General features: G+C 72.9%; 51 protein-coding genes and 5 tRNA genes (2 of these 56 running past the window's edge). 31 read left to right on the forward strand and 25 right to left on the reverse strand.

Annotated elements, in window-relative coordinates:
• Both ABZ459_RS00880 and ABZ459_RS00885 read left to right on the forward strand, forming a co-directional pair.
• Positions 1 to 1052, forward strand: the 3' portion of a protein-coding gene (locus ABZ459_RS00880; RefSeq protein WP_357964333.1) for a hypothetical protein. It extends 2746 nt beyond the left edge of the window; only the last 1052 of its 3798 coding nucleotides appear in the window; the start codon falls outside the window, past its left edge; it ends in the stop codon at positions 1050 to 1052.
• Between the two features lie 14 nt (positions 1053 to 1066).
• The gene (locus tag ABZ459_RS00885) at positions 1067 to 1711 is read left to right on the forward strand and encodes a maleylpyruvate isomerase N-terminal domain-containing protein (RefSeq protein ID WP_357964335.1); all 645 of its coding nucleotides are present in this window, start codon (positions 1067 to 1069) and stop codon (positions 1709 to 1711) included.
• 172 nt (positions 1712 to 1883) lie between these two features.
• On the opposite strand, the gene ABZ459_RS00890 is transcribed toward ABZ459_RS00885, so the two are convergent.
• From ABZ459_RS00890 to ABZ459_RS00905, 4 genes are all read right to left on the reverse strand, one after another.
• Positions 1884 to 2711 (reverse strand): carbohydrate ABC transporter permease, encoded by an 828-nt coding sequence (locus ABZ459_RS00890; RefSeq protein WP_357964337.1) that lies wholly within the window; start codon positions 2709 to 2711, stop codon positions 1884 to 1886.
• Positions 2712 to 2735: 24 nt separating this feature from the next.
• On the reverse strand, positions 2736 to 3656 hold the full coding sequence (locus tag ABZ459_RS00895) for a sugar ABC transporter permease (RefSeq protein WP_357964339.1): 921 nt from the start codon (positions 3654 to 3656) through the stop codon (positions 2736 to 2738).
• On the reverse strand, positions 3656 to 4975 hold the full coding sequence (locus tag ABZ459_RS00900) for an ABC transporter substrate-binding protein (protein ID WP_357964341.1): 1320 nt from the start codon (positions 4973 to 4975) through the stop codon (positions 3656 to 3658). The genes ABZ459_RS00895 and ABZ459_RS00900 overlap by 1 nt, the downstream gene beginning before the upstream one ends.
• Before the next feature lie 79 nt (positions 4976 to 5054).
• Positions 5055 to 7256 carry an RICIN domain-containing protein gene (locus ABZ459_RS00905; protein WP_357964343.1) on the reverse strand — a complete coding sequence of 734 codons (2202 nt, stop codon included), beginning with the start codon at positions 7254 to 7256 and terminating at the stop codon, positions 5055 to 5057.
• Between the two features lie 246 nt (positions 7257 to 7502).
• Here ABZ459_RS00905 and ABZ459_RS00910 point away from each other — a divergent pair, with 246 nt between their 5' ends.
• The gene (locus ABZ459_RS00910) at positions 7503 to 8489 is read left to right on the forward strand and encodes a LacI family DNA-binding transcriptional regulator (RefSeq protein WP_357965836.1); all 987 of its coding nucleotides are present in this window, start codon (positions 7503 to 7505) and stop codon (positions 8487 to 8489) included.
• On the opposite strand, the gene ABZ459_RS00915 is transcribed toward ABZ459_RS00910, so the two are convergent.
• Together ABZ459_RS00915 and ABZ459_RS00920 are read right to left on the reverse strand one after the other, a co-directional pair.
• Positions 8428 to 9072, reverse strand: a complete 645-nt coding sequence (locus ABZ459_RS00915) for a phosphatase PAP2 family protein (protein WP_357964345.1) — start codon at positions 9070 to 9072, stop codon at positions 8428 to 8430. The two genes, ABZ459_RS00910 and ABZ459_RS00915, sit on opposite strands and share 62 nt — an antisense overlap.
• Before the next feature lie 39 nt (positions 9073 to 9111).
• Positions 9112 to 10098 carry a LacI family DNA-binding transcriptional regulator gene (locus ABZ459_RS00920; RefSeq protein WP_357965838.1) on the reverse strand — a complete coding sequence of 329 codons (987 nt, stop codon included), beginning with the start codon at positions 10096 to 10098 and terminating at the stop codon, positions 9112 to 9114.
• Between the two features lie 192 nt (positions 10099 to 10290).
• Here ABZ459_RS00920 and ABZ459_RS00925 point away from each other — a divergent pair, with 192 nt between their 5' ends.
• The 4 genes from ABZ459_RS00925 (at position 10291) to ABZ459_RS00940 (ending at position 14503) form a co-directional block, all read left to right on the forward strand.
• The gene (locus ABZ459_RS00925; RefSeq protein ID WP_357964347.1) at positions 10291 to 11136 is read left to right on the forward strand and encodes a sulfotransferase; all 846 of its coding nucleotides are present in this window, start codon (positions 10291 to 10293) and stop codon (positions 11134 to 11136) included.
• Positions 11133 to 12311 (forward strand): glycosyltransferase family 4 protein, encoded by a 1179-nt coding sequence (locus ABZ459_RS00930; protein ID WP_357964349.1) that lies wholly within the window; start codon positions 11133 to 11135, stop codon positions 12309 to 12311. The genes ABZ459_RS00925 and ABZ459_RS00930 overlap by 4 nt, the downstream gene beginning before the upstream one ends.
• A gap of 125 nt (positions 12312 to 12436) precedes the next feature.
• Positions 12437 to 13336 (forward strand): D-alanyl-D-alanine carboxypeptidase family protein, encoded by a 900-nt coding sequence (locus ABZ459_RS00935; protein ID WP_357964351.1) that lies wholly within the window; start codon positions 12437 to 12439, stop codon positions 13334 to 13336.
• 105 nt (positions 13337 to 13441) lie between these two features.
• A complete protein-coding gene (locus ABZ459_RS00940) occupies positions 13442 to 14503 on the forward strand; it encodes an oxidoreductase (RefSeq protein WP_357964353.1) in 1062 nt (353 codons plus the stop codon).
• Between the two features lie 17 nt (positions 14504 to 14520).
• Here ABZ459_RS00940 and ABZ459_RS00945 read toward each other — a convergent pair whose 3' ends face one another.
• Entirely contained in the window at positions 14521 to 15150 is a 630-nt protein-coding gene (locus ABZ459_RS00945; RefSeq protein WP_357964354.1) for an alpha-ketoglutarate-dependent dioxygenase AlkB, read from the reverse strand.
• 191 nt (positions 15151 to 15341) lie between these two features.
• On the opposite strand from ABZ459_RS00945, the gene ABZ459_RS00950 reads away from it, so the two are divergent.
• Positions 15342 to 16793 carry an MFS transporter gene (locus ABZ459_RS00950; protein WP_357964356.1) on the forward strand — a complete coding sequence of 484 codons (1452 nt, stop codon included), beginning with the start codon at positions 15342 to 15344 and terminating at the stop codon, positions 16791 to 16793.
• 204 nt (positions 16794 to 16997) lie between these two features.
• Here the strand turns inward: ABZ459_RS00950 and ABZ459_RS00955 are convergent, their stop codons facing one another.
• The 5 genes from ABZ459_RS00955 to ABZ459_RS00975 all read right to left on the reverse strand — a co-directional run bounded on the left by ABZ459_RS00955 (position 16998) and on the right by ABZ459_RS00975 (position 20677).
• Positions 16998 to 17537: a CGNR zinc finger domain-containing protein gene (locus tag ABZ459_RS00955; protein WP_357964358.1), complete on the reverse strand. Its 540-nt coding sequence runs from the start codon at positions 17535 to 17537 to the stop codon at positions 16998 to 17000.
• Positions 17538 to 17638: 101 nt separating this feature from the next.
• A complete protein-coding gene (locus ABZ459_RS00960; RefSeq protein WP_357964360.1) occupies positions 17639 to 18595 on the reverse strand; it encodes a hypothetical protein in 957 nt (318 codons plus the stop codon).
• A 5-nt stretch (positions 18596 to 18600) separates the two neighbouring features.
• Entirely contained in the window at positions 18601 to 19551 is a 951-nt protein-coding gene (locus ABZ459_RS00965; RefSeq protein WP_357964362.1) for a hypothetical protein, read from the reverse strand.
• Positions 19552 to 19624: 73 nt separating this feature from the next.
• Positions 19625 to 19987 carry a DUF2203 domain-containing protein gene (locus tag ABZ459_RS00970; RefSeq protein ID WP_357964363.1) on the reverse strand — a complete coding sequence of 121 codons (363 nt, stop codon included), beginning with the start codon at positions 19985 to 19987 and terminating at the stop codon, positions 19625 to 19627.
• Between the two features lie 9 nt (positions 19988 to 19996).
• A complete protein-coding gene (locus tag ABZ459_RS00975) occupies positions 19997 to 20677 on the reverse strand; it encodes a GntR family transcriptional regulator (RefSeq protein ID WP_357964365.1) in 681 nt (226 codons plus the stop codon).
• 91 nt (positions 20678 to 20768) lie between these two features.
• Here ABZ459_RS00975 and ABZ459_RS00980 point away from each other — a divergent pair, with 91 nt between their 5' ends.
• The gene (locus ABZ459_RS00980; RefSeq protein WP_357964366.1) at positions 20769 to 22100 is read left to right on the forward strand and encodes an MFS transporter; all 1332 of its coding nucleotides are present in this window, start codon (positions 20769 to 20771) and stop codon (positions 22098 to 22100) included.
• Between the two features lie 94 nt (positions 22101 to 22194).
• Here the strand turns inward: ABZ459_RS00980 and ABZ459_RS00985 are convergent, their stop codons facing one another.
• Positions 22195 to 23493, reverse strand: coding sequence for an MFS transporter (locus tag ABZ459_RS00985; protein WP_357964368.1), 1299 nt, complete (start codon positions 23491 to 23493; stop codon positions 22195 to 22197).
• Between the two features lie 195 nt (positions 23494 to 23688).
• On the opposite strand from ABZ459_RS00985, the gene ABZ459_RS00990 reads away from it, so the two are divergent.
• The 4 genes from ABZ459_RS00990 (at position 23689) to ABZ459_RS01005 (ending at position 25998) form a co-directional block, all read left to right on the forward strand.
• Complete coding sequence (locus tag ABZ459_RS00990) at positions 23689 to 24456, forward strand: hypothetical protein (protein WP_357964370.1); 768 nt, start codon at positions 23689 to 23691, stop codon at positions 24454 to 24456.
• 41 nt (positions 24457 to 24497) lie between these two features.
• On the forward strand, positions 24498 to 25046 hold the full coding sequence (locus ABZ459_RS00995; protein WP_357964371.1) for a GNAT family protein: 549 nt from the start codon (positions 24498 to 24500) through the stop codon (positions 25044 to 25046).
• An 85-nt stretch (positions 25047 to 25131) separates the two neighbouring features.
• The gene (locus ABZ459_RS01000) at positions 25132 to 25563 is read left to right on the forward strand and encodes a hypothetical protein (RefSeq protein ID WP_357964372.1); all 432 of its coding nucleotides are present in this window, start codon (positions 25132 to 25134) and stop codon (positions 25561 to 25563) included.
• 30 nt (positions 25564 to 25593) lie between these two features.
• Positions 25594 to 25998 carry a nitroreductase family deazaflavin-dependent oxidoreductase gene (locus tag ABZ459_RS01005; RefSeq protein WP_357964374.1) on the forward strand — a complete coding sequence of 135 codons (405 nt, stop codon included), beginning with the start codon at positions 25594 to 25596 and terminating at the stop codon, positions 25996 to 25998.
• A gap of 4 nt (positions 25999 to 26002) precedes the next feature.
• Here the strand turns inward: ABZ459_RS01005 and ABZ459_RS01010 are convergent, their stop codons facing one another.
• Positions 26003 to 26989, reverse strand: coding sequence for a LysR family transcriptional regulator (locus ABZ459_RS01010; RefSeq protein WP_357964376.1), 987 nt, complete (start codon positions 26987 to 26989; stop codon positions 26003 to 26005).
• 85 nt (positions 26990 to 27074) lie between these two features.
• Here ABZ459_RS01010 and ABZ459_RS01015 point away from each other — a divergent pair, with 85 nt between their 5' ends.
• The 3 genes from ABZ459_RS01015 to ABZ459_RS01025 all read left to right on the forward strand — a co-directional run bounded on the left by ABZ459_RS01015 (position 27075) and on the right by ABZ459_RS01025 (position 28859).
• Positions 27075 to 27227, forward strand: coding sequence for a hypothetical protein (locus ABZ459_RS01015; protein ID WP_357964378.1), 153 nt, complete (start codon positions 27075 to 27077; stop codon positions 27225 to 27227).
• A 44-nt stretch (positions 27228 to 27271) separates the two neighbouring features.
• A complete protein-coding gene (locus ABZ459_RS01020) occupies positions 27272 to 27640 on the forward strand; it encodes a PH domain-containing protein (RefSeq protein ID WP_357964379.1) in 369 nt (122 codons plus the stop codon).
• A 67-nt stretch (positions 27641 to 27707) separates the two neighbouring features.
• Positions 27708 to 28859, forward strand: coding sequence for a hypothetical protein (locus tag ABZ459_RS01025; RefSeq protein WP_357964381.1), 1152 nt, complete (start codon positions 27708 to 27710; stop codon positions 28857 to 28859).
• A 13-nt stretch (positions 28860 to 28872) separates the two neighbouring features.
• On the opposite strand, the gene ABZ459_RS01030 is transcribed toward ABZ459_RS01025, so the two are convergent.
• Positions 28873 to 29241, reverse strand: coding sequence for a hypothetical protein (locus tag ABZ459_RS01030; RefSeq protein WP_357964383.1), 369 nt, complete (start codon positions 29239 to 29241; stop codon positions 28873 to 28875).
• A 4-nt stretch (positions 29242 to 29245) separates the two neighbouring features.
• The gene (glgA, locus tag ABZ459_RS01035; protein ID WP_352329860.1) at positions 29246 to 30421 is read right to left on the reverse strand and encodes a glycogen synthase; all 1176 of its coding nucleotides are present in this window, start codon (positions 30419 to 30421) and stop codon (positions 29246 to 29248) included.
• A 235-nt stretch (positions 30422 to 30656) separates the two neighbouring features.
• Between glgA and glgC the strand changes: the two genes are divergently transcribed.
• Positions 30657 to 31892, forward strand: a complete 1236-nt coding sequence (glgC, locus tag ABZ459_RS01040; RefSeq protein WP_352329862.1) for a glucose-1-phosphate adenylyltransferase — start codon at positions 30657 to 30659, stop codon at positions 31890 to 31892.
• A 216-nt stretch (positions 31893 to 32108) separates the two neighbouring features.
• Here the strand turns inward: glgC and ABZ459_RS01045 are convergent, their stop codons facing one another.
• Positions 32109 to 32408 carry a hypothetical protein gene (locus tag ABZ459_RS01045; RefSeq protein WP_357964385.1) on the reverse strand — a complete coding sequence of 100 codons (300 nt, stop codon included), beginning with the start codon at positions 32406 to 32408 and terminating at the stop codon, positions 32109 to 32111.
• A gap of 241 nt (positions 32409 to 32649) precedes the next feature.
• Here ABZ459_RS01045 and ABZ459_RS01050 point away from each other — a divergent pair, with 241 nt between their 5' ends.
• On the forward strand, positions 32650 to 33990 hold the full coding sequence (locus ABZ459_RS01050) for an amidase (RefSeq protein WP_357964387.1): 1341 nt from the start codon (positions 32650 to 32652) through the stop codon (positions 33988 to 33990).
• A 127-nt stretch (positions 33991 to 34117) separates the two neighbouring features.
• On the opposite strand, the gene ABZ459_RS01055 is transcribed toward ABZ459_RS01050, so the two are convergent.
• The 6 genes from ABZ459_RS01055 to ABZ459_RS01080 form a co-directional block, all read right to left on the reverse strand.
• A tRNA-Pro gene (locus tag ABZ459_RS01055) sits at positions 34118 to 34193 on the reverse strand.
• 221 nt (positions 34194 to 34414) lie between these two features.
• Positions 34415 to 35503, reverse strand: coding sequence for a mechanosensitive ion channel domain-containing protein (locus ABZ459_RS01060; protein ID WP_357964388.1), 1089 nt, complete (start codon positions 35501 to 35503; stop codon positions 34415 to 34417).
• A gap of 87 nt (positions 35504 to 35590) precedes the next feature.
• Positions 35591 to 36541 (reverse strand): tripartite tricarboxylate transporter substrate-binding protein, encoded by a 951-nt coding sequence (locus ABZ459_RS01065; protein WP_357964390.1) that lies wholly within the window; start codon positions 36539 to 36541, stop codon positions 35591 to 35593.
• Positions 36542 to 36650: 109 nt separating this feature from the next.
• On the reverse strand, positions 36651 to 37460 hold the full coding sequence (locus ABZ459_RS01070) for an SAM-dependent methyltransferase (protein ID WP_357964391.1): 810 nt from the start codon (positions 37458 to 37460) through the stop codon (positions 36651 to 36653).
• 25 nt (positions 37461 to 37485) lie between these two features.
• The gene (gene glmS, locus ABZ459_RS01075; protein ID WP_357964393.1) at positions 37486 to 39306 is read right to left on the reverse strand and encodes a glutamine--fructose-6-phosphate transaminase (isomerizing); all 1821 of its coding nucleotides are present in this window, start codon (positions 39304 to 39306) and stop codon (positions 37486 to 37488) included.
• A 12-nt stretch (positions 39307 to 39318) separates the two neighbouring features.
• Positions 39319 to 39594 carry a hypothetical protein gene (locus ABZ459_RS01080; RefSeq protein ID WP_357964395.1) on the reverse strand — a complete coding sequence of 92 codons (276 nt, stop codon included), beginning with the start codon at positions 39592 to 39594 and terminating at the stop codon, positions 39319 to 39321.
• A 222-nt stretch (positions 39595 to 39816) separates the two neighbouring features.
• Here ABZ459_RS01080 and ABZ459_RS01085 point away from each other — a divergent pair, with 222 nt between their 5' ends.
• The 9 genes from ABZ459_RS01085 to ABZ459_RS01125 all read left to right on the forward strand — a co-directional run bounded on the left by ABZ459_RS01085 (position 39817) and on the right by ABZ459_RS01125 (position 47666).
• Entirely contained in the window at positions 39817 to 41988 is a 2172-nt protein-coding gene (locus tag ABZ459_RS01085; protein ID WP_357964397.1) for a peptidoglycan recognition family protein, read from the forward strand.
• A 90-nt stretch (positions 41989 to 42078) separates the two neighbouring features.
• A tRNA-Gly gene (locus ABZ459_RS01090) sits at positions 42079 to 42150 on the forward strand.
• A 15-nt stretch (positions 42151 to 42165) separates the two neighbouring features.
• A tRNA-Cys gene (locus tag ABZ459_RS01095) sits at positions 42166 to 42236 on the forward strand.
• Between the two features lie 48 nt (positions 42237 to 42284).
• Positions 42285 to 42356 (forward strand) — tRNA-Gly (locus ABZ459_RS01100).
• 20 nt (positions 42357 to 42376) lie between these two features.
• Positions 42377 to 42448 (forward strand) — tRNA-Val (locus ABZ459_RS01105).
• Positions 42449 to 43039: 591 nt separating this feature from the next.
• On the forward strand, positions 43040 to 44281 hold the full coding sequence (locus ABZ459_RS01110) for a serine hydrolase domain-containing protein (protein WP_357964399.1): 1242 nt from the start codon (positions 43040 to 43042) through the stop codon (positions 44279 to 44281).
• A 194-nt stretch (positions 44282 to 44475) separates the two neighbouring features.
• On the forward strand, positions 44476 to 45681 hold the full coding sequence (locus ABZ459_RS01115) for a bifunctional glycosyltransferase family 2/GtrA family protein (protein ID WP_357964401.1): 1206 nt from the start codon (positions 44476 to 44478) through the stop codon (positions 45679 to 45681).
• Between the two features lie 146 nt (positions 45682 to 45827).
• Entirely contained in the window at positions 45828 to 46916 is a 1089-nt protein-coding gene (locus tag ABZ459_RS01120; RefSeq protein ID WP_357964402.1) for a glycosyltransferase family 39 protein, read from the forward strand.
• A 15-nt stretch (positions 46917 to 46931) separates the two neighbouring features.
• Positions 46932 to 47666 (forward strand): hypothetical protein, encoded by a 735-nt coding sequence (locus ABZ459_RS01125; RefSeq protein ID WP_357964403.1) that lies wholly within the window; start codon positions 46932 to 46934, stop codon positions 47664 to 47666.
• 21 nt (positions 47667 to 47687) lie between these two features.
• Here the strand turns inward: ABZ459_RS01125 and ABZ459_RS01130 are convergent, their stop codons facing one another.
• Both ABZ459_RS01130 and ABZ459_RS01135 read right to left on the reverse strand, forming a co-directional pair.
• Positions 47688 to 48227 (reverse strand): tetratricopeptide repeat protein, encoded by a 540-nt coding sequence (locus ABZ459_RS01130; RefSeq protein ID WP_357964405.1) that lies wholly within the window; start codon positions 48225 to 48227, stop codon positions 47688 to 47690.
• A 13-nt stretch (positions 48228 to 48240) separates the two neighbouring features.
• Positions 48241 to 51120, reverse strand: coding sequence for an AAA family ATPase (locus ABZ459_RS01135; RefSeq protein ID WP_357964407.1), 2880 nt, complete (start codon positions 51118 to 51120; stop codon positions 48241 to 48243).
• A gap of 285 nt (positions 51121 to 51405) precedes the next feature.
• Here ABZ459_RS01135 and ABZ459_RS01140 point away from each other — a divergent pair, with 285 nt between their 5' ends.
• The 4 genes in view from ABZ459_RS01140 to ABZ459_RS01155 are tightly spaced (at most 54 nt apart) and all read left to right on the forward strand, a layout consistent with a single transcriptional unit that may run on beyond the window.
• A complete protein-coding gene (locus tag ABZ459_RS01140; RefSeq protein WP_357964408.1) occupies positions 51406 to 53688 on the forward strand; it encodes a TOMM precursor leader peptide-binding protein in 2283 nt (760 codons plus the stop codon).
• A 40-nt stretch (positions 53689 to 53728) separates the two neighbouring features.
• Positions 53729 to 55087, forward strand: a complete 1359-nt coding sequence (locus tag ABZ459_RS01145) for a SagB family peptide dehydrogenase (RefSeq protein ID WP_357964410.1) — start codon at positions 53729 to 53731, stop codon at positions 55085 to 55087.
• A 54-nt stretch (positions 55088 to 55141) separates the two neighbouring features.
• Positions 55142 to 55954, forward strand: a complete 813-nt coding sequence (locus tag ABZ459_RS01150; protein WP_357964412.1) for an HlyD family efflux transporter periplasmic adaptor subunit — start codon at positions 55142 to 55144, stop codon at positions 55952 to 55954.
• Positions 55955 to 55996: 42 nt separating this feature from the next.
• Positions 55997 to 56181 carry the start of an NHLP family bacteriocin export ABC transporter peptidase/permease/ATPase subunit gene (locus ABZ459_RS01155; RefSeq protein WP_357964414.1) on the forward strand. 2140 nt of this gene lie beyond the right edge of the window, so only the first 185 of its 2325 coding nucleotides appear in the window; the start codon lies at positions 55997 to 55999; its stop codon lies beyond the right edge, outside the window.

Consider the following 56181-nt stretch of genomic DNA (forward strand, 5'->3'; position numbering starts at 1 on the left):
TCGGCCCGGACGGGGCCACGCTCGCCTTCGGCTACCCGCGGCACGAGCCGGGCCTCGTGCGCTTCCGGCTGTACGACCGGCGGACCGGCCGGCCCACCGCCGACCTCCCGGAGGTGGCCTGCCCGGAGCCGGAGTCGCAGGTCCCGCAGTGCACGGTGCTGCTGGCCTTCGACGACGACGGGCGGCGGCTGGCCTACGGCGGCTCGCCCCTGGGTTACCGCTCGCTGCCCACCCGGGTGTCCGTGTGGGACGTCGCCGGCGTCCGCCTGTCGGACAGCCTGACGCTGGACGGCGACGCCCGCTCGGTCGGCTCCCTCGCCTTCGGCCCCGGCGGCACGCTGCTGGCGGCCTCCCCGCCCATGGTGGGCCGGCTGAGCGTCTGGGACCCGCGCAGCCGGACCGTCACGAAGGTGCTGCCCGACGTCACCGGCCACGAGCTGCGGACCGATCGCGACCGGCGGCTGCTGGTCACCTCCGCGGGCGACCTCGTCGACCTGTCCTCGATGAGGCCGATCCAGGGCCGGTACGGGCCCGGCGAGACCACCTCCCTGGCCTTCAGCCCGGACGGCCGGTACCTGGCCGCGGGCGACGCCACGGGCCGCACCGTCCTGTGGGACGGCCGCGCGGAGCGCCGCCTCGGCACGCTGGCGATCCCCACGACGGCCGCCACCGACCGCAGCGTCATGGTCAACGCGCTGGCGTTCTCGCCGGACGGCACGGTGCTCGCGTCCGGCGGCGCGAACGGCTCGCTGCAGCTGTGGGACGTGGCCTCCCGCCAGCCGATCGGATCGCCGCTGCCCACGCCGGGCGACGCCGTCCTCGCGCTGGCCTTCGGCGACGGCGGCCGGGTCCTGTACGCGGCCGGGGAGCACGTCCCGGTGCAGCGGTACGAGCTCGATCCGGCCGCCTCGGCCGCCGTCCTGTGCCGGCGGGCCGGGGAGCTGACGTCCGCGGAGTGGCGGGCGTACTTCCCGCGGCGTCCGTACCAGCGGGGTTGTCCGCCCGGCCGGCCGGAGGCGCCCACCCGGGCGGCGCCGGCCGGTGGGCCGTGAGCAGAATCGTCCCCATGGACATCGAACGTGCCCGCACCGCCCTGGCCGCCGCCTACCGCGAGTTCACCGCCGCGGTGCAGGAGACGGACCCGCTCAGCCCCACCCGGTGCGCCGGTTGGGCCGGGGTGGATCTGCTCTTCCACGTGCTGTGCGACGCCCAGCGAGCCCTCGTCGCGTTCGCCACCCCCGCCGACGGGCCGCCCGACGTGGACCACGTCACCTATTGGAGCTCCTTCCAGCCCGTCCCGGACGCCCCGGACGGCACCGGCGGGGGCGGCGCGGACGCCCACGCCTGGTGGGTGCGCAGGTCCGCCTCCGCCTTCACCCGGCCCTCCGGGGTGTTGCGGGTGTGGGAGGACACCGCCCCCGCCGCCGTGCGGGCGGCGCTCGCGGCCGACCCGGCGGGGCACGTCGCCACGCAGGGCCACGTGGTCGCCGTCCCCGACTTCCTGGCCACGCTGGCGACCGAGGCCGCCGTCCACCACCTCGACCTGCGGGCCGCGCGGCCGCCCGCCCGGGAGGCGCTGGAACTGGCGGGCGAGACCCTCGACGGGCTGCTCGGCGATGACCGCCCGTCCCGTCTCGACCTGACCACGTACGTGCTCGAAGCCACCGGACGGCTCCCGTCCGCCGACGACCGCTTCCCGCTGCTGGGCTGAGCACCGCGGAGCAGGTGGTCAGAGACGCGACCACGTCTCTGCCGGACGGGCTCGGAGCAGGACACCCGGCCTGTCGCGGGCAGGGCGTCCAGGACGGCCAGGCACTCGGCGGGCCTGGCGGCCTCCAGCAGCGCGGCGGCGGCCTCCATCGCGGTGCGGCGGAGGGGCGTCGTCATTTCCCCATCCCCAGGGTGATGCCTTCGGTGACGCGGCGTCCGACCCAGGCGAAGAGCACCACCATGGGCAGCACGACCACGCAGACGCCGGCGAACATGCCACCCCAGTTGGTGCCGGTGTACTGCTGCTGCTGGGCGAAGCCGATCAGCGCCACCGGGAGCGTCTCCTTCTCGTCGTCCTGCATCAGCACCAGGGCGAGCATGGTCTCGTTCCAGGAGACGATGAGCTGCAGCACGAACACGGTGACCAGCCCCGGCCGGGCGACCGGCACCACGATGCGCAGGAACGTCCGCCACACCCCGGCGCCGTCCAGCGCGGCGGCCTCCTCCAGCTCGCCGGGCAGCGACCGGAAGAAGCCGGTCAGCAGGAAGACGGTGAACGGCATGGCCGTGCCGACGTAGGCCAGGGTGAGGCCGGTCAGGGTGGAGGTGAGCTCCAGGCTGCTCAGCATGAGGAAGATCGGCAGCAGGATGACCTGCGTGGGCACGCCGGTCCCGAGCGCGAACAGCAGCGTCAGCGGCCGTCCAGCGCGGTTCGCCGTCCGGGTCAGCGCGTACGCGGCCGGCGCGGCGACCACCACGGCCAGCACCGAGGACAGCACGCCGACGACCGCGCTGTTGACCGCGGCCCGGCCGAAGTTCCCGACCTCCAGCGCGGTCAGGTAGTTGTCCAGCGTCGGCGGGATCGGCAGCCGCCACGGATGGTCGAACACGTCGCGGGTGCTCTTCAGCGATGTGATCAGCACCCACGCCAGCAGCGCCACGTCGGCGGCGACGACCGCCCACACGGCCGCCTTCATGGGCGCGAGCCTCGTCGTTCGCATGGTCGGTCTCATGGTGGGGCCCCTTCAGAACCGGACGGCTTCGCGGTCGAGCGCCCGCCGCAGCAGGAGCACCACGGCCGCCGCGATCAGCAGGCTGAACAGCGCGCTGGCGGCGGTCATCCCCAGCTCGGGCGGCGAGCCGGAGCCGCCGTACGTGGCCGCGTAGCTGTAGAGGGCGACGGTCCAGGTGCTGCTCGGCGGGGTGCCCGCGGTGCCGCCGCCGAACACCAGCACCAGCTCGAACACCTTGATCGAGCTGATGGTCCACAGCAGCGCGCAGACGCTGAGCACGTCCCAGGTCAGCGGGATCGTGACGTGCCGCAGCCGCTGCCATGACGTGGCCCCGACCAGCGCGCAGTCCTCGTAGAAGGAGGCGGGGATGCGGTCGACGGCGGCCATGATGATCGTGGTGTAGTACCCGACGGCCGCCCAGATCGCCACGATCATGATGAGCGTGAACGTGTTGTCCACGGCCAGCCACTTGGGCGGGTCGCTCACCCCGAAGACACCCCTCAGCACGGTGTTGACCAGCCCGTCGGGGTTGAACAGGAACCCCGCCACGATGGCCGGCACCAGCGCGCTGACGATGTTGGGGAAGAACAGGATGTTGCGCGCGACCAGCCGCCCGCGCATCTCCCTGAGCACCATCGTGAGCGCGAACCCGGCGGCGAACGTCACGCCACCGCCGACGACCAGCAGCTTCAGGGTGTTGAGCAGCGCGGTGTGGAAGACCGGGTCGCCCAGCAGGCGGGCGTAGTTGCGCAGGCCGACGAAGCGCGAATCGCCGTACCCGGCGGTCTGCTGGAGGCTGATCCACACCGCGTGGCAGGCCGGGCCGAGGACGAAGACGGCCAGCAGCGCGAGGGCCGGCCCGACCATGGGGACGAAGGCCCGCTGCCGGGCCCGTACGGCCGGACCGGGCCGCGTCTCGGGTTCGGCCGCCATCAGCTGCCCTGGTTCTTCCAGAAGCCGGCCTGAACCGCGGTGATCTTGTCCACGAACCCCTGCGCGGTGAGCCGGCCGTTGAACAGCTCGCCCACCGTCGGGTAGTAGACCTTGTCGGTCCAGCCCGGCACGCTCAGCCCGGCCGCGAACGGGTAGGTCTCGGGCACGCTGTCGAGCTGCCTCTTCACCCCCGCCAGGGCCTCGGGCACGAACGCGTCCGCGCGCGGCGAGAGCACGGAGGCGGTCCTGGCCAGGTCGTCGGCGAACTCCCTGGTCGTCAGGTACGCGATGAACCGCTCGCCGGCCTCGACGTTCCTGGCCTTGGCCGGCATCGCGAAGCCGAACTGCACGACCTCCTCGCCCTTGGCCGGCCCGCCGACCTCGGGGAAGGGCATGGAGGCGGGCTTGAATCCGGCCCTGGCGTACGAGCCGACCTCGCTGGGCAGCCAGGAACCCATGATCATGAACGCGGCCCGGCCCTGGGCCCAGTTCTTCTGCTGCTCGGGGTATTTGCCGGCGTCGTACCCCTTGAGCAGGTAGCCCTCCTTGGCGAACCGTTCGATCTGCCGGGCGGCGGCCAGCACCTCGGGTTTCTTCCACGCCTGTCCGGTTTTGTCCTCGGCGATGGCCTTGAGGCCGTCCGCGCCGATCGTCCGGTAGAGGTAGTAGTTCATCCAGTAGGAGTCGGACCAGTACTGTTCGCCGTCGGCGGTGAGCGGGGCCGTCCGGCCGCCGGCCTTGAGCCTGCCGAGCAGCGCCAGGAACGCGTTCCAGTCCGTCGGCGGCGTCTCGGTGAGGGTGGCGGCGTCGTAGAACAGGCCGATGCCGGCCACGCTGTAGGGCACCATGTACGGCTGCCCGTCCGGCAGCCGCAACGCCGGGCTTTGCGAGTACTTGGCCGGGATGACGTCCTTGACCTTCTTCCCCGCCTCGCCGGGCACGTCGGCCTCGTACACCTTGGCCAGCCCCCGGGCCACGCCCGGGGTCACCATGAACGGCCGGATCGTGTCGTCGGACTGGTCCACCACGTCCGGCACCTTGGACGTGGTGAGCGCGGCGGGCAGTTTCTGCTTGACCACGTCGCGGCCGGCCCACTCGACCCTGACCTTGATGCCGGTGGCCCGGGTGAAGCGGGTGATCGCGGCCTGCAGGGCCACCTGCTGGGGCTCGCCCTGCTTCCACATCGACCAGTAGACGAGCTCCTTGCCGGCCGCGTCCTGGGCGCCGCCGCCGCAGGCGGTGACCAGGCCGAGGGCCAGCGTGCCGGCGGCGAGCCCGGCGAACGCTCTGCGGATGGGGAGGGATCGGGATGAGCTCATCGAGCGGCACCGCCTGTCGTGTGAGGTTCGGGGGGTGATCGGTCCGGCGGGGCCCGGACGGGGCCCCGCCGGAGGATGGTCAGCCGACGGTCCAGCGCTGCAGCGCCGAGCCGGTGTCGGCCTGCTGGGTGACGAGGGCGCCGTCGGCGGTGGAGGCCGTGGTGAGCAGCAGCCCGCTCTTCTGCGAGGCGATCCGGTAGCCGCCCGCGGAGGCGGGGGTGACCTGCCAGCGCTGGTTCGCGGCGCCGGTGCACGTCCATTGGATGATCTTGGCGCCGGCGGCGGTCGAGCCGCCGCTGACGTCCGCGCAGAGCTTGGACAGGCCGTTGGCGATCTGGTAGGAGCCGTCGGACTGGCGGGTGAAGACCCAGCGCTGGTTGGCGCCGGAGTTGGGGGTCCAGGTGATGAGCTGGGTGCCCGGGGTGGTGGAGTGGTCGGGGTCGTCCAGGGCCTTGCCGGCGGCGGTGAGGGTGTGGGTGCCGCTCAGGTCGCCGCCCGAGGCGCCGGTGTCGGTCAGCGTCAGGGTCTGCTCGGCGGCCGTGCGGTGGCCGCCCACCGTCCCGCCGGAGGTGTCGCTCCAGTGGCGTACGGGGGTGGTCTCGGCCGGTCGGGCCGAGTCCGCCGTCAGGGCGAGCGCGAGGCCGCTGTAGCGGTTGACCAGCCGGTGGCCGCTGCCGCCCGGCACCACGAACCACTGCTGGCCCGCGGTGGGCCCGCCGGCGCCGGGGGCGGTGACGGCCGGCTTCGCCCCCCAGGCGCGGCCGGCCGTCGTGGCCGCGTCCACGCCGAGCAGTCCGCCGGTCGAGGCGTTGGCGATGCGGTAGGAGCCGTCGCCGTTGGGAGTGAACGTCCAGTTCTCCAGGGGCGAGCCGGTCGGGGCGGCGGTGGAGGTGGTCGCCGGGCCGCCGGAGACCTGGGCCAGGACGCGGCCCGCCCCGGTGCCGATCCGGTAGGTCCTGGCCGGGTCCGCCGGGGCGGGGGCGGGCGCGGAGGAGGTGACGGTGAGGTTCGCGTACTCGCCGCTGGAGGTCGCGCACTCGATCGAGCAGTACGAGCGGAACGTCCTGCCGACGACGGCCGAGCCGGTCCTGCTGACGTCGTCGAGGAACCAGCGGTACCAGGAGCCGGAGACGTAGCTCCCGGTGTCGCCGATCAGGCGCCATCGCTGGGTCGACAGGTCGTCGGTGACGTAGAGGCGCTGCGGCTGACGGCCGGAGACGACCTCGGGCTCGCCGAGGTACAGGCCGAGGTGTGCGTCGTAGGCGATGTTCATGATGAACAGGTCGGACTTCGGCGGCAGCTCCCCGGCGGCGATCTGCTGGTCGACCGTGCCGGTGTTGGCCGGGTCGTAGTCGCCGCTCACGGGCGTGTAGCCCCGGGGGTTCGCGGCGGTGACCGGGACCATGTTGCTCTCCTTGCCGCCCACGCCGGGCTGCGACCAGGAGCCGTCGTACCACTTGGTCCACGAGCCGGTCGCCATCTTGGCCGACATCGGCGCCCGCGCCACGTGGGCCAGGCCGCCGTTGCCGCCGCCCACGCCGCCCTTCGGGATGATCCGCGAGCCGTAGTAGACGTAGAAGTAGCCCGAGACCGGGTCGGCGAACAGGCGCGGGTCGCCGTCGCCGTAGTCGTAGGTCTGGTTGGGGAAGGCCGCGCCGTCGTTGCGCTTCGTGCTGTACGGCGAGGTGATCGCGTGGCCGAGGATGGTCCACACCCGGCCCTGGTTGCGGGAGACGGCGTAGTCGAGCGAGTCGTAGTGCAGGCCGTCGCCGAAGGGCTGGGGGGTGAACTCGTTGTGCACCAGGCCGTACCAGTCGCCGGTGTCGGGGTCCACCCAGACGCCGACCAGGTCGCAGTAGTTCTTGTGGGCGTACCCCGAGCCGGCGCCGGCGGGGGTCGCCTCGACGCCGGTCGGGCTGTTGTTGCAGCGCCAGGTCGTGTCGTTGTTGCGGTCGGCGGAGTTGGCCGGGTTGACCGCGTCGCTGATCGCGGCCGAGCGGGTGGCGGTCTCGAAGTTGGTGCCGGTGAAGAAGTCCCAGTAGCGGGGGTCGGAGGCGCCGTAGAGGGCGGCCGACTGCTGGAAGTAGAAGGTGCCGTCCTTGTCGATGTAGGTGGCCGCCGGGGTGTCGGTGGGATGGGCGTAGCGGCCGGTGGAGCCGACGGTGATCGTGTAGGTGGCGTCGGGCGGTGCGGCCGACGCGGGCGGGACGGCCGGGGAGCCGCCCAGGACCAGCGTCAGGGCCGCGGCGGCGGCGGTGAGCACGTTGCGATGGGGGGACACGGGTGCTCCTTTCTGTCGGGCACGCCATATCTGGCGGCCCTTGGGGAACCACGAGCCGGAACCGCGTGGCCGGACCATACGCCAGATTTGACCGCTCAAACAAGGCCCGAATTCGCATTCTTGCTCTCTTGTCCGGTCAAACGGCACGTAATGCGCACAATGGTTGACGAGATCAGAGCCGGGCGGCTACGTTTCGGGGCGACGTCATTGGACCGGTCAAACCCCCTTGGAGGCCGCGTGGTCACGATGCAGGACGTGGCCGAGCGGGCCGGGGTCACCAAGCAGACCGTCTCCAACGTGGTCACCGGCCGCGTACGCGTGCGCCCCGAGACCGAGGCCAGGGTGCGCGCGGCCATCGCCGAGCTCGGCTACACCCCCAACCTGGTCGCCCGCTCCCTGGCCACCGGCACCACCATGACCGTCGGCCTGTTCGTGCCGACGGTGGCCAGCTCGTTCTACTCGGCCGTGGTCGAGGAGGCCGAGAACGTCCTGGAGGAGCACGGCTACCACCTGCTGCTGTGCACCACCCGCCTCGACGGCGACCGGGCCCGCCGGCACATCACCGGCCTGACCAGCCGCTCGGTCGACGCCCTGCTGATCGCCGGCGACAACGGCCTGACCGAGCACCTGCCCCTGCTGGCCGACGCGCGTTTCCCCGTGGCGCTGTGCGCGTGGGAGAGCGAGGTGCCCGACACCCTGCCCGTCGTCACGATCGACTACGAGCAGGCCGGCTACCTGGCCGGACGGCACCTGCGCGAGCTGGGCCACGAGCGGGTCGCGGTGCTGAGCAGCGCGCCGCACGCGCTGCGCGTCCAGGGGTTCCGGCGCGCGTTCGGCCTCGACGGCCTCGACGTCCCGGCCGCGGCCGTCTTCACCGCGCCGGAGCCGACGGCGATGGGCGGCTTCACCGCCGCCACCGCGGCCCTGGCCGCCGACCCCGGTGTGACCGCGGTGTTCTGCACCCACGACATCCTCGCGCTGGGCGCGCTGGAGGCGGCCCGGCTCGGCGGCCGCTCGGTCCCCGGCGACCTGTCGGTGGTCGGCCACGACGACATCGACGAGGTACGGGTGACGCACCCCGCGCTCACCACGGTCGCCGTCCCGAGCAGGGAGATGACCAGGCAGGCCATCGAGCTCCTGCTGCGCGCCCTGGACGAGGGCCGCCCGCCGGTCAACTCACTGCAGTTGCTGCGCTCGACCCTGATCGTCCGCGCCAGCAGCGGCCCGGCCTGACCTCCTGCGGCGCGGCGTACGCGGCCAGCGTGCGGTACAGCCGGCGTCCGCAGCCCCGGGCGCTCCAGCCCGCCGCCGCCCCGACGGCGATCCCGGCCAGCACGTCGCCCGGGTAGTGGGCGCCCACGTACACGCGGGAGGCGGCCACCGCGGCGGCGAGCAGCGTGACCGAGGTGGCGACCGGCAGCGGCGCGTCCCTGGCGACGGCCACCGCGAAGGCGACCGCGGACGCGCTGTGCCCCGACGGCAGCGAGGAGGACGCCGGCACCCGGCGGCGCCGGATCACCGGGATGAGGTCCGTGAGCGGCCGCGGCCTGCGGATCGCCTGCTTGACGACCATGCTGGTCAGCGGGCTGGCCAGCGAGATCGCCAGCAGCCCGCGCACACCCGCCCGCTGCAGCCGCGGCCGGCCCGTCATCATCAGCAGGCCCGCGACCAGCCCCCACAGGACCGAGTTGTCGGCCGCCGACGACAGATGCGGCAGCAGGGCGTCGAGCACGGGCAGGTCGGAGCGCGCGACCCGGTCGAAGGCCCGTTTGTCCCAGGCGTCGAAACGTTCGAGCAGCATCATCCAGCCGATCACCTCCGCGACGGCCCTACACCTGCCCGCCGATCATGCCGGTCATGCCCGGGACGGCCTGGCTCCCGTGCTCTCCCTGACCACGAGCTCGGGCTCGACCAGCCGCCGCGCCTCGGGCTCGTGCCCGGCCATGAAGTCGAGCAGCAGGTGGAAGGCGTGCCTGCCGACCTCGCCGAAGTCCTGGCGCACGGTGGTCAGCGGGGGCCAGAAGTAGGCCGACTCGGGGATGTCGTCGAACCCGGCCACGCTCACGTCTTCAGGCACCCGGCGGCCGGCCTCGCGCAGCGCGCGCAGCACGCCGAGCGCCATCTGGTCGTTGGCCACGAACACGGCGGTGACGTCGGGGTTCTCGCAGAGGCGGCGGCCGAGCTGGTAGCCCGAGCGAGCGCTCCAGTCGCCGCGCAGCACCTCGGGCACCTCGCGGCCGGCGGCCTCCAGCACGCCGCGCCAGCCCTCGATGCGGCCGTTGGCGTCGAGCCAGTCGGCCGGACCGGCGACGTGCCAGACCGTCTCGTGGCCGAGGCTGAGCAGGTGGCGGGTGACCCGCCTGGCCCCCGCCTGCTGGTCGACCTTGGCCACCGGCACGGGGATGTCGTCACCGGCGTCGACGGCCACCACCGGCATCTCGGGCGGCAGGTGGCGCAGGCCGTCGGCGGCCGACTCGTGCGGCGCCACGATGATCACGCCGTCGACCGCCTGGGCGCGCAGCCGCTGCACGCCCTCCTCCATCGACCTGCGGCTGAGCGAGGGCAGGCTGGCGATGCTGACGTTGTAGCCGGCCCGCCTGGCCGCCTGCTCGATGCAGTAGAGCGTGGAGGCCGGGCCGTAGAGGGTGGTGTCGATGCTGACCACGCCGAGCACCCCGGACCTGCCGGTGACGAGCTGGCGGGCGGCCTGGTTGGGCCGGTAGTCGAGCTCGCGCACCGCGGCCATGACGCGGGCCCTGGTCTCCGCGCGGACCCGGTCGGGCGCGTTGAGCACGCGCGAGACCGTCATGGCCGAGACCCCGGCGAGCACGGCCACGTCCATGAGCACCGCCGGCCTGTCGCCCTTCGATTTCACCGCCGCTCACCTCCTGTCAGCGGTAACGCTAACAGGCCCGGGGCCGTGCCGCGCGACCGCGCGGGAGCCGCGAACGACCCCCGCCGATTCGCGGTACCCCTGGTCGGCGGCCTGACGCTGCCAGGTAACTGCCAGGAACGGTAGGTAGTCTGCCTCGCCATGAACTGGCAGCGGCACGTCAACAAAGCGCTGGTCAGGTTCACCGGATTCCAGATCGAGCGAGTGGGGAACACGCCCTCTCCCCCGCCCGCTCCCGAGATCAGACCGCCCGCGGATCCGCTAACCGACCGGCTGCTCGAATCCCCCGTCTTCCTCCTGTCCCCCGTACGGTCCGGCTCCACGCTCCTGCGCGCGATCCTCAACGCCCACCCGGACCTGCACGCCCCGCACGAACTGCACGTACGCCGGTTGCGGGTGCAGTTCGGCACCCCGCTGGCCGCCAAGGCGATGGCCGCGCTCGGGCACAACCAGGCCGACCTGGAACACCTGCTCTGGGACCGGGTGCTGCACCGCGAGCTGGTCCGCAGCGGCAAGCGGTACGTCGTGGACAAGACCCCCGCCAACGCCTTCGCCCACCAGCGCATCGCCGCCTGCTGGCCGGACGCCCGCTTCGTCTTCCTGCTGCGCCACCCCGCCTCCATCGCCACGTCCTGGCACGAGGCCAGCCCCGACCGGCGCACCCCCGAGGAGGCCGCCCTCGACGCCCTGCGGTACATGAAGGCCGTGCAGAAGGCCAGGGCCGCGCTGCCGGGTCTGACCGTCAGGTACGAGGAGCTGAGCGCCGAGCCCGAGCGCGTCACCCGCGAGATCTGCGCGTTCCTCGGCCTGGAGTGGGAGCCCCGGATGCTCTCCTACGGCGAGCAGCAGGTGCTGGAGAAGGGGCTCGGCGACTGGCGGGACAAGATCAGGACCGGAAGCGTCCAGCCCGCCCGCGAGCTGCCCTCCCCCGACCAGATCCCCGAACCCCTCAAGCCCATCGCCCGGACCTGGGGGTACCTCGCGTGAAGATCCGCTACCTGATGCTGCACGCCTACGGCATGGGCGGCACGATCCGCACGGTGGTCAACCAGGCGAACGCGATGACCGCGGCCGGGCACGACGTCGAACTGGTCAGCCTGGTACGGCGGCGCACGACCCCGCAGTTCGCGATCGACCCCCGCATCACCATCACCACGCTGGTGGACCAGCGCGAGGGCAGGCAGCCCGACTCCGTCGGCCGCAAGGCGTGGCGGCGGATCCGCGGCAAGATCGTGCCGCGCGGCGAGTTCGCCGCCGACTACTTCACCGAGCGGGTGGAACGCGCCGCGATGGACTACGTCTCCGGCCTGAGCGGCGGCGTCCTGGTGACGACCAGGCCCGCGCTGAACCTGATCTCCGCCCGGCGCACCCCCGCCGACGTCGTCAGGATCGCGCAGGAGCACATGAACCTGTCCGCCTACCCCGACACGATCCGCAGGGAGATCGCCCGCCACTACGGCAGGTTCGCCGCGGTGACCGTGCTGACCAGGACCAACAAGCTCGAGTACCAGCGCCTGCTGCCGGACACGCCGGTGGTGGTGATCCCGAACGCCGTCCACCGCGTGGAGCAGGAACGTTCCCGGCAGGTCGAGCCGGTCGTGGTGGCGGCCGGGCGGCTGGTGCCGCAGAAGGGGTTCGACCTGCTCATCGAGGCGTTCGCGCAGGTCGTACGGGTGCATCCGGAGTGGCGGCTGCGCGTCTTCGGCACCGGGCCGCGCCGCAGCCAGCTCGCCGGGCTCGTCGCCCAGCACGGTCTGGGCGACCACGTGACGCTGCCCGGCCGTACCGAGCGGCTGGAGAAGGAGCTGGCCGAGGCGTCGGTCTACGCGCTCAGCTCCCGCTTCGAGGGCCTGCCCATGGTGATGATCGAGGCCATGACGCACGCGCTGCCCGTGGTCGCCTTCGACTGCCCGACCGGGCCGCGGGACGTACTGACCGACGGCGTGGACGGCGTCCTGGTGCCACCCAGGGACGTGGACGCCCTGGCCGCGGCGCTGATCCGGGTGATCGGCGACCGGGAGCTGCGGGTGCGCATGGGCGAGGCGGCGGCGGCGACGTCGCGGGCGTACGGGCCGGAGGTGGTGATGCCGATGTGGGAGGAGCTGTTCTCCGGGCTGGCGCGGGGGCGACAGGTGGCGGACAACCTCTGGACGGGCCGCTGACGGTCCCGGCGCGGAAAGATCTACCTGGTGGATCCGCCGGTGGCGGCGAGGTTTCTAACGATTCGGTCACAGATTTTGCCTCAAATCGTTAAAAGCATGCCAAACCGGGCGGCAGCCTGGGGTACATGCGTAACCGGAAAGCTCGACTCACCGCGTTCGCAGGCGCCTTCGCCCTGGTCACGGGGCTGGGCGTGCCCGCGTACGCGCAGACCGCCGCCCCCTCCGTCGCCGCCCCCTCCCTCGCCGCCTCCACCGCCGACGCCGGGGCGCCGGCCGTCTATGGCCGGGCCGCCTACCTGATGGACGCCCGGTCCGGCGCCGCCCTGTTCGGCAAGGCCGCCGACACCCGCATGCCGATCGCCAGCCTCACCAAGACGATGACGGCGTACGTCGTCCTGCAGTCGGCCAAGCCCACGGACATGGTGGAGATCGCCGCCCAGGACGCGCGGTACGCCGAGGACGGCGGCGGCACCACCGCCGACCTGCGGCCCGGCGACCGGCTGCCGGTCGGCGAGCTGCTCTACGCGCTCATGCTGCCCTCGGGCGCCGACGCCGCCCACGCGCTGGCCCGCACGTACGGACCCGGCGTGCCGGGGTTCGTCGCCAAGATGAACGCCACCGCCCGCTCGCTCGGCATGAACGACACCCGTTACGTCAACGCCGACGGGCTGCCGACACCGGCGGGCGACGGCTGGTCCACCGCCCGCGACCAGGCCGTACTGGCCGCCAAGGCCCTCCAGGTGCCGCTGATCGAAGGCGTGGCAGGGACCCGGTACCACGAGCTGGCCGCGACCGAGGAGCACGGCGCGTACGGCTGGCGCAACACCAACCGCCTGCTCGCCGAGCCGGGGGTGATCGGGTTGAAGACGGGGTTCACCCGCGCGGCGGGGTACAGCCTGGCCTTCGCCGGCGATCGGGACGGGCGCCGGCTGGTGGGCGTGATCCTGGGCGAGTCGATCTCCAGCCGCCGCTACGACACCGCCCAGGCCCTCCTCACCTGGGCCCCCACCCGCGCCTCCGCCTGACCCCACCCCCACCCAACTCCTCACCACCTGACAGGCGTCATCTCCTGGGGCGGCTGGTTGTCCGCATGATGGACGCTCGTGATCTCTTGGGTTAGTTTGCCCGGCATGAACGTTCGCATCGCGATGAGCGTGCTGTCCGCGGCGCTCGTGCTCGCCGCCCCGCTCCCCGCCCACGCCGCCACCCCCGGCCCGGGCCTCGGCTGGGAGCTCAAGGAGACCGGCGTGACCGCCCGCTTCCGCGGTCTCGCGCCCGTCAGCAGGGACGTGGTGTGGGCCGCCGGCACCGGCGGAACCGTCCTGCGGACCGTGGACGGCGGCCGCACCTGGCAGAACGTCTCCCCGCCCGGCACCGAGGCCCTCCAGTTCCGCGACGTGGAGGCGTTCGACGCCCGCCACGCCCTGGTCTTGTCGATCGGCACGGGCACGGACGGCCGCGTCTACCGCACCGACGACGGCGGCCGCACCTGGACCGAGTCCTTCAGGAACGACGAGCCGAACGCCTTCTACGACTGCATGGCCTTCTTCGACCGCCGCCACGGCCTGGCCATGAGCGACCCGGTGGACGGAAAATTCCGCCTCCTGGCCACCGAGGACGGCGGACGCAGCTGGCAGGTGCTCCCGTCCTCCGGCATGCCGGACGCGCTGCCCGGCGAGGCCGGTTTCGCGGCGAGCGGTCAGTGCCTGGTGACCGCGGGCGGACGGGACGCCTGGATCGCCACCGGTGGCGGCGAGCGGTCGCGCGTGTTCCGTTCGGCCGACCGCGGGCGTACGTGGACCGTCTCCGACACCCCGGTCCCGGCCGCCGACCCCGCGAAGGGCGTCTTCGCGCTGGCCTTCCGCGACCGGCACCGCGGGATCGCGGTCGGCGGCGACTACCAGCCCGGCCTCCCCTCCCCGAACGCCGCCGCGGTCACCAGGGACGGCGGCGCCACCTGGCGGACCGCCACCACCCCGCCGCCCGCGTACCGGTCGGGGGTGACGTGGCTGCCGCACCTGCCGTTCGCGGCCATCGCCGTCGGGCCCACGGGCAGCGACGTGACGTACTTGGGCGGGGCCCGCTGGGAGACCTTCGACGGCGGCTCGTTCGACACGGTCTCGTGCACCCCGGACCTGTCCTGCTGGGCCTCCGGCGAACAGGGCCGCATAGCCCGTCTCCGCCTCCGCTAGCGCGGGGGACGCACGGGTCAGCGGACGCCGCGGGGTCTGAACTGGATGCTGATCCGCGGCCCCGCGGGCCGGGCGGTCTTGGGGATGGCGTGCTCCCACGTCCGCTGGCAGCTGCCGCCCATGACGATCAGGTCGCCATGGCCGAGGTCGCGGCGGATCGAGGGGCCGCCGCCGCGCGGGCGCAGCAGGAGCGGACGCGGGCTGCCCACCGAGACGATCGCGACCATGGTGTCCTCGCTGCTGCCCCGGCCGACGGTGTCGCCGTGCCAGGCCACGCTGTCGCGGCCGTCGCGGTAGAAGCACAGGCCCGCCGTGCGGAAGGGCTCGCCCAGCTCCTCGCCGTAGTGGGCGTCGAGCGCCGCTCTGGCCTGGTCGAGGGCGGGGTCGGGCAGCGTCTCGCCCTCGTCGTAGAACTTCAGCAGGCGCGGGACGTCGAGGACCCGGTCGTACATGCGGCGGCGCTCGGCGCGCCACGGCACCGTCTCGGCCAGCCGCGCGAACAGCGTGTCGGCCCCCGTCAGCCAGCCGGGCCGCAGGTCGATCCAGGCCCCGTGGTCGAGGTACGTCCGGCGGACCGTGGCGCCCAGCCGCCCGACGCCGAGCTCCTCGTCGAGACCCAGCAGAGATGCTTGGAACGCGGCTTTCATGAGGCCGAGTCTATGCCACTGTTCAAACACATATTCGACTCGGGGTGATGGAAGGAGCCCGGCCTGTGCGGTACGCAGTCCGTACAGGCCGGGCGGCTCGCGTCGGCGGGCGCGAGGCCCGCACGGGACGATCACCCGAGCTCTTCCCCGCCGGGACCGGCCCCTAACACGGATCCTGTAACGTCTTGTCGATGTTGACGCGTTACATGGCCGGGGTGGTCGCGGCCCGGACCGGCGACGAGATGTCCGGACCCGCCCTCCTGGTTGCCGGGCTCGCCGCCACCGGGTCGCCGCTGCTGGGGGCGTCGCTGCTGGCCGGGCTGACCGTTTCGGCGGCCGTCGGCGGGCCGCTGCTCGGCGTGCTGCTGGACCGCGCCCGCCGTCCGGGCCGGTTGCTGGCGTTCTGCCTGCTCGGGTACGCGACCGGCCTGCTGCTGGTGGCGGGCGGCCTCGGGCGGGTGCCCGGGACGGCGCTGGTGGCGCTGGCCGTCGTGACCGGGCTGGCGGGCCCCGCGCTGACCGGCGGCTGGACGGGACAGCTCCCCCTGGTCTCCGGCCCCGACCGGGGGCGGCTGGCACGGGCCACCACGCTCGACGCCATGACGTACAACGTGGCGGGACTGGCCGGTCCGGCGGCGGTCGGCGTGGTCGCGGCGGTGGCCGGCGGGACGGCGGCGGTGCTCGTCTCCGTGGCCCTCCTCCTGACCGCCCTCCCCGCAGCCTGGACCCTCCCCACCCGCACCCCCCGCGACCGGGCCACCCCAGACCGGCCCACCCACCACCCCACAAGCGACCAGCCCACCCACGACCGCCCCTTAGTGGACCGGCCCGCCCGGGACCATCCCACGAGCGACCGCCCCGGAGGCGACCGGCCGATCGGCGGAGACCTGTCCGCAGGCGACCAGCCAATCGGTGACCTGTCCGCAGGCGACCGGCCGGTCGGCGGGCGGCGGCGCTTCGGCCGCCTCACCTCGCCGGTACGGGCTGCGGGAGCGGTCATGCGGGAGATGGCGACCGGGGTCCGGGCGGTGCTCGGGAACCGGGTGCTGGGGCGGGCCACCGCCGGGTCGATGGTCTCGTGCGCCGGGGCGGGCATGTTCGTGGTGTCGGCGCCGGTGCTGGGACTGGAGCTCACGGGTGACAGCAGCCGCGGCACGCTGCTGCTGGCCGTCACGGCGGCGGCCGGACTGGCCGCGAACGGCCTCCTGGCCTGGCGCGGCGGCCCCCGCAGGAGGAACCCGACACCCTCGTGGGACCCGACCCTGGCCTGGTCCACCGCACTGATCGGCGCAGGCATGGCATTGGCCGCCATAGCCGTAACAGCCGCAGCCGGAACGGCAGGAACGACCCTGGCGGGGACGGCCCTGGCGGGGGCGTACTGGATCGCGGTGGTCGCGGCGGGGTTGGTGGGTGCGGGCGAGGGGCCGCAGTTGACGGCGCTGTTCGCGGTGCGGCAGCGCGAGGCCCCCGCCGGGCTGCGCAGTCAGGTCTTCACAACCGGCGCCAGCCTCAAGATCACCTCTTTCGCCGTCGGATCGGCGCTGGCAGGCCCGCTGAGCGCCCACTCGGCCGGCGCCGCCCTGCTGACCGGAGCGGCCTTACAGGCCGTAGCCGCCTGCATCCTCTTCCGCCACCGCGGTTAGCGGGCGTCATCAGGGGACGCAGGCACCGGCAGGCGGCGGTCGGGCCCCGGCGTGAGCAGCCAGTCTGGGGGCGCAGCGGGCACGGCGTCAGCGGCCAGCCTGAGGGTGGGTGCGGTGAGCGCGAATGTCAGCAGGCGATCGGGGGGGGCGCGGTGAGCTTGGGCGTCAGCGGGCGAGCCGGGGCGGGCGCGGCGGGCGCTGGCGTCAGGGGGCTGTCTGGGGGCGGGCGCGGTGGGCGGCTACGCGGGCGCGGGTGGCGCAGCGGGTGCCGCAGTAGCGGCGGGGGCTGCCGCCGCCCAGGTCGAGGTACGGCCGTCCGCACCCCGCGGCCGCGCACAACCCGCCCGGAACGCGCTGATGGTCGGCGACCAGCACGGCCAGGGCCATCGCCGAGGAGGCCAGGAACCACTCGGCCCACGGCGCGTCGTCGCCGCTGTCGACGTGGAGATGCCAGGACGTCGTGCCCCGGTGGCTGGTCAGCCTGGGCGGCCGGGCGGTCCCGGCGAGCAGGCGGTTGAGCAGGTCCGCCGCCTCCCCGGCGTCGCGCGCGCCCAGCACGTCGCGCAGCCGGGCCGCAGCCGCGCGCATCGCGGCCACGTCGGAGTCGTCGAGGCCCAGGTCGCCGTGTTCGCCGTGGCGGCGCAGGACGTCCGTCACCGAGGCGGGCGTCGGCTCTTCGTGCAGCAGCGCCACGCACAGCTCGACGGCTCTGACGGCCATCGCCCTGGTCGAGTGAACCTCCACGCGGCAAGCGTATCCACGGCGGGGCTCCCCCTGCCCCACCGCGGACCCTGCACCACCACCGACCCTGCACCACCGTGGACCGTGCCCGGCGTGCTTCGGCGTCAGCCGCCGCAGGCGGCGAAGACGAAGCTGTCCTTGAGGACGGTGTACCGGTCCCTGACCCGTACGGCGCCCGTCCCGGTGTCGACCTGGACGATGGTCATCCTGGACGAGCCGGACACCAGGTGCAGCGTGACCTGCGTGTCGCCGGTCCAGTCGATCATGCTGAGCTCGCCGTCCGGCAGCTTGATCTTCCTGCGTCCGGTGACCTCGTCGGTGGCGAGGTCGTAGGTGAGCAGCTCGGTCTTCCTGCCGCGGATCACGACCGCCGCCGTGTGCCCGTCGCCGGCCAGCGCCTGCGGGCCGTTGGCGGCCACGACCTGCGGCGGCGTGACGCGTACGAGATGCTCGCCCGTCTGGTCGCGGACGACCAGGTCGGTGACGGAGTCGTCGGACTCGATCGTGGACAGCACCTCGTCGCCGTCGCCGCTGAACCCGAGGAGGGTCTCGTCGGCGGGCACGGTGCCGAGCAGGGCGCCGGTCGCGGTGTCGAAGATCTTCGTGGCGGCGGGCCTGTCGCTCTGGACCACGACGGCCAGCCGCGCGCCGTCGCCGGAGAGCTGCAGCGTCACCTCGTTCTGGGCGACCCGCGGCAGCGCGTCCTTGGGCAGCAGCGTGACGCCGCCGCCGAGCACGCGTACGGCCGGCCGCCCGGCCTTGGTGAGGTACGCCACGCGCTGCCCGTCGCCGCTGACCGCGATCGGCGCCGGCGAGGTGACGGTGGACCTGCGCCTGGCGTCGAGCGCGACGACCTGGGCGTCGGGCAGCGTCATGCGCCTGCCGTCGTGCATGACCAGCCGCCACTGCCCGCAGGGCCTGGACGCGCCGTCCTTGTCCGGGCAGCCCTTGACGGAGGCGTACCGGATGCTGTCGTGGCCGTGGTGCGGCGCGGCCTGGGCGGCGGCCGGCACGGCGGTGAGGGTGAGCAGGGCTGCGGTCAGCAAAGGGACGATTCTCACGATGGTCACTCCCCCGGGAACACGATGGTGTGAGGGTCGGGGCCCACCTTGTACGTGTCCGTACGGCGGGCCTGGCCGGAAGCGGGGTCGACGGTGAGCACCCGTACCACCGTCGACTTCGTGGTGCTGCTGTCGTAGGAGTAGGCGGCGAGCCTTCCGTCAGGGGTCCAGCGGGCGTGGTCGGGCGAGGCGTCGCCAGCGAGGGGCAGGTTCACGCCGTCGGAGAGCCGGGCGGTCTCCAGGTCGTACGTGCGCATCCGGGGCGGACCGCCACGGCTGCCGCCGGAGCTGAACGCGGCGACGGTGTGCCCGTCGGCGGACAGCGCGAGGGTGACCGCGTTGGCGACGAACTGGGGGGCCTGGCTCCGCAGCGTACGGCCGTCGAGCCCGTAGGAGTGCAGCCATCTGGTGCCGTCGCTCAGGTCGCGGGTGGTGAGCACCTCGTCCCCGTCGCCGCTGAAGCCGGTCGGCTCGCCCTTGACGGTCAGGCTGGTGATCTCGCCGGTGGCCAGGGTGAGCACCTTGACGTGGCCCCGGCGGCCGACGAGGACCCGGTCGCCGGCCGGTGACAGGTGGAGGGCGTCGTCCTCGCCGGGCCGGAGGGATCTGGGCAGTTCCCTGACCGGGCCGCCGGCCGCCGCCCGTACGACCAGTCGGTGGTCGCGGGCCCGCCGGTAGACGATCGTCCGGCCGTCGCCGCTGAGGGCGAACAGGGAGGTCGCGCGGTCCTTGGCGCGGGCGGCGGAGTCGCCCACGGTGACCTTGCGGCCGTCACGGAGGAGCAGGTGCCAGGGGCCGCACGGGGACGTGCCTTCGACGGGCAGCTCGCAGGCGGTGACCCAGGCCGCGCGGGCCTGCGGCGGCCCGGTGTGCGCGGGTGCGGCGGCGGCCGGGAGCGCCGGCCCGCCGGCGACCGCCGGCGCGAGGAGCGCGACGGCCGCTGAGGATAGCCTCATGAGTGGTGATCCTTTCGCTCACCTGGTTAGACCCATGGGCACGGTGGCGAGTTGGTCACATGTAGGCCACGCTTCAGGGCAGCGGGCGCCGCCCCGCGAAGCCCAGATCCGTACGGTGGTACCAGGCGAGCTCGGGCTCCCCCTCGATCCAGCACAGCCGTACCGACGCCCCGCCGAGCACCGAGGGGAAGTCGATCAGCAGCGGCGCGACGCCCTTGACCTCGATCCCCTGCTCGCTCCACCGGGTCAGCGTCTCCTCGATGCGCGCCTCGATCGCCTTGATCTCGGGCAACCCGCCGAGCCGCGACCCACCGGCGGCCTCCCGGTCGAAGGCGATCTCGGCCAGGTCCGCGCGGCCCGCGACGATCTCCCGCGCCTCGGCGATGATGCCGGGCAGCAGGGCGCGCGCCTCGTCCAGGGAGAAGATCCGGTCCATGCGGAAACGCTACCCGTTCGGCTGGTAGGCGTGGATGAGAAGCCGCTCGGCCTCGTCGAAGTAGTCGTCGAGGTAGGCCGCCGCCTCCTCGGCGCGGCCGGCCGCCAGCAGGGCGAGCAGCGCGCGGTTGCGGTCGATGAACGGCTCGTGGAAGGCGCGCGGGTTGTCCATCACGTGGAAGACCAGGCGCAGCTCGGCCAGGAGCTGCCGCATGGCCTCGTCGAGGCGGGGGCTGCCGTGCAGGCCGACCAGGGCCTGGTGGTAGCGGATGTTGGCGGTGCCGACGCCCTGCCAGTCGCCCTGGGCGGCGGCCCGCTCGGCGTCGCGCACGGCCTCCTCGATGAGCGCCAGCGCCTGCCGCGACGCCGAGCGCCGGACGGCGGCCCCTTCGAGCACCCGCCGCATCGTGTAGAGGTCGGAGACGTCCTCCACGGACGGGAGCCGGACGAAGACGCCCCGGTTGAGCCGGTGGTCGAGCAGGCGTTCGTGGCCGAGCAGGCGGAACGCCTCGCGCAGCGTGTTGCGCGAGACGCCGAGCCCTTCGGAGATGGCCTCCTCCGACAGCCGCTCGCCCGGCGGGAAGGCGCCTTCGATGATGCTGTCGCGGAGGATGTCGGCCACGCGCTCGGCCGTGCTGCTGCGGCTCAGTCTCGACCGGTGCCGGGCGAGGTCCGCGACCACGTCTTCCACGTTCGCCAGGGAATCATGGAGCAAACCTCTTGTCGAATTGTTCAACAATCCTTACGTTGAAACTATCCCCTCGACCATCTGGGAGCCTTCGATGTCAAGCTCCGCGCACCAGACCCGCCGGGTGATCCTCGCCGCCCTCGTCGGCACGTCCCTGGAGTGGTACGACTTCTTCCTCTACACCACGGCCGCGACGCTGGTCTTCGGCAAGCTGTTCTTCCCGTCGCTCGACCCGCTCAACGCGACGCTGGCGGCCCTGACCACCAACGCCGTCGCGTTCGTCGCCAGGCCGCTCGGCGGCGTGGTGTTCGGGCACTTCGGCGACCGGGCCGGCCGCAAGACCGTGCTGGTCGTGACGCTGCTGCTGATGGGGCTGTCCACGTTCCTCATCGGCGTGCTTCCCGGCTACGCGAGCGTGGGGGTGGCCGCGCCCGTCCTGCTGGCCGTGCTCCGCTTCGTCCAGGGCTTCGGGCTCGGCGGCGAGTGGGGCGGCGCGGTGATCATGTCGCTGGAGCACGGCGACAGCAGGCGGCGCGGCTTCAACGCGAGCTGGCCGCAGGTCGGCGTGCCCGCCGGGTACGTGCTGGCCACCGGCCTGCTCGCGATCCTGTCCTTCGCCCTGTCGGACGCGGCCTTCCAGTCGTGGGGATGGCGGGTGCCGTTCCTGCTGTCGGGCGTGCTGGTGCTCGTCGGGCTGTGGGTGCGCACGCGGGTCACCGAGTCGCCGCTGTTCTCCCGCGTCGAGAAGCACGGCGCCACGGCCAGGATGCCGCTGGTCGAGGTGCTGCGCACGCATCCGCGGGCGCTGCTGTCGGCGTTCACCGCGCGCATCGGGGTGGACGTGGCCTTCTACACCTTCACCGCGTACATCATCGTCTACCTCACCGGGCAGCTGAAGCTGGAGCGGTCGGTGGCGCTGTACGCGGTGCTGATCGGCTCGGTGCTGCAGCTCGGCCTGATCCCGCTGTTCGGCGCGCTGTCGGACCGGCTGGGCCGGCGGCCGGTCTACTTCGCGGGCGTGCTGGCGGCGGCCGTGTGGGTGTTCGCGTTCTTCCCGCTGCTGGACACGAAGTCGTTCCCGCTGATCGTGCTGGCGGCGGTGGTCGCGCTGGCCGCCCACGCCGCCATGTACGGCCCGCAGGCCGCCTTCATCGCCGAGCTGTTCAGCACCCGGCTGCGCTACAGCGGCGCGTCCATGGGCTACCAGGTGGCCGGGATCGTCGGCGGCGCGCTGGCCCCGATCATCGCGCTCAAGCTCTTCGACCTGTACGGCACCACCCTCGCCGTGTCCCTGTACGTGGTTGTCGCGCTGGCCGTCACCACCGTAGGTTTGGCCATCGCCCCGGAAACCCGCGACCTGGACATCGCCGCCGGCGAGAGCGGCACCGCCAGGAGGCTGCCCGGCCAGGTGGGTCCCTTCGCCTGAGGGCGGAGGAAGGCGGGAACGCCGCGAAGGCGTGGGCGGCGGCTGCCACCGCCGCCCACGCGAGCCGCTCGGACGGCGGTCTCAGGCACCGCTCTCAGACTGCGGTCTCGGGCTCGGTGACCCGCGGGCGCCTGCGCCAGTCGCCCTTGAACGCCGCCATCGAGGCCAGGAACACGACCTGCCCGGCCAGCGCCACGGCGAGCCAGGTGCCCCAGCCGCCCGCGGAGACCACCATGGGCGAGACGACCAGCAGCACCACGATCATGACGCGGACGACCATGCCCCAGATCCCCAGCGCCGAGCCCTGCAGACGCGACTCGACGTCCTCGGCGTTCTCGGAGAAGTTGGCCATCCACGGCACGTACGCGACGCCCATGAACAGGAAGAGCAGCGCGTAGACGGCGGTGACGTGCCCCGCGGAGACGCCGGGGCCGACCAGGCCGATGAAGTAGGCCAGGGTGAGCACGGTCAGCGCGGTGCCGGCGGCCGTGAACGGCTTGCGCAGCCGCAGCCGGTCGGAGACCCGGCCGACGACGACCACGGCCACCGCGTTGAGCACGATGCCGAGCGCCACCACCCGGTTGGCCCCCGCGGGCTCCAGGCCGAACGCCTCCACCAGGATCGTCTGCCCGAAGATCGCGAACGTCCAGTAGAGCACCTGCCAGCCGGTGTTGCCCAGGACGTGGGCCCACAGGTGGGGATGCCGGAACAGCTCGCGCACCCGTCCCGCGTCGACCTTCTCCTCCGCCGCGACGGCCTCCTCGGCGTCGAGCACCTGGGCCCGCAGCGCGGCCGACGGCTCGGCGATCTTCCAGACGATGACCGCGCACATGGCCAGCGAGACGACGCCCATGATGATCGCCTGCGACTGCCAGGCGTTGTCGAACAGCGGCAGCGTGAACCCGGCGATGAACGAGGCCAGGAAGGACGCCCCGACCGGCCCCCACGTCCAGAACGCGAACGCCTGGGCGCGGCCGAGGCGCGGGGAGAAGTCGCGGACGAGGGAGGCGGTGATGGTGATCCCGGCGCCCTCGATGAACAACATCAGGCAGCGCACCCAGAACAGGCCGGCCACGGTGTCCACGGTGGCGAGCAGGAAGTTGCAGGCCGCTGTGACGGTGAGGGTGGGCACCAGGAGCGTGACCCGTCCCCAGCGGTCGGACAGGATGCCGCCGACGCCCGCCGACAGGCCGCCGATCAGGACCGACCCCGCGGCGAGCAGGCCGTAGACCGTGAGCGACATGCCCAGGTCCTTCATCAGCAGCGGCAGGATCGTGGCGAGCGTGGTCTCGAAGTTGGCCACCAGGCTCGCCAGCACGGCTATCGCCAGCAGGAAGATCCGCCGGCGACCGACCGGGTACACGCTCAGCTCGCGGACATAGAACGGCTTCATTCCCATCCTCCGGGGACGGTGTGTGACGGTCGCTCTAGAACGCGTTTCTAGTTGCCTCAGAGTTGTCCTTCTCAGGGGTGTTCGTCAACGGCGGCGGCGGTCACGATGTGATCTCGATCACAGCATTCCCGTTGTGACGGAATCGCTCCCGATTCACAGAACAACCACCCGCGAATAGGCATAAACTGCGCGCCTGTGAGCCTGCCTGTACGTGAACGTTCCCCCCGGCCCGGCGGCGGCCGGCACCGCCGCCCCGTGCCCACGTCCCTGCCGCCGGACGCGCCCATGCTCGTGCTGGCCACCCCCGGCGGCACCGGCGGCGTGGCCGAAGAGATCGCGGCCGTGGTCCGGGTCGACAACCCGCAGATCGAGGTGCGGCTGACCGCCGTCGCCGACCTGGCAGACTCGCTGCCCGCGGGCCGCGACGCCGTCGTGGTGCCCCTGCTCACCTGGGACGACCCGGTCGTCATGGCCGAGATCGGCAAGGCCATCGCGGCCGCCGGCTCCGGCGCGGTCGCCACCGAGGCGCTCGGCCCCCACCCGCTGCTCGCCGAAGCCCTGCACATCAGGCTGGCCGAGCGCGGCCTGGCCAGGGCCGACCGCGTCCGCCTGCTCAACGTCTCCAGCCCCGTCGACGCCGTCATCCTCGGCACGGTGGGCGGCGAGCGCGCGGTGCACGCCGTCCAGGCCACGGCCGTGCTGCTGGCCTCCAGGCTCACGCTGCCGGTCGTCGCCGCCTCGCTGGACAGCGAGCCCGGCGTAGAGGTCGCCGCCCAGCGCCTGCGCGCCGCCGGGGCCGAGCGGCTGGCCATCGCGCCCTGCCTGATCGGTCACGAGGCCCCGGTGGAGATCGTCGAGCGCGCCGCCGCCGCCGTCGAGGCCGGTCACGCCGAGCCGCTCGGCGCGCACAGCGCCGTCGCCGAACTTGTCGCGCGGGCTTACGGCAGTCAGCTGGCGACTTGACACCCTTGTAAAGATCGCTACAGTCGCGTTACCTTCTGCGCATGCGGCGCGTGACGGTCATCGGCGAGCGAATCGGACTTCGTGACCTCACCGACGCCGACGTCGTCCCGCTGCACTCCGTCTACGGCGATCCGGCGGCCACGCAGCACATGCCGTTCGCGCCGCGCAGCGTGCAGGAGGTCGCCGCCCTGGTCGGCCAGGCCATGGAGGCGGCCGCCGCCGAGCCGCGCCGCCTCTACGTGCTGGCCGTCGTGGACGCCGACCGGCGGCACGTGATCGGCGTGGCCCGCCTGAAGATCGACCCCGACCTGCCCCACAGCGGCGAGATCGGCTTCGGCCTCCACCCCGACCAGTGGGGCCGCGGCATCGGCACCGACCTGGTCCGGCTGCTGCTGTCGTTCGGCTTCAAGCAGCTCGGGCTGCACCGCGTCTGGGGCGCGAGGTCGCCGGCCAACCTGCCCGCCCAGCTCGCCATGCTGACGGCCGGCATGGTCGAGGAGGGACGGATCCGGCACCACGTGCACACCCCGCACGGCTGGCGCGACTCCATCGTGCACGCGGCGATCCAGGACGAATGGACCGAACGCTAGCGGCGACGCGTGGACGGCGAGTGGCGCGCGGCGGAATTGTCGGTGGCACGTCCTACGATGAGCCTCCTCACGGAGGGATAGCCGCATGCCTGACTCGCTGATCGTGCCCCTGTTCGTCACCACCGACCTCCCGCCGCACGCGGACCTGGCCGAGTTCGGTGAGCTGCTGGCCCGCACGGCGCGGGTGCTCGGCCCCGACGGCTCCGAGGCGGTCCTGTCCGGCAACGTGTTCTGGCTCGACCGGCCGGTGCTGCCGGCGCAGCGGCCCGCCGCCGACGACGAGCTGCGCTTCGCCGGGATGCTCGGCCACCTCGTCACGTCCGGGCCCGGCGTCCGCGAGGTGGTGGCCGGCGTACGGCGGGCGATCGGCGCGGCGGTGACCGAGCGCTACGGCGACGTGGGCGCGGCGCCCGCCGTCTTCGCGATCCGCGACCGCGACGTGCGCGAGCGCACCCCCGACTCGGCCCTGCCCGTCGACAGCCGGCGGGCCGCCGAGCTGGTCGGCGCGGCCCGGTGAGGACACCCACGGGCGGGGTAGTCCAGAGGCATGCTCTATGGCAAGGAACACGTGCAGCGCTATCAGGCCACCGACGGCGCGGAGGGGCACGACTGGAACAACACCACCGTGCTGCTCCTGACCACCAAGGGGCGTAACTCCGGCAAGCCGTACACCACGCCGCTGATCTACCAGCGGTTCGGTGACGACTTCCTCGTGGTCGCCTCCAAGGGCGGCGCCCCCGAGGATCCCCAGTGGTACAAGAACCTGCTGGCCCACCCCGACGTCGAGGTGCAGGTCAAGGGCGACAGGTTCAAGGCCCACGCCCGCACCGCCTCGGAGGAGGAGAAGCCCGAGATGTGGCGGACGATGACCAGCACCTGGCCCCAGTACGACGAATACCAGGAGAAGACCGACCGCCGGATCCCGGTGGTCGTGCTCGAACGCGCCACCTAGGCAGTCACCGGGCCTCGCCGGCCTCCCGGGCGGTCACCAGGGCGGTCACCAGGGCCTCGTCGGCCTCGGGGAGCCAGGAGCCCGGCGGGCGGCGCAGCCAGTGGCGGGCCCGTCCCAGCTCGGCGACGGCGGCCAGGAGCGCGGCGAGGCCCGGGTGCCGCAGGCCCTTGGGATGCACCAGGTTCTGCAGGCCGAGCGGCACGGGCTCGGCCAGCGGCCGGTTCACCGCGCCCGGGATCCCGCCGATCCCCACACTGGCCAGCACGGGATCGCGATGCCGGCGCAGGTAGTGCCCCATCTCCGCGGCCCCCACGGGCGCGGCGTGCGGCCGGGCCAGCCGCAGCCCGAACGCCTCGGCCAGCCGCTCCCCCAGGTCGCTCCACTCCCGCGTGCCGGCGTTCCCGGCCATGACGTCCAGCGGGAAGGCGGCCAGCGCGCCGAGCGGCACGGCGTCCAGCTCGGCCAGCGGGTGGTCCTCCGGCAGGAGCACGGCCAGGGGCTGCAGGCGCACCGGGACCTGGGCCAGCCGGGCGCGCACGTCCGGGGGCAGGCCGGCGAAGCGTCCGAACGACACGTCGAGCCGTCCGTCCAGCATCGCCGCCGCGCCCGCGGCCAGGCCGCCGTGGAAGCGGGCCAGCATCTCGACCCCGGGGGCCAGCTCGCGGGCTCTGACCAGCGGCTCGGGCAGGTCGGGGCCCTGCATGGTGACGTCCACGAGCAGCGGGCGGCCGGCGCCGAGCACGTCGGTGACGACCTCGTCGTGCAGCGCCAGCAGCCGCCGCGCACCGGGCAGCAGCCGGGCGCCGGCGCAGGTCAGCTCCACCCGGCGGGTGGACCGGACGAACAGCGGCGTCCCGAGCCGGGTCTCCAGCGTGCGCACGTCCCGGCTGAGCGCCTGCTGGGCCAGGAAGAGCCGCGCGGCGGCGCGCCCGAAGTGCAGCTCCTCGGCGACGGCGACGAAGACGCGCAGCAGCCGGGGGTGCAGATCCACGACGCCACATTAACCACAAAAGCGCGTCAATCGCGATATTTCCGGTGTTGGACCGGGCGCGGGCCTCACCACGACGCTGGGAAGCATGATCCGCCGCCTCCTGACAAGCCTGCTCCGCCCCGCGCCACCCGCTCCGGCCCAGGTCCGGGTGCTGTTCGGGCTGCCGCGGCCGCCCGGCGCCTGCCGCTGCCTGCTCGACCTCCCGCACGACCCGTCCGCCCATCCGGCGGGGCCCTGAACCCGGCGCGGAACGCGGGAGCCCGTCCCGTTCGTTGGCCGGGCATGGCTGACATCCCCTACGACCGCAAAGAGCAGTTCAAGCAGATCGAGAGCGGCCTGCTCCCCGGGGAGCAGATCATCGCCGTCTACGACGCGATCGGGGCGGGCACCGGGTTCCTGGGGCTCACGGACCGGCGGGTGATCGTGCAGGACAAGTCGTTCGTGGGCAAGCGCATCGCGATCACCAGCATCCCCTACGCCAAGATCTCGGCGGTGAGCGTCGTGAGCAACAAGTCACTGGCGGGCGGGTTCTTCTCCTCGGGCGCCATCGCCATCCACGTCGGCACGCACACCTACGAGGTGGACTTCCGCGGCGACAACAAGGCCCACCACGTGCACAACGTCATCCTCCACTACATTTCGCAGACCTGATCGGCGTCACGCGTGGTCTCGCGGGCAGGGTTGAGCGTATTCTGCCGGTGATCACTAAGGGGGCGAGGTGCGGCGTTCCGTACGTGCCCGCGCGGCCGGTCTCGGCGTGCTGCTGGCGCTCCCGGCCTGCGCCGGGCCCGCTGGGCGGGACGTCCCGTCCGCTCCGGCGGTGAGCCTCACGGTCCAGGCCCGCTGCCCCCGGCCCGGCGGCGACGACCTGCGCGCCGAGCCCGTACGGTCACCGTGGCGGACGCTCCCGGCGGGCGACGGGCACGGCACGCTCGACCGGCTCGCGGTCGCCCCCGACGGGGCGGTGTGGGCGGTGCGTTCCGTCCAGCGCGAGACGTCCGCCGGGATGGAGACGACGTCCGGCGGGCTGGGCCGGTGGGACGGCGCCCGCTGGCGCACGTACGCGCTGCCGTCCCGGATGACGGTGGCCGCCGTCGGGGCGGTCTCGGGCGAGCGGGCGTGGGCCTTCGGGACCGGCGACGACGAACGTCCCGGCCTGGTCGCCGACGTCGCGGACGGCGCCGTGAGCGCCTCCACGCCGCTCAAGGAGGGCGCCTCGGCCATCGGCCTGCACGGCACCGCGGCGAGCGGCCCGTGGGCCGTGTCCGGGCGCGACGCGCTGCGCTGGGACGGCTCGGCCTGGCGCGCGTACCGGCTGCCCGCCCCGGCGCGCGCCCTCGGCGGCGAGGGCGCGGACGTGTGGACGGTGGGCGAGACCGCGCACGACCCCGCGGCCCGCTGGAACGGCGCCGCGTGGCAGGCGGTGCACCTGCCCGAGCCGGGGGCGCCCGAGGGCGCGCGGTCGGCCCGTACGGAGCTCGGCGACGTGGCCGTGCTCGGGCCGGACGACGTGTGGGTGGTCGGCGGGGTGTCCTGGTTCCCGCCCGACGAGTACGACGAGCAGGGCGAGCCCCTGGAACGCCGCCGCCCGCTGGCCCTGCACTGGGACGGCTCGGCCTGGCGGTGCCGCTGGGGCCCGGAGGGCGCGGCCTTCACCGAGGCCGAGCCCGACGGCCGGGCGGGGCTGTGGGTGCTCGACTCGACCCGCTCCCGGCTGCACCACTACGCGGCCGGCCGCTGGACGACGACGAGCGTGCGCGGCACGGTCACCGCCCTGGCCCGCCGCCCCGGCACGACCGAGGTGTACGCGGCGGGCTGGACCGGCCCCGAGGGCGAGCTGACCAGGCCCGCCCTCTGGCTCACCCGCTGACCCGCCGCCACCCCTACATGCAGGTGAAGCCGTTGGGGGCCGCCCGGCAGAAGTCGCGCAGGTCGCGCAGCCAGGAGGCGGTGGCCGAGTAGTTGAGCGCCAGGTCGTCGCGGTGGAGGCGGTGGTCGTCGGGCTCCTCGGTCACCTCGCCGTCGAGCCGGACCCGTCCGTGCTCGGGCAGGCCGCCCAGGTAGTCGTCGAGGAAGGCCGCGATGCGGCTCGCGTCGGCGCCGGTGAGCGTCATGCGGCCGTTGAAGCCGAGCAGGCACGCGGTCTCGGGGTCGAGCACCCGCGCCTCCTCCAGCAGGGACAGGGTCGGACGCCAGTTCCAGGCGTTGACGCTCAGGCGCCCGCCCTCGGGGGTCTCCAGGTCCCAGCCCACGCGCTCAGTCCCGGCGCAGGGAGGCGTAGAGGTCGAGGGTGCGCCGGGCGATGCGCTCCCAGGAGAAGTGCTCGACGGCCCTGGCCCGGCCGGCGCGGCCCATCTCGGCGGCCCGCGCCGGGTCGGCCAGCAGCGCGTTGACCCGCTCGGCCAGGTCGGCGGCGAACGCCTCGGGGTCGTGCGGGGTGCCGTCGGGGCCCTGGTCGATCGGCACCAGCAGGCCCGTCTCGCCGTCGGCGACGACCTCGGGGATGCCGCCGGTCGCGGTGGCCACCACCGGCGTCTCGCAGGCCATGGCCTCCAGGTTGACGATGCCCATCGGCTCGTAGACCGACGGGCAGACGAAGACCGACGCGTGCGTGAGGAGCTGGATGACCTCCGGCTTGGGCAGCATCTCCGAGATCCAGAGCACGCCGTCGCGGTCGAGGCCGCGCACCAGCCCGGTCACCTCGGCGGCGATCTCCGGCGTGTCCGGCGCGCCCGCGCACAGGACGAGCTGGGCGGCCGGGTCGAACGAGCGGGCGGCGTGCAGGAGGTGCACCAGGCCCTTCTGCCGGGTGATGCGGCCGACGAAGATCACGTAGGGCCGGTCGGGGTCGACGCCGTGCTTCTTCAGCACGTCGAGGCCGGGGTCGGGGGCGTACTGGGCGGTGTCGATGCCGTTGTGGATGACGGTGACCCGGCCGGGCGGGATCTCGGGGTAGGCGGCCAGCACGTCGCGGCGCATGCCCTCGCTGACCGCGATCACCGCGTCGGCGGCGGCCAGGGCGGTGCGCTCGGCCCACGACGAGACCGTGTAGCCGCCGCCGAGCTGCTCGGCCTTCCACGGGCGCAGCGGCTCCAGGCTGTGGGTGGTGACGACGTGCGGCACACCGTGGAGCATCTTGGCGACATGCCCGGCGAAGTTGGCGTACCAGGTATGGGAGTGGACGACGTCCGCGCCCTCGCAGGCGGCGGCCATCTCCAGGTCGACGCCGAGCACCTGGAGGGCGGCGTTGGCCCGCTCCAGGCCGCCGGGCACCCGGTAGGCCGACACGCCGGGCTCCTCGCGATCGGCTCCGAAGCAGCGCACCCGGACGTCGGCCAGCTTGCGCAGCTCCCTGGCCAGGTACTCCATGTGCACCCCGGCACCGCCGTAGACGTCCGGCGGGTACTCCCTGCTGAGCAGATCAACACGCATGCCCACGACCTTACGACGCGCCGGGCCCGGCGCCCTCCAGCGAGCGGCAAGTTTTGCGCCGACCATCAACTCCGGCACCGCACTTGTGAACCGACGCAAGCATAGGGAACACATCGATACAGCCCAATGTCGGTAAGTCCGGCCCCTGCTCTACACGGATAAGTCAGGACACGGCGGCACAGCACAGTGCGCGGTTTCGTCGATAGATCGGCCATTTACGGGTAGCGTCCTGGACATGAGGTCCCGGAGGGTGCTTGCGGTTGTGCTGGCAGGTGGAGAGGGCAAGAGGCTCATGCCGCTCACGGCGGATCGGGCCAAACCGGCGGTGCCGTTCGGGGGGATGTATCGGCTGATCGACTTCGTGCTGTCGAACCTCGCGAACGGCGGCTTCCTGAAGATCGTGGTGTTGACCCAGTACAAGAACCACAGCCTCGACAGGCACGTCTCCCGTACCTGGCGGCTGTCGGCGATGCTGGGCAACTACGTGACCCCCGTGCCCGCCCAGCAGCGGCTCGGGCCGCGCTGGTTCTCCGGTTCTGCGGACGCGCTGTTCCAGAACCTGAACCTGATCTACGACGAGATGCCCGAGCACGTGATCGTGTTCGGCGCCGACCACATCTACCGCATGGATCCGCGGCAGATGGTCGAGCAGCACGAGGACTCGGGCGCGGACGTGACGGTGGCGGCGATCCGCCAGCCGCTGTCGCTGGCCGACCAGTTCGGCGTGATCGAGACCGATCCCGAGGGCCGCCGCATCGTGGCCTTCAGGGAGAAGCCGAAGGACGCCGTGGGCCTGGCCGACTCCCCCGACGAGGTCTACGCCTCGATGGGCAACTACGTCTTCAAGACGCAGGCCATGATCGACGCGCTGCGCGAGGACGCGCTCGACCCGACCAGCAAGCACGACCTGGGCGGCAACATCATCCCGATGCTGGTCAAGTCCGGCGGCGCGGACGTCTACGACTTCAAGAACAACATCGTGCCCGGCTCCAGCGAGCGCGACCGCGGCTACTGGCGCGACGTGGGGACCCTCGACGCCTACTACGAGGCCCACATGGACCTCATCTCCGCCCACCCGATCTTCAACCTGTACAACGACAAGTGGCCGATCTTCACCGGGCACGACCCGCTGCCCCCGGCCAAGTTCGTGCACAACGACGGCGACCGGGTGGGCCGGGCGATCGACTCGCTGGTCTCCCCCGGCGTGATCGTCTCGGGCGGCATGGCGATGCGCTCGATCCTGTCGCCGAAGGTCGTGCTCCACTCGCACTCGCTGGTGGAGGACTCCGTGCTGATGGAGAACGTCAAGGTGGGCCGGGGCGCGATCGTGCGCAAGGCGATCATCGACAAGAACGTGGTGATCCCCGACGGCGCGCGCATCGGCTTCGACCTCGACTACGACCGCACCCGCTTCGCGCTGACCCGCGGCGGGGTCGTGGTCATCGGCAAGAACGAGATCGTCGACCGTTAGGGCGCGGGAGGGGCCGGTCCGCGTTCGGGGCCGGCCGCGTACCGGGCGGCGGCGGTCCGGATCAGCCCGGCCGCCCGCGAGCGTGCTCATCGCGTGACGGACGGCTCCGGGCCCGGCCGGTCGGCGGGGGGCGTGGGAGCACCGGGCGCCGCGGGCGCCCGGTAACGCAGGATCCCGGGCCACGCAGGGCGCGGCCCGGGCTCAGGTGATGCGACCTCAGATGCCGACGCCGGCGCCCAGGCCGTACGCCCAACCGCCCGGCCAGTAGCCGCGGCCCCCCCAGTAGCCCCAGTTGTAGCCGTCGCGGGGACGCCCGTAGTAGTCCCTGCGGTGCTCGCAGGCCTCAGCGTCACGGTGTCCGGCGGACACGCCCCACGGCGTGATGCGGAGCGCGGTCGAGTCGTCGGACGTGCTCAGGTCGCACTTCTCGTGATGGTCGTTGGCGTTGGCCGCCCCCGCCATGCCGAACAGCGCGGCGACGGCGAAGCCGCCGGCCACGATGAGCTTGGCTTTCATGAATCCCCCTGGATCACGGAGTGACATCGCTGCTCACTGTACGTAATCGCCTCCGTACCGCCGTGTAACGCCACGCCAGGAAGGGACTCGGCGCTTTCCGGTGCCACCCCGGCGAAGTCCGGCCTTCTCCGGCCACTCCGGAATCCCCCGGAACGCCGGCCGCAGGGCCCGGACGCGTAGTCTGCTCCGGACGCCCGCCCGCACACGGCGGGGTCGCCGTGATCCGTCCGGAGAGGACCTCATGCCGCCCACACCGCCCGGCCCCTTCACCGGCCGCTCCGTCACCGACCTGGCCCGTGACCTGCGCGCCGGCCGGACCACCGCCGCCGAGCTGGCCCGGCTGGCGCTCGACGCGGCCGTCACCCTGGATCCCGCGCTCGGCGCCTTCGTCACCGTGGACCCGGTGGGCGCGACGGCCGCCGCCCGGCGCGCGGACCAGGAACTGGCCGCGGGCACCGACCGCGGCCCGCTGCACGGCGTGCCGGTCGCCGTGAAGGACCTCATCGACGTCGCGGGGCTGCCCTGCACGATGGGGTCGCGGCACTTCGCCGGACACGTCGCCGAGGCCGACGCCGCCTGCGTGACGCTGCTGCGCGGGGCCGGAGCGGTGATCGTCGGCAAGACCACGACGCACGAGTTCGCGTACGGCCCCACCGGCGACCGCTCGGCCAACGGCCCCTCGCGCAACCCGCGCGACCCCGGGCGCATGTCCGGCGGGTCGAGCGGCGGCAGCGCGGCGGCCGTGGCGGCGGGCATGGTGCCGCTCGCGCTCGGCACCGACACGGGCGGTTCGGTGCGCATCCCTGCCGCTCTGTGCGGGATCGCCGGGTTCAAGCCCGCCTACGACGCGATCCCCACCGCCGGGGTGTTCCCCCTGTCCCGGACGTTCGACCACGTCGGCGTGCTGGCCGCGAACCCGCTGGACTGCCTGGTCGCCTACCGGCAGCTCGCGACCGGCGGGCCGCCGCCCGCCCGTGACAGTGCCGGTGAGGCGGCGGCGGTGCGGGTGGGGTGGCTCGACCCCGCCGTCCTGTCGCCCTGCGACCCGCGCGTTGTGGCGGTGGCGCGGGCGGCGGCGGGCGCGGGGCTGGACGAGGTCCGGCTGCCCGGGGAGCTGGCCGAGGAGCTGCGGGAGACGTACGCGACGGTCCAGGGCGCGGAGGCGTCCGCCGTGCACGCCGACCGGATGGCCAGGGCGCCCGAGCTGTTCGACCCCGAGGTGCTCGACCGGCTGCGCGCGGCGATGGACCTGCCCGCCTGGGCCTACGTCAAGGCCCTGGACGAGCGGCCCGCGCTGGCCGCCGCGGCGGAGTCGCTGTTCGACGACCATGACGTGCTGGCGCTGCCGGCCGTGCCGCTCGTCGCGCCGCCGCTGGAGCAGCGTCAGACCGAGCTGGACGGGCGGGCCGTCGCCGTCCGGGCCGCGCTGCTGGCCCTGACCAGCCCGTGGAACGTGCTCGGCCTGCCCGCGCTGACCGTGCCGGCCGGCTCGGTGGACGGCCTGCCGGTCGGGCTGCAGCTCGTCGGCCGGCCCGGCCGGGAGGAGCTGCTGTTCCGGGTGGCCGGCTCACTGGGCGGGTGAGGAGAGGTGGGCCCCGGGCCGGCCCGGCGCAGGCCGGACCCGGGGGCGGGGGCTCGTGTCCGGCCGGGGGGCGCCATTCCCGTCGGCCAGGCCGAAGCCCACGGCCCTTTTCTTTCAGGGCCGTACGTCCGAGTGGCAGGATTCGAACCTGCGGTGCTCCTGCTCCCAAGGCAGGCGGGCTGACCAAACTGCCCCACACTCGGTCATGAAATCAACGAAGCCGCCCCGGCGGAGGCCCGGGACGGCTTTCCTGGTCGATTCTCCGTGGAATCACCGGGAAAGCCTTGGCCGCAGCTCAGGCCGGTTGCCGGACGGCCTGGAGGGTCGAGGTCCGCACATGGCCGCCGCCTTTCTCGTCGTTTCGTGAATGTCGTTCCGGAACGAGATCAACGGTAGACCGGGGGCTGCCGGAAATGCCACGCATTTATCGCCGGTCGCGGTCCTGGTCGTTGGTCCAGGCCACCCCGGCGCGCGTTTCCGGGGCCTCGACGCGGAACCGGGGAAGGGCGTCCGGGTAGTTGTCGCGGACGAAATTGACGAGGAATTCGCGGACGTCGCACTTGAGGTCCCAGGAGGAGGGCGAATCGGCGGCGCTCATCAGGGCGCGCAGCTCGACCAGGCCGTTGGGCAGCACGTCGGTGACCTGGAGCGTCCAGTCCTTCTGGTCCCACAGCGGGTTGCCCTGGAGGAACTCGTACAGGGCGTCGCGCAGTTTGGGCACCGGCACCGCCCAGTCGACCCGCAGGAACACCACGGCGAGCACCCGGCTGCCGTGCCTGGTCCAGTTCTCGAACGGGTTCTGGGTGAAGTAGGAGACGGGCAGCACCAGCCGCCGCTCGTCCCACAGGCGCAGCACCACGTACGTGAGCGTGAGCTCCTCGATCCTGCCCCACTCCTTCTCCACCACGACCACGTCGTCCAGCCGCAGCGCGTCGCTGAAGGCCAGTTGCAGCCCGGCCAGCATGTTGCCGATGGTCGGCTGGGCCGCGATGCCGACGATGGCGCCCGCGATGCCGGCCGAGGCCAGCAGCCCGGCGCCGAGCGCCCGCACCTGCGGGAAGGAGAACAGCATGGCGCCGAGCGCGATGACGATGATGACCGCGGCGGCGATGCGGCGCACCAGCGCGATCTGCGTCCTGATCCGCCGCGCCCGGCGGTTGCGCTCGCCCTCGACGAGCACCAGCCGGTCGAGCACGACGTCCGTCAGCGCGTACGTCGCCTGGATGATCAGCCAGGTCACCGTGCCGATGGTGAGCAGGCCGATGACGCGGTCGACCGACTGGGCCATGCCGCGCTCGTCGGCCGTGTCCCCGAAGATGCCGGGGGCGAAGACCAGGTTGCAGGCCACCGTGGCGGCCACGCAGAACGCCGGCCACGTGCAGTGCTCGACCAGGTGGCGGGCCAGTGCCCATTTTCGTCCGACCCGGATCAGCACCCGGCGGACCACCTCCACCAGGAGCACCGCTCCGACCACCGAGATGACGAGGATCGGCCAGGCCGCCGGCGACTGCACGTTTCGCGCCCCCTATGTTGTAGAACGTCGCTTCAAGGTCACATTGCCCTCAAGCGCCACTCCATACGCACGGAAACGCCGTTTCGGCTAGTGGCCGTTCCCGCAACTGCCCCAGCACGTCGTGGCTCTGGTGCTGGCCAGCAGCCCCAGATCGCGCAGCACGGCCTGGGTGCGCTCGACCTCGGAGGTCAGCCAGAGGCGGAAGTCGTCCCCGCTCAGCGGGATCGAGGTCCACCCCGCCTTCCGGCACGCCCGCCGCCACGAGGCCGACGAGGTCACCTCGTCGCACATGCGCACGGCCGACTCCCTGCTGTCCTCCGACATGTTCTCGGGCCCGACGGCCGCGGCCCAGTCCGCGAAGTCCACCCGTACGCCGGACTCCAGCAGGGTGGGCACGTCGAGCTCCGGCACCCGGCGGGCGCAGGAGACGGCGAGAGCCCTGACCCGGCCGCCGTCGATGGCCGCGCGCCAGTCGCCGAGCAGGCCCGCCGCGGCCGCCGCCTTGCCGCCGAGCAGCGCCGAGACGGCCTCGTGGCTGCTGGGGTAGCCGGTGTAGTCCATCTGCCTGGTGTCGGCGCCGAGCCCCTTGGCGATCAGGCCGAACAGCAGGTGGTCGGGCTCGCCCTGCGGCCCGCCGGCCAGCATCGTCCCGCTCGGGTCGGCCCGCAGGTGGGCGCCGAAGTCGTCGAAGTCGGTGAAGCGGGAGTTGGCGGGCACGACGACGACCTCGACGTCGCCGGTGAGCCTGGACAGCGGGGTCGAGGTGTCCAGCAGCGTCTGCCCGTTGTTCAGCTCGGAGGCCGCCAGAGCGGGCAGGCCGGTCACGGTGATCCGCGTGCCGGTGGGCGACGCGCCGACGCCCGAGGCGCGCGCGGCGGCGGCGAACGCCTCGCCGACCCGGGCCCAGCGGTCGCCGCCCGCGACGATCGAGAACCGGCCCCTCGCGTCGGCGGGGCCGCCGACGACGTGCTCCGTCCCGCATCCGGCCGCGCACGCCGCCGCGCCCAGGGTCCATGCCAAGAAACGCCGACGACGCATCCGCCCTCCCCCGACCTCCGCGAGTACCGCCATTACCTGAAGTTATTGACAGTTCACTCGCTGTTACACATCGGGGTACGGTTGACCGAAATTTCGGCGTATACCGGAGTCAGTCCTGCTTCGTGGCCACCCCGGCCATCAGGGACGACGGCAGCGACCAGTCGCCTACCAGCTTGGGCCGGTCCGGCCGCCAGTCCACGGCCTGCACCAGGCCGGGCGGGTCGAGCGCGAAGCCGCCGAAGAACGCGCGGATCTCGGCCGGGCTGCGGTCGGCCCCGCCCGAGCCGGCCGAGCCGCGGCGGAACGGCCGCGGGTTCTCCTCGTCCGACAGGCGTCCCATCGAGGTGGCATGGGAGATCACCAGACGGCTGCCGGGCGCGACCGCCTCGCGCAGCGCCGCCACCGCGCCCTGCGGATCGGCCGCGTCGGGCAGGAAGTGCAGGATCGACACCAGCACGATCGCGACCGGCCGCGACAGGTCCAGGAACCGGCCCGCGCGGGCCAGCACCTCCTCGTGGTCGAGCAGGTCGGCCTCGATGAAGGCGGCCCTGTCCGCCCCGGCGAGCAGGGCCCTGGCGTGCGCGGCGACCACCGGGTCGTCGTCGACGTAGACGACCCGGGCCTCCGGCGCGACCTCGTGCACGCTGCCCTGCGTCGGCAGCCCGCTGCCCAGGTCGATGAACTGGGTGATCCCCGCGGCGGCGACGTAGCGCACGGCACGCTGGAGGAAGGCCCGGTTCGCGCGGGCCAGCGGGACCGCCTCCGGGACCAGCTCGGCGAGCTGGTCGATCGCCAGGCGGTCGACCGCGAAGTTGTCCGTCCCGCCGAGCATGTAGTCGTACATGCGTGCGAGATTCGGAGTGTGGGGGTCGAACTGCCGCACAGTAATGAATTTATGTGGTGCGCAGCCGGATAACACTACCCTGCGAGGATTGTGGCTGAATTTATTCCACAGTCACGCTCTTGGCGAGATTGCGAGGCTTGTCCACGTCCCTGCCGAGGGCGACCGCCGCGTGGTAGGCCAGCAGCTGGAGCGGGATCGTCAGCAGCATCGGGTCGAGCTCGATCTCGTTCTTCGGGATCACGATCACGTCGTCGGCCAGCTTGGCGTCGGGCTCCCGATGGCCGACCATGAGCACCTGGCCGCCGCGGGCGCGGATCTCGCCGAGCGTGGTGAGGTTCTTGTCGAGCAGCTCGTCGTCGGGGACGATCGCGACCGTCGGCATGTCCGGGCCGATCAGCGCGAGCGGCCCGTGCTTGAGCTCGCTGGCCGGGTACGCCTCGGCGTGCACGTACGAGATCTCCTTGAGCTTCTGCGCGCCCTCGCGGGCCACCGGGTAGCCCCTGACCCGGCCGACGAACATCATGCTCGGGTGCTTGGCGTACTTCTGCGCCAGCTCGGCGATCTTGTCGCCCTGGGCGAGGATCTCCTCGATCTGGCCGGGCAGCCGGCGCAGGCCCTCCACGATGCGCCGCCCGTCGGCCGGCGACAGGTCGCGCACCCGGCCCAGGTGCAGCGCCAGCAGCGCGAAGGCGACCGAGGTCGAGGTGAACGCCTTGGTCGAGGCGACCGACACCTCGGGCCCGGCGTGCAGGTAGATGCCGCCGTCGACCTCGCGGGCGATGGCGCTGCCCACGGCGTTGACGATGCCGATCACCCGGCCGCCCTTGCGCTTGAGCTCCTGGACGGCGGCCAGCGTGTCGTAGGTCTCGCCCGACTGGCTGATCGCGACGTAGAGGGTGTCAGGGTCCACGACGGGGTTGCGGTAGCGGAACTCGCTGGCCGGCTCGGCGTCGGCCGGGATGCGCGCCAGCTCCTCGATGAGCTGCGCGCCGATCTGCCCGGAGTAGTACGCCGACCCACAGCCGATGATCTTCACCCGGCGGAACGAGCGCGTCTCGCGGGCGTCCATGTTGAGGCCGCCGAGGTGGGCGACGTGGAAGCGCTCGTCGAGGCGGCCGCTCATCGTGCGGGTCATCGTCTCGGGCTGCTCGGAGATCTCCTTGAGCAGGTAGTGCTCGTAGCCGCCGGTGTCGTAGTGGCCGGCGTCCCAGTCGACGGTCAGCGGCTCCTTGGCGGTCTCGCGGGCGTCGCTGGCGAAGGTGTGGAAGCCGTCGGCCTTGAGCACGGCCAGCTCGCCGTCCTCCAGGTGCACGACCTGGCGGGTGTAGCGGACCAGGGCGGCGACGTCGGAGGCGGCGAACATCTCCTTCTCGCCGATGCCGAGCACGATCGGGCTGCCGTTGCGCGCCACGACCACCTCGCCCGGCCGCTCGGCGTCGATCACCGCGATGCCGTACGTGCCGACGATGTTCTTGAGCGTCTTCCTGACCGCCTCCTCCAGGGAGTCGTTCTCGTCGGCGGCGCGGGCGATCAGGTGGGCCAGGACCTCGGTGTCGGTCTCGGACAGGAACTCGACGCCGTCGGCCTCCAGCTTGGCGCGCAGCTCGCCGGCGTTCTCGATGATGCCGTTGTGCACGACCGCGATGCGCTGGTCGGCCGACAGGTGCGGATGCGCGTTCTCGTCGCTGGGCACGCCGTGGGTGGCCCAGCGGGTGTGGCCGATGCCGTGGTTGCCCTTGAACCGCACCGGCACGACCTTGGCCAGGTCGGCGACCCGGCCCTTGACCTTGCGTACCTTGAGTCCCTTGTTCGACACCACGACCCCGGCGGAGTCGTAGCCCCGGTACTCAAGCCGCTGCAGCCCTTCCAGCAGGATGGGCGCCGCGTCCTTGGGGCCCACGTAGGCCACGATTCCGCACATCGAGGTCTCCTCTTATCCGTAGACGATCCTGCGGAGCTGCCGCAGCGACAGCTCTGGTGCCGCTACCCGGCGTGCGGGTAACTCGGCGGCGATCCGGGGGAAGATCTCGTCGTTGGTCAGGCCGCGGGCCTTGAGCTCGCCGTGACGGCGCCGTACGAACTCCTCGACCGGCTCGGAGAAGTACGACAGCACGTCGGCGACCACGCGGGCCGCCTCTCCTGGGCCGAGCGCGCTCGTCCGGGTGAGATGGGCGATGAGGTCTTCATAGGGATGCCGCGCCGTGGACACAGACGAGGACACTACGCATCTGAAGCGAGACACGCCAACATCCTGCCCGGAATCGGGCAGGATTTAACTCCAGAGCGCTACCACTTCTCCCCTGCCGATCGCCGACGGGCGGGCGGACGGATCCCGCGATTCTCATCCGTATCATCCGACCCGTCTGACACATCCCTTTCTGGGAATGGTTACGTTCAGTGATCGAACAGTGTCGTTCCGTGGGGAGATCTCATGCAGCTCCGGCTTGCCGCCGTCCTGGCCACCAGCTTGTCCGCCGGTGTGTGCGTCGTCGCCGGCGGTCCGGCCGCTCCCGCTGTCATGGGCGGCACGGGCGTCCGGGATAAGGGGCGGCAGGCCGACTTCGCGGCCGCCGCGGCGGAGTTCGGGGTGCCGGTCAGCGTGCTGCTCGGGGTGTCGTACCTGGAGTCGCGGTGGGACGCCAACGGCGGGCGTCCCAGCACGGCCGGCGGGTACGGCCCGATGCACCTGGTGGACGCCGTGCCCGCCGGGCAGGCGGGCACGGCGGGCACGGCGGGCACGGTCGCGGAGGGCTTCGCGCCGGGCGACGCCAGGGGCGACGACAGCCGCCCGCTGCCCCGGTCGGCGACCCGGCCGGTCAGCCGGCCGGTCAGCCAGCCGGCTTCCCGGTCGCCCCGGTCGGCTTCCCGGTCGGCTTCGCAGGCGGGGGCCCGGTCGGCGGCACGGTTGATGGCGGGGTCCGGCACGTCGGCGGCCTCGGCGCCGGACGCCACCCTGGCCCTGGCCGGGCGGCTGGCCGGGGTCGCGCCGCGGGCGCTGCGCGCGGACCCGCGCGCCAACATCAGGGGCGGCGCCGCCCTGCTCGCCTCCTACCAGCGCCACCCCAGCCCCGACCCGGCCGACTGGTACGCGGCCGTCGCCCACTACGCGGGCACTCGTGACCCGCTCGCCGCGCGGTCGTTCGCCGACGAGGTGTTCGCGGTGATGGGCGAGGGCGTCGCGCGGCGCACGGACGACGGCTTCGACATGCGGCTGGACGCCGTGCCCGGCCTGCGCCCGCCCGCGGCGCCGGCGAAGATCGCGGACGGCGACGACTCCGACGAGGACGACGACCCGTTCTTCTTCTCCGACATGGAGCCCGAGGGCGACGACGACTCCGAGTCGGCCGACGAGTCCGACTGGGACGTGCCCGCGCAGGACGAGATGCCGCTGACCGCCGCCGACTCCTCCGCCGGTTCGTCCGCCGAGTGCCCGAGCAGCCTGCGGTGCGAGTGGATGCCGGCCGCGTACAAGAGGTACGGCAGGAAGAAGGACCGCGGCTACGGCAACCACGACCGGGTCGAGGGCCGCCGCCAGGTCGACTACATCGTCATCCACGACACCGAGGGCGGCTACCAGGGCATCCCGTCGATGGTCGGCAACCCGAGGTACGTGAGCTGGCACTACACGGTCCGCTCCCGGGACGGGCACGTCGCCCAGCACGTGCCGACGAAGGACATCGCCTGGCACGCCGGCAACTGGGACTTCAACACCCGCTCGATCGGCATCGAGCACGAGGGCTACCTGGCCAGGGGCTCCTGGTACACCGAGGCGATGTACCGGTCGTCGGCCAGGCTGGTGCGCTACCTCGCCGGCCGGTACGGCATCCCGCTCGACCGCGCACACATCCTCGGCCACGACAACGTGCCGGGCGCCACGGCGCAGGCGGTCGCCGGCATGCACGAGGACCCCGGCCCCTACTGGGACTGGGCCCACTACTTCGAGCTGATGAACCACCCGATCAAGGGCGACGGGACGGGCTCGTCGGTGATCATCCGGCCGACCTACGACGACAACCGGCCCTACTACACCGGCTGCGCCAGCACCAAGCCCGGCCGCCGGTGCCCGGAGCACGGCGCGGCCAGCGTGTGGCTGCACACCGGGCCGAGCGAGAGCGCCCCGCTGGTCACCGACGCCGGCAAGCACCCCGGGAAGCCGAGCACGTACAGCGTCTACGACCACAGCGCCCGCGCCTCGACCGGGCAGCGGTTCGCGGTGGCCGGACGGCAGGGCGACTGGACGGCGATCTGGTACCTGGGCCAGCGGGCCTGGTTCCTCAACCCGTCCGCCGCCCCCACGGCCGTGCCGGCGACGGGCCCGCTGGTCACGCCGCTGGCCGCGGGCACCAAGGTGTACGGCCGCGCCTACCCGGAGCGGTCGGCGTACCACGGAGGCGGGGTCCAGCCGTTGACGCCGCTGCAGTACCGGATCGGGCCGGGGCAGTCGTACTCGCTGGGAGCCACGGTCACCGGCTCGTTCTACTCGGCCAGCGCCTTCAACCCGGCCCGGCACGTGCGGGTCACGGGGTCCGTCCGGTACCACCAGATCCAGCTCGGGCATCGTGTCATGTTCGTCCAGGCCAAGGATGTGCGCGTCATCCGCTGAATTTCGCCCCACGGGGCTCGGGCTGCGCACGGGCACTCCGCGAAGACGATATGGTTTTCCCGTGGCCCCGCGAGTTCGCGGGGGATTCACGCGGAAGTGGCTCAGTGGTAGAGCATCACCTTGCCAAGGTGAGGGTCGCGGGTTCGAATCCCGTCTTCCGCTCGGAGTCAAACTCCTGGTGGAGTGGCCGAGAGGCGAGGCAGCGGCCTGCAAAGCCGTCTACACGGGTTCAAATCCCGTCTCCACCTCGGTGGTACAACGGACTCTTCTGGGTCCGGTAAAGTTAAGAGCGCCATGCGGAAGTGGCTCAGTGGTAGAGCATCACCTTGCCAAGGTGAGGGTCGCGGGTTCGAATCCCGTCTTCCGCTCTGAGTGACAACTCAACAAAGGACGATTAGCTCAGCGGGAGAGCGCTTCCCTGACACGGAAGAGGTCACTGGTTCAATCCCAGTATCGTCCACCCACGCTCGTCGGGAGTCAGACCGGGTTTCGGTCCGGTCCGGACAGCGGTAAAGCCCCAGCGAACGGCAGACGCCGGACGACTGGGGCTTCTTCGTTTCGAGGGCCGGGCCCCGCCTTCCGGGCAAAGCCCGCCCGTGGCTCCAGACACTCATCCCCAGGCGGTCGCCCATCGGACCGCCGGCCCCAGGGCCTGTACGGAGTTCGGCTCTCCAGGCCAGCGGCTCGTCCGGCAGGTCACGTCCCACAGGCTGCCGGTACGGCACCGCCACGTCACCGCGGTGAACAGCCGCCGCAGATCCGGTCTCGGGCCGCGCCCGCCCAGCGGTCGATCAGGGACCGTTCTTGCGTCGGCGAGGTCTCCCCGCCATGTTCGATGGCCTGCCCAACCCCCCGGGCTGTCGCGCGGCCTGCGCCAGTGCCTTGGTGCCGGGGATTCGGTGTATCGCGGGCGTATCGAAAAGCGCATACGCCACCGCAACACTTCCCCGTCTTCAGTAGAGGCACCGATCACATGGTGGTGATCGGCTGCCGACGGCGGTCGCGGTCAGACCTGCAGCGGTCGGTTCGTCGTCAGGAAAGGACCGTGATCATGGGCTCGGACTCTGTGGGTGGCGTCGGCCGGCGGCGGCTGCTCGGGTGGAGCGGGCTCGCGGCGGCCGGCGTGGTGGCGGCCGGCGCGCCGCTGGTGGGCGGCCGGCCCGGCAACCGACAGCACCGTCCGGCCGCAACCGGCCCCGGCATCCCGCCGGACACCCGTCCCGGCGGAGCCTACGACCGGTACGTGGCGAAGCTGGCCGCGGAGGGCAGGTTCTCCGGCATGGTGCTGCTGTCGCACCGGGGCCGGACGGTGCTGTCCCGCAGCTACGGCATGGCGGACAAGGAGAAGGGGGTCCGCAATCACGAAGGCATCGCGTTCAGCCTCAGTTCGGCGGGCAAGCCGTTCGGCGCGGTGGCCGTCCTGCAGCTGGTGCAGCAGGGCAAGGTGAAGCTGTCGGACACGGTGGGCACCCACCTGACGGGCTACGCCAAGGACGTCGCCGAGCAGGTGACCGTCCACCACCTGCTCTCCGGCACCTCCGGGCTGAACACCCCGGAGGAGGACCCGCAGCGTATCTTCCGGAGCCGGGAGGAGGTGCACGAGTTCTACGAGCAGTGGGCCCGGAAGGCGAAGCTGGTGGCCGCCCCCGGCACCCCCACCGAACACGCCGGCGCCGACGTCGTCATCCCGGCGCTGATCGTGGAGGCGGTGACCGGCAGGACGTACTGGGACTACGTCGAGGAGAACATCTTCAAGCGCTGCGGCATGACCGGCTCGGCGTTCTACACCAGGCGGCAGTGGCTCACCGATGCGCACATCGCGCACCCTCACATGAGGCTGGCTGACGGCAGCGTGGTGGACGCCGTCCGCAACCTGGGCAAGAGCAGCTCGAACCAGTCCACGCCGGGCAGGAACCCGGGCCGCAGCTTCATCGACGTCCCCGGGGACGGGGGCTTCGCCACCGCACCGGATCTGGTCCGGTTCGCGCACGCCCTGAGCGAAGGCACGGTGCTGGAACGGCCCTACGCCGAGGTGCTCACCGCGGCCAAGTTCCCCCACGGGCGGCAGTCGTTCGGGGCCTACCACATGCCGGTCCGCATCGTCAGCGGTCAGTGGGTGCACGGGCGCGCCGGCGCCAACCCCGGTGTCGGCGCCAGCTGGAACATCTACCCGTACACCGGCTGGGTCGGTGTCATCCTCAGCAACACCGACGGCGGGACGCTGCAGGAGCTGACCGGGCGGGAGGTGCAGGCTGTCACCGGAGGCACGCCTGGCGGCGGCGGGGGCGGCTGAGGTGGTCCGGCGTCCGGCACGAAGAGAACGGATCTCCTGACGTCTCCTGTGGCCACCGCAGCCTGATGCCAGCCGGTCACGGTCCTTCGCGTGCATCCCGGCTCGGCGCAGCGGACGTCGCCGCCAGGTGATCGACTCCGCGGCCACACCTTTGAGGGGCCCTTCGAGCGAGCGAGGAGTTGGTCATGGATCGCATGGTGGAGATCGCCATTCCGGTCTACAACGAGCAGCATGTGCTGGCGTGCAGCGTGCGAAGACTGCACACCTATCTGGAAGAGACGTTCCCCTACCGGTTTCGGATCACGATCGCCGACAACGCCAGCGTCGACGGAACGTGGCAGGTCGCGCAGGAGCTGGAGACCGAACTGCAAGGGGTCCGGGCAGTACGGCTGGAGCAGAAGGGCCGGGGACGGGCGCTGCGGCATGTGTGGAGCCACAGCGACGCCGACGTGGTCGCCTACATGGACGTGGATCTGTCCACCGACCTGGACGCCTTCTTTCCGCTGGTGGCGCCGCTGATCTCCGGGCACAGCGATCTGGCCATCGGGACCCGGCTGACGCGCGGGTCGGCGGTGGTACGCGGCCCGAAACGGGAGCTGATCTCCCGGGGTTACAACGTGTTGCTGCGCACGACGCTGGCGGCCCGCTTCACCGACGCCCAATGTGGTTTCAAGGCCGCGCGGACCGTGATCGCCAGGGCGTTGCTGCCGTCGGTGCAGGACGAGAAGTGGTTCTTCGACACCGAGTTGCTGCTGCTGGCCGAGTGCAACGGGCTGCGCATCCACGAGGTGCCGGTGGACTGGGTCGACGACCCCGACAGCCGCGTGGACGTCCTGCGAACCGCACTGGATGACGTGAAGGGCATGGCCCGGGTGGCGCGGCGCATGCTGACGGGCGCGTTCGACGCCCCGGTGGAGAGCCGGCCGCGGCCGCGGCTGCCGGCGGGGATGGCCCGGCAACTGCCGACTTTCGCGATCATCGGGGTGTTCAGCACGATCGCTCAGCTGGTGCTGTTCGTGCTGCTGCGCATGGTGACGGGGCCGCTGTGGGCGAACGCGGTCTCGCTGTTGATCACCACTGTCGGCAACACCGCCGCCAACCGCCGATTCACCTTCGGGGTGACGGGCCGGGAACGGGCGTTCAGGCAGCAGCTGGAGGGCGGTCTGGCGTTCCTGCTCGGACTGGTGCTGAGCACCGGCTGCTTGGCCCTGCTCCACGCACTGGCGCCCGAGGCGCCACGGGCCGTCGAGATCGCCGCGCTGGTGACCGCCAACGGGGTCGCGACGCTGGTGCGGTTCCTTCTGATGCGCACCTGGATCTTCCATCCACGGCGCCTGGGGCGCCGGCCGGCCCCGGCCGATCCGACCGTCGGCACGGCCCGGAAGGACGAGGTCACATGACCATCCGCGTACGTCGTGCACAGACGCCCTCCGATCCGCGGGGCCCGTCTGACAGGCCCCGCTCACCTGCCGCATCGGGGTGGCTGCGCCGGCTGGCCTTGGGCGGGCCTGAAGATCCGCGCTGGTCGCGTCCGGCACTCTGGGGCGTGCTGTTGGCGGCTTTCGTGCTGTACGGGTGGAACCTGTGGTCGGCCGGCTACGCCAACTCCTACTACTCGGCGGCGGTCAAGAGTGGCACCGAGAGCTGGCAGGCGTTCTTCTTCGGGGCCCTGGACTCCGAGTCGTTCATCACCGTGGACAAGCCGCCGATGGCGCTGTGGGCGATGGGCCTGCTCGCCCGCGTCCTGGGGTTCGGGACGTGGAGCCTGATGTTGCCGCAGGTGCTGGCCGGGGTGGCCGCCGTCGCGGTGCTGCACGCCACGGTACGGCGCGCGGCCGGGTTTCCGGCGGCGCTGATCGCTGCCGGGGTGCTGGCGCTGACCCCGATCACGGTGGCCATCAACCGCGACAACAATCCGGACACGCTGCTGGTTCTGTGGCTGGTGCTGGCCGCGTGGTCGTGTCAGCGCGCGATCGAGTCGGGACGCCTGCGCTGGCTGCTGGCCTCGGCCGCGTTCGTGGGGTGCGGGTTCAACACCAAGATGCTGCAGGCGTTCGTGGTCGTCCCGGCGCTGGCGCTGGCCTACCTGGTGGCGGCCAGGCCGGGCGTGCTGCGCCGGGTGCGGCATCTGCTGGCGGCGGGTGCGGTGCTGGTGGTGTCGAGTTCCTGGTGGATGGTGGTGGTCGACCTGACCCCGTCCGGGAGTCGCCCGTTCATCGGAGGCAGCACCGACGGCACCGTGCGTGACCTCGTCATCGGCTTCAACGGCCTGGGCCGGATCTTCGGCCTGGAGACGCCCGGCGGCGGCCGTGGCGGCGGGGGTTTCGGCGGCGCCGCGGGCGCGGGACGAATGTTCAACGACATGGTCGGCGGTCAGATCTCCTGGCTGCTGCCGTTCGCGATGCTCGCGCTGGTTGCGGGGGTCGTGCTGCTGTGGAAGCGGTCGCGCACCGACCTGGCCCGGGCCGGGCTGGTGCTGTGGGGCGGCTGGCTGGCGATGTACTGCGCGGCGTTCAGCTTCGCCAAGGGCGTGTTCCACCCGTACTACACCACGTCTCTGGCCCCCGCGATCGCCGTACTGGCCGGAGTGGGCGGGGTGTCGTTGTACGACGCGTACCGGGGGCCGCTCCGGTGATCGTGGGTGCTGCCCTTGGGCGTCGCGGTCACAGGGATGTGGTCGTTCACGCTGCTGAACCGGACGCCCGACTGGAATCCATGGCTGCGCTGGGTGATCGTGGCGGCGACCGTGCTGGCGGTGCTCGCGATGGTGGCCGCGCGGCTGCCGTGGGCGCCGGGCCACGGCGTCGTCGTCGCGTCGGTGACGTTCACGCTGGTCGCGGCCCTGGCAGGTCCGGGGGCGTACGCGGCGGTGACCGCGTTCGGCGGCGGCAACACCAGTGGCAACGCGCTGGCGGGGCCGTACGCGGCGCAGGCCCAGAACGGTCAGGTCCCGAACGGTCAGGCTGGGAACGGTCCGGCGCCGCCCCAGGTGCGGGGCGGCATGCTGGTGGTCGGCGGGCCGGCCGGTGAGTTGAGCGACGACATGGTCGGCTACCTGCTCAAGAACCGGGGCGGTGCGCGCTGGCTGGTCGCCGTGGTCAGTGCCCAGCAGGCGTCGTCGATCATCCTGTCGACCGGCGAGCCGGTGATGGCGATGGGCGGCTTCACCGGGCAGGACCCGGCGATGACGGTGGCCAGGCTGCAGGAGTACGTCCGCAAGGGCGAACTGCGCCACATCGTGATCAATGGGTCGGGTCGGAGCGGTCCCATGAGCGGCGACCCCGCCATCGCCTCATGGGTGCGGAAGAACGGCACGAGGGTTCCCACGAGCGCGTACGGCGGCACGTCCGACGAGGGCGGCGGTGAGCTGTACCGGCTCGGCTGAGGGGGAGGCCGAGCGGGCGGATCACGGCCAGGGGGTCGGGGCTTCGCCGGTGGTGGCGGCGTCGAGTGATCGCAGGGCCGCCCGGCTGCCGGCGATCAGCTCGGGGTCGCCTCCGGCCGTGCGCAGGGCCAGGGCCTCCAGGAGCACCTCGCGGGCCTCCTCCTTGCGACCCAGGTCGGCAAGGGTCTTGCCGAGGTGTTGGAGCGGGAAGCACACCATCTCTGGTGCTTCGTTCCTCGCAAGGGTGAGCATCGTGCGGCAGAGGGTTTCCGAGGCTGCCGCGTCACCTGCGTACCGATGGGCGTCGGCCAGGTTGAGCGACGCGGCGATCCGCCTGCCGGTCGTGTCCGCCAGGTCGAGCGCACGGCTGAGGCAGCGGATCGCGTCGCCGTACTCGCCCAGAACCAGCAGCCCGATCCCGAGCGCGCGCAGCGTGCTGTGATCGGCGGGGTCCCGGGCGCGGGCGGAGTCGACGAGCGTGGTGAGCTGGCCACGGTCGCGGGGGACCATCCGTTGGCGTTCGTCGTAGGTGATGAGCTGGTTGACTGCTTCGAAGAGCACGGCCTGACCTGGGCTACAGATATTCGTGGGGGCCGGTGGGCACGGGTTCGCCGGCGGGTGCGGCGGGGTGGTCGTCGTCGGACAGGCCGGTGAGGATGACGGCGAGTTCGGCGCGGGTGTGGATGCCGAGCTTGCGGTAGATGCGGGCCAGGTGGGTGTCCACGGTGCGTTTGCTGATCGACAGCGTCGTGGCCACCTCCAGGTTGCTCATCCCGCGCAGCACCAGGTCGGTGACCCGGCGTTCGCCGACGGTCAGTACGTGGTCGTCGTGGCCGGGGGTGAGGGTGGCGGCGCGGGCCGGGGCGGTGGCGGCGCGGTGCTTGTCGGCCAGGGCGGCCAGGCGGCCCGCGCCGCAGTCGGCGGCCAGCCGCAGCGCCAGGGCCAGCGTCTCGTGGGCCTTGCCGTCGTCGCCCGCCTGACGCTGGGCGATGCCGAGGCGCAGCAGGGCCCTGGCGTGTTCGAGCCGGGCGCCGCGGTTGCCCAGCAGGGCGACGGCCTCGTGCAGCATGTCGAGCCGGACCTGTCCCTCGTGGGCGAGGCTGCCCGCGCTGAGCGCGCGGGCGACGACGGTGGGCGCGCCCCAGGCGCGGGCCAGCTCCAGCTCCCGCTCGGCCACCATGCGGGCCGCCGAGCGCTCCCCGGACAGGACGTACGCCAGGATCGAGTTCGTGCCCCAGGGCACGCAGGCGGGGTTGGTGATGCCGGCGGCGGTCAGGCGGCGGCCGCACTCCAGCAGGGTCAGCAGGCCGTCGCGCGGGCGGCCCTGCGCGAGCCGGAGGCGGCCCAGGGCGTCGAGGGCCTGCCCGGAGATCATCGGGTGCCAGTCGCCGTACGGGGCGACGGACTTCAGCGCCGACTCCGCGGCCTCCAGGTCGCCGAACTCCACCAGCACCCGGGCGGCGCAGGCCGCGGCGGCCACGTGGAAGCCCTCGGCCTGGCACTCGCGCGCGCTGGCGACGGCGGCCTCGGCGTCGGCCAGCCCGGCCTCCAGGCTGCCGAGCTGGTAGCGCACCTCGGCCCTGGTCAGCAGCGCCAGCGCCAGGCCGGTGCCGGAGCCGGCCTCCTGGGTCTCGCTGACCAGGCGTTCGGCCCAGTAGGAGGCTTCGTCGAGGCGGTCGCCCCACACCAGCGGCAGCACGGCGGCCGCCGGCACCGGGCCCTGGCCGTCGAGGCAGCGCCGGGTCTGGGCGAGCGTGCGCGGCAGGCTGCGGCCCCGCGCGCCGCTGGCCAGGGCCAGCACGCTGAGGAACTCCCTGGCCGCCGGGCTGACCAGCGTGCCGAGGGAGCGTCCGAGCCGGCGCAGGCCGAGCCGTCCGGCCGAGCGGCCCCACAGCAGCGCCTGGGCGGCGAACACGAGCAGCAGGTCCGCGCCGCCGAACTGGGGGGCGGCGGCGGCGCTCTCGGCCGCGCCGGCGAAGACCTCGGCGGCCTCGGCGGAGTTCGCGGTGACCAGGATGTCGGCGAACGGCGCCAGCGACATCAGGGCGTGCGGGGCCATCCTGACCCGGCCGTAGGCGGTGCGCAGGTGGCGCAGGCAGGCGGGCAGGTCGCGGTGCTTCTCCACGGCGCCCAGCTCGGCGGTGACCTCCAGCACGGTGTCCTGGTCGTCGGTCTCGGCCAGCGCACGGTGCAGGTAGCCGGTCGCGTCCTCCCACGCGTGCCGGGCGGCGGCCTCGCCGGCGGCCTCGCGCAGCACGGTGACGGTGAGCGGGTCGCCGGTCGGGCCGGCCGACATCAGGTGCCGGGCCGAGCGTCTCAGCGGCGCGCCCAGCCGGTACAGCAGCGACGCGGTACGGCGGTGCAGCCGGTCGCGCTCGCCCGGGTCCATCCCGGCCAGCACGGCCTGCTGGATGCGCGGATGGGCGAAGCGGTCGGGCGGCGTGCCGGTGACCAGCCCGGCGCGGCGCAGCGTCTCCCCCGCCGCCCTGGCGGTGTCCTGGCCGTGCCCGGCGATCATGGAGGCGACCTCCATGCCGTCCTCGGGCGCGACGATGGCCAGGCTGCGCAGCAGGTCGACGCCCGCGGCGTCCACGCCGGAGCCGCTGCCGGACAACCAGCCGAGCGCGGTCTCGGTCAGCGCCAGCGCGCCGATGTCCAGCACCCGGGGCAGCTCGGCGCTCACCGGGCGCACGCCGGACCGGCCGAGCCGCCCGGCCAGCTCCCGCAGCAGCAGCGGGTTGCCCTGGGTGAGCCGGTGGCAGGCGGCGGCGATCTCCTCGCCGATCTCGTCCCCGATCTCCGCCCCGCCGCCGAGCACGGACTCCATGAGCCGGGCGGCGCACTGGGCGCACAGGGGCGAGGGCCGCAGCAGCCGCGTGTACGGCAGCGCCGCCAGGTCCCTGGCCAGGTCGTCGGGGCCGCCGGCGTCGGCGCCGGTGTCGGCGGTGGTGAGGATCATCGCGATGGGCAGGCCGTCGAGCCGCCGGGCGATGTAGGAGCACCACTGGGAGGACTGTGGGTCGGTGTGGTGCACGTCGTCGACGGCGATGATCAGCGGCCGGTCGCCGGTGAAGGACCGGGTGGCCCGGTAGAGGCCGTGCAGCAGGTCGGGGGTGACGGGATGGCCCCGGTCGAGCCCGCCGCCCAGGTCGGGGCCGACGACGGCGCTCCCGCCGGACGGCGGCGCGCGGCCGGCGGTCATGAGCGGTTCGAAGAGCTGGCGGACCACGCCGAACGGGTGGTCGCGCTCGGTGGGGTGGCCCCTGGCCATCAGCAGCAGCGCCCCCACCTCGCCCCTGGCCGCCAGCGCGGCGTTGAGCAAGGTCGTCTTGCCCATGCCCCGGGCCCCCTGGATCAGCAGGACGGAGGGGCCGCCGGCACGGACCCTCGACAACGCCTCCCGCATCGCGGCGGTCTCGACGTCACGGTGTAGCAGCGGCTGTCCCGAAGACATCGCCACTCCCCACAGTTCGGCCCCCCTGAAACTGTCCACCAGGATCATGCCGCCTGGGGCGGGCGGGCTGTCAATACCTAGGCGCACGAATCCGACTAATCGGGACTATTGGCACCGGGTTCAACAGCAAGCCCACGCCGGGGCGCATGCGCATTCCCGACGGACCAATACGTATTTTCCCCCGTCGTCCCGGTGAAATGCGTACGCCGGAATTACGTCTTTACACCGGATCCGGGCCGGTGCGACTCTGCGATCAACCGATATGGACCCGATACGGGGAGGGTCATGGACCGCCCACGTCTCAAGGCGCACTTCACACCCCAGGTGATCGACGGGTCGAAGGTTTTTCTCCTGGCCGAGGGGCAGCACTACCTCGTCCGGTCGGCGGGGGCCGGGAAACTCCTTCCCTACCTGGACGGACGGCGCACCGTCGCCGAGATCGCGAGCGCGCTGAGCGACGAAGTGCCGCTCCCGCAGACGCTCATCGCCATTCGCAAATTCGCCGCATTCGGCCATCTCGCCAATGGCCGCCCCGATTGGCCGGACAGCACGCTGGCATTCTGGGACGCGCAGGGAATTGACCCCGTCCACGCTCACGACGCGCTCTCCCGCGCCGAATTCACCGTCGTGGCCTGCGCGGGGGCCGACGCCGCGCCGCTGCTCCCGGTGCTGCGCGAGCACGGATTACGTATGCGTACGGCGAGCGCGGAGGAGGCGGCCGCCGAGCCCGGCGGGACGATGTCGGTCGTGGTGGCCGGCGACTACCTCGATCCGGCGCTCGACCGGCTCAACGCCGCCTACCTGGCCGCCGGGCACCCGTGGGTGCTGGTGAAACCGGGCGGGATCACGCTCTGGGTCGGCCCGGTGCTCCAGCCGGGACGTACCGGCTGCTGGGCCTGCCTGGCGCAGCGGCTGGCCGGGAACCGGCAGGTCGAGCGGTACCTGGCGGGCAAGCGCGGCAGCGGGGCGCCCTTCCACCCGGCGCGGGAGTCGGCGCCCGCCGGTCCGGCCGTGGCGGGCGGGCTGCTGGCCGTGGAGCTGGCGCGGATCGCCGCGGGGGCGGCCTCCTCGCGGCTGGAGGGCCGGATGACCACCGTCGACCTGCGCACGCTCGGCGTCATGGAGCACACCCTGGTCCGGCTGCCGCAGTGCCCGGCCTGCGGCGATCCCACGCTGATCAGCGAGCGCAGCCCCAAGGTGGCGCTGTCGGCGCGCAGCGCCCGGCACGTCACCGACGGCGGCTACCGCATCGAGCCGCCCGCGCGTACGTACGCCCGGCTGGAGAAGCACATCAGCCCGCTGATCGGCGCGGTCACCCGGCTGCACACCTTCGCCGAGGAGGACAACGGCGTCACCTACAGCTTCACCGCGGGCCACAACTTCGCCATGATCGGCGACAACATGGACCTGCTGCGGCGCAACCTGCGGGGGCAGAGCGGCGGCAAGGGCCGGACCGAGGTGCAGGCCAAGGTGAGCGCGCTGTGCGAGGCCATCGAGCGCTACTCGGGGGTCTGGCGCGGCGAGGAGCCGGTCACCGAGGCCGCCTACGCCGACCTCGACCCGGCGGTGGCCGTCCACCCGGAGTCGCTGCTGCACTTCTCCGACGCCCAGTACGCCGGCCGCGAGGAGTGGAACAAGGACCCCGCGCACCGGCTGCACCTGGTGCCCGAGCGGTTCCGTACGGACCTGCCGGTCGACTGGTCGCCCGCCTGGTCGCTGACCGAGGAGCGGGAGCGGCTGGTGCCCTCCGGCTACGCCTGGTACGGCCACCCCGACCTGGAACGCCACTTCTACTGCGTGGGCGACTCCAACGGCAACGCCTCGGGCAACTCGATCGAGGAGGCCGTCCTCCAGGGCTTCTGCGAGCTGGTCGAGCGTGACGCGGTGGCCCTGTGGTGGTACAACCGGGCCCGGCGGCCGGCCTTCGACCTGGACTCGCTGCGCGACCCGTACGTCGACACCGTGCGCGAGTTCTACCGCGGCATGGACCGCGACCTGTGGCTGCTCGACATCACGACCGACCTCGGCATCCCGGCGTTCGTCGGGGTGTCGCACCGGCTGGGGCACCCGGTGGAGGACGTCATCGTCGGGTTCGGCGCGCACCTCGACCCGCGGATCGCCGCCATCAGGACGCTGACCGAGGTCAACCAGTTCCTGCCCTCGGTGGAGCGGCGCGACGAGCGGGGCGAGACGCTCTACCTGGACGACGACGTCGCCACGCTGGCCTGGTGGAAGGAGACCAAGCTGGCCGAGGAGCAGTGGCTGGTGCCCGACCCCGCGGCGCGTCCCCGCACCCTGGCCGACTACGCCCGCTCGGACGGCGGCGACCTGGCCGGTGACGTGCAGACCTGCGTGGCCAGGGCCGCCGCGGCCGGGATCGAGGTCATCGCGCTCGACCAGAGCCGCCCGGACCTGGAGCTCAGCGTGGTCCGGGTGATCGCGCCCGGCATGCGGCACTTCTGGCGGCGGCTCGGCCCCGGCCGGCTGTACGACGTGCCGGTCTCGCTCGGCTGGATCCCCGAGCCCCGCGCCGAGGACGAGCTCAATCCGACCAGCGTCTTCTTCTGACCGGTTCGCGGGGCCCCTGGGTGACGGAGAGGAGCGGGCCATGGACGAGACCAAGCTGCGGCTGCGGCGGGACGCGGAGCTGACCGAGGCGGACGGCGAGGTGCGCATCTCCGCGCCGGCCGGCTCGCTCGGCCTGCGCGGGCTCGACGCCGGCACCGCTGCCGCCCTGCGGATCCTGGCCGGCGGCGACGCGGGCGAGACCGCCCTGGCGGCGACGGTGGGCGAGGCCGGGCTGCTGCGCTGGAACCTGCTGGTACGCCGCCTGTCCAGGGCCGGCCTGCTGGAGTACGCCGCGGCGGGGGCCCGGCTGCGTCCGGTCGGCGCCGGGAGCGTGGAGCCCGCGCCCGCGCCGGCGGCGGACACGCCGATCAGGCTGTCGCGCTTCGCCGTCGTCACCGCCGGGGAGGGCGTGCTGACCGTGCGCTCCCCGCGCAGCCCGGCGGTGGTCGAGCTGTCGCCGGACGCCTGCGGGCTGCTCGGCGCGCTGGCGTCCTGGACGACCCCGGCGGAACTGGCGGCCGACGACCGGCCGCGAACTCCGGCGCAGGGGCAGGCGCTGCGGTTCCTGGCGGCGGCGGGGGTGCTGGCCACCGGCCCCGAGGACGACGACCTGCGCCAGGCCCAGTGGCACCCGCGCGACCTGTGGCTGCACGCCCACAGCCGCGGCCCCCGCTACACCGGCCGCTACGGCGGCACGTACGCCTTCACCTCCCGCTTCGACCCGGTGCCCGCCGACCCTCCGCCGTTCACCGGCGAACGGATCGAGCTGCCCCGCCCCGACCTGGAGCTGCTGGCCAAGACCGACCCCAGCCTGACCGACACGCTGGAACGCCGCCGCTCCCTGCGCGAGCACGACCAGGACGCGCCCGTCACGCTGGCCCAGCTGGGCGAGCTGCTCTACCGGTCGATGCGGCGGCGGGCCGTGTTCACCTCGCCGGACGGCCAGGAGCTGACCGACCGGCCCTACCCCTCCGGCGGCTCGGTCCACGAGCTGGAGGTCTATCCGCTGATCGTGTCCTGTCAGGGGGCCGAGCCGGGACTGTGGCACTACGACACCGCCGGGCACGCCCTGGAGCTGGTCTCGCCGCCCACGCCCGCCGTGCGGGCGCTGGTCGAGCGGGCCAGGTCGGCGGCCCAGCTCACCGGCGACCCGCAGGTGCTGCTGACCGTCACCGCCCGCTTCGGCCGGGTGATGTGGAAGTACGAGACGATCGGCTACTCGCTGGTCCTCAAGCACGTGGGCGTGCTCTACCAGACGCTCTACCTGGCCGGCACGGCCATGGACCTGGCCGTGTGCGCGCTGGGCGGCGGGGACGCCGCCGACTTCGCGCTGGCCAGCGGCCTGGACTACCTGACCGAGGGCAGCGTCGGCGAGCTGATCGTCGGCAGCCGGCGGTGATGGGCACATGACGGCACGACGGCGGCCCGGCGGCCGCTTCCAGGGGACGGCGTGATGAAGTTCCGGTTCAAGGCGTTGCAGCGGATGCGGGAGCCCGACGAGCTGGACTCGCCGACGCTGCTGGCCTCTCCGCGCGGGTGGATCGCCACGTTCGTGGTGCTGATCATCGTGGTGGCCGCGGGGGTGTGGTTCTTCGCCGGCAGGCTGCCGGTCACGGTGCCCGCCGTGGGGCTGCTGACCCATCCCGGCGGCACGGCGCGGCTGCAGAGCCCGTACGGCGGGACGGTGCGCTCGATGCTCGTCCAGCCGGCCGAGGCGGTGCGGGAGGGCCAGGCGGTGGCGGTCATCGCCGCCGACGGCGGGTCGGAGCAGGTGGTGCGCAGCCCGTTCACCGGGCGGGTGGTCGCCGGTTCCGCCGTGCCGGGGCACGTGGTCAGGGAGGGCGAGGAGCTGCTGCTCATCGAGCGTACGGACGCGCCGGGCGACCGGCTGGTGGCGATGTTGTTCGTGCCGGTCGACCGGGCGATGGGCGTGGTGCCGGGCAAGCCGGTCGATCTGGCGGTCTCCTCGGCGCCGCCCGGCGCGTACGGGCTGCTGCGCGGCCGCGTCGTGTCGGTCAGCGCCTACCCGGTGATGACCGAGCAGGCCGCCGACCTGGTGGGCGGCGAGGACCCGGCGCGCGGCTACCTGCGGAACACGCCGTCCCGGCTGGTGATCGTGGACCTGGTGCGCGATGCCGCCACGCCGTCCGGCTACGCCTGGTCGACCAGGAACGGGCCGCCGGTGGGCCTGCAGTCGCAGGTCTCCGTCAGCGGCGCGATAGGGCTGGGCAGCCAGACGCTCTTCGACCTGCTGCTCGGGCGCTGAGGTGAGCCGCGTGAGCGCCCCCGCCGCCCGGCCGAAGGAGGGATGCGTGACCACGACCAGCGCCCCCGGGAGGGACGTGTGACCACCACCGGCGTCCCCGAGCAGGGGCATGCGGACCAGGCCCCTGGGGAAACCGCCGCGCCCACTCCCCCGGCGGCCCCCGTACGGCGGCGGCGACGGTGGAGATGGCGGCGGCGCACGCCGACGGTGATCCAGATGGAGGCCGT

The organism is Nonomuraea sp. NPDC005692 (assembly GCF_040631115.1).
In the GTDB taxonomy this organism is placed as follows: Bacteria; Actinomycetota; Actinomycetes; order Streptosporangiales; family Streptosporangiaceae; genus Nonomuraea.

Bases quoted from the DNA above. Each gene is read 5' to 3' on its own strand.
- ABZ459_RS00885 (WP_357964335.1), top strand. From the start codon at position 1,067: ATGGACATCGAACGTGCCCGCACCGCCCTGGCCGCCGCCTACCGCGAG.
- ABZ459_RS00890 (WP_357964337.1), bottom strand. From the start codon at position 2,711: ATGCGAACGACGAGGCTCGCGCCCATGAAGGCGGCCGTGTGGGCGGTC.
- ABZ459_RS00895 (WP_357964339.1), bottom strand. From the start codon at position 3,656: ATGGCGGCCGAACCCGAGACGCGGCCCGGTCCGGCCGTACGGGCCCGG.
- ABZ459_RS00900 (WP_357964341.1), bottom strand. From the start codon at position 4,975: ATGAGCTCATCCCGATCCCTCCCCATCCGCAGAGCGTTCGCCGGGCTC.
- ABZ459_RS00910 (WP_357965836.1), top strand. From the start codon at position 7,503: ATGCAGGACGTGGCCGAGCGGGCCGGGGTCACCAAGCAGACCGTCTCC.
- ABZ459_RS00920 (WP_357965838.1), bottom strand. From the start codon at position 10,098: ATGGACGTGGCCGTGCTCGCCGGGGTCTCGGCCATGACGGTCTCGCGC.
- ABZ459_RS00925 (WP_357964347.1), top strand. From the start codon at position 10,291: ATGAACTGGCAGCGGCACGTCAACAAAGCGCTGGTCAGGTTCACCGGA.
- ABZ459_RS00935 (WP_357964351.1), top strand. From the start codon at position 12,437: ATGCGTAACCGGAAAGCTCGACTCACCGCGTTCGCAGGCGCCTTCGCC.
- ABZ459_RS00940 (WP_357964353.1), top strand. From the start codon at position 13,442: ATGAACGTTCGCATCGCGATGAGCGTGCTGTCCGCGGCGCTCGTGCTC.
- ABZ459_RS00945 (WP_357964354.1), bottom strand. From the start codon at position 15,150: ATGAAAGCCGCGTTCCAAGCATCTCTGCTGGGTCTCGACGAGGAGCTC.
- ABZ459_RS00950 (WP_357964356.1), top strand. From the start codon at position 15,342: ATGTTGACGCGTTACATGGCCGGGGTGGTCGCGGCCCGGACCGGCGAC.
- ABZ459_RS00965 (WP_357964362.1), bottom strand. From the start codon at position 19,551: ATGAGGCTATCCTCAGCGGCCGTCGCGCTCCTCGCGCCGGCGGTCGCC.
- ABZ459_RS00970 (WP_357964363.1), bottom strand. From the start codon at position 19,987: ATGGACCGGATCTTCTCCCTGGACGAGGCGCGCGCCCTGCTGCCCGGC.
- ABZ459_RS00980 (WP_357964366.1), top strand. From the start codon at position 20,769: ATGTCAAGCTCCGCGCACCAGACCCGCCGGGTGATCCTCGCCGCCCTC.
- ABZ459_RS00985 (WP_357964368.1), bottom strand. From the start codon at position 23,493: ATGAAGCCGTTCTATGTCCGCGAGCTGAGCGTGTACCCGGTCGGTCGC.
- ABZ459_RS00995 (WP_357964371.1), top strand. From the start codon at position 24,498: ATGCGGCGCGTGACGGTCATCGGCGAGCGAATCGGACTTCGTGACCTC.
- ABZ459_RS01000 (WP_357964372.1), top strand. From the start codon at position 25,132: ATGCCTGACTCGCTGATCGTGCCCCTGTTCGTCACCACCGACCTCCCG.
- ABZ459_RS01005 (WP_357964374.1), top strand. From the start codon at position 25,594: ATGCTCTATGGCAAGGAACACGTGCAGCGCTATCAGGCCACCGACGGC.
- ABZ459_RS01015 (WP_357964378.1), top strand. From the start codon at position 27,075: ATGATCCGCCGCCTCCTGACAAGCCTGCTCCGCCCCGCGCCACCCGCT.
- ABZ459_RS01020 (WP_357964379.1), top strand. From the start codon at position 27,272: ATGGCTGACATCCCCTACGACCGCAAAGAGCAGTTCAAGCAGATCGAG.
- glgA (WP_352329860.1), bottom strand. From the start codon at position 30,421: ATGCGTGTTGATCTGCTCAGCAGGGAGTACCCGCCGGACGTCTACGGC.
- glgC (WP_352329862.1), top strand. From the start codon at position 30,657: ATGAGGTCCCGGAGGGTGCTTGCGGTTGTGCTGGCAGGTGGAGAGGGC.
- ABZ459_RS01045 (WP_357964385.1), bottom strand. From the start codon at position 32,408: ATGAAAGCCAAGCTCATCGTGGCCGGCGGCTTCGCCGTCGCCGCGCTG.
- ABZ459_RS01050 (WP_357964387.1), top strand. From the start codon at position 32,650: ATGCCGCCCACACCGCCCGGCCCCTTCACCGGCCGCTCCGTCACCGAC.
- ABZ459_RS01065 (WP_357964390.1), bottom strand. From the start codon at position 36,541: ATGCGTCGTCGGCGTTTCTTGGCATGGACCCTGGGCGCGGCGGCGTGC.
- glmS (WP_357964393.1), bottom strand. From the start codon at position 39,306: ATGTGCGGAATCGTGGCCTACGTGGGCCCCAAGGACGCGGCGCCCATC.
- ABZ459_RS01085 (WP_357964397.1), top strand. From the start codon at position 39,817: ATGCAGCTCCGGCTTGCCGCCGTCCTGGCCACCAGCTTGTCCGCCGGT.
- ABZ459_RS01110 (WP_357964399.1), top strand. From the start codon at position 43,040: ATGGGCTCGGACTCTGTGGGTGGCGTCGGCCGGCGGCGGCTGCTCGGG.
- ABZ459_RS01115 (WP_357964401.1), top strand. From the start codon at position 44,476: ATGGTGGAGATCGCCATTCCGGTCTACAACGAGCAGCATGTGCTGGCG.
- ABZ459_RS01135 (WP_357964407.1), bottom strand. From the start codon at position 51,120: ATGTCTTCGGGACAGCCGCTGCTACACCGTGACGTCGAGACCGCCGCG.
- ABZ459_RS01140 (WP_357964408.1), top strand. From the start codon at position 51,406: ATGGACCGCCCACGTCTCAAGGCGCACTTCACACCCCAGGTGATCGAC.
- ABZ459_RS01145 (WP_357964410.1), top strand. From the start codon at position 53,729: ATGGACGAGACCAAGCTGCGGCTGCGGCGGGACGCGGAGCTGACCGAG.
- ABZ459_RS01150 (WP_357964412.1), top strand. From the start codon at position 55,142: ATGAAGTTCCGGTTCAAGGCGTTGCAGCGGATGCGGGAGCCCGACGAG.